Annotated in this window: 48 protein-coding genes, 1 pseudogene and 1 riboswitch (2 of these 50 only partly in view); of the genes and pseudogenes, 41 read left to right on the forward strand and 8 right to left on the reverse strand. The window is 46.4% G+C overall.

Annotated elements, in window-relative coordinates; genetic code table 11:
* From HPY31_RS03560 to HPY31_RS03580, 5 genes and pseudogenes are all read left to right on the forward strand, one after another.
* On the forward strand, positions 1 to 27 hold the end of the coding sequence (locus HPY31_RS03560; protein WP_172138445.1) for a lipase family protein. The gene continues 1557 nt to the left of window position 1, outside the view; 27 of the gene's 1584 nt are visible here — the last part of the coding sequence; its start codon lies off the left edge, out of view; its stop codon occupies positions 25 to 27.
* A gap of 107 nt (positions 28 to 134) precedes the next feature.
* Positions 135 to 1874, forward strand: a complete 1740-nt coding sequence (locus HPY31_RS03565; protein ID WP_172138447.1) for an ABC transporter ATP-binding protein — start codon at positions 135 to 137, stop codon at positions 1872 to 1874.
* Positions 1871 to 3744: pseudogene (locus tag HPY31_RS03570) on the forward strand (ABC transporter ATP-binding protein). The gene HPY31_RS03565 and the pseudogene HPY31_RS03570 overlap by 4 nt, the downstream one beginning before the upstream one ends.
* Positions 3745 to 3988: 244 nt before the next feature.
* The gene (locus HPY31_RS03575) at positions 3989 to 5410 is read left to right on the forward strand and encodes a serine hydrolase domain-containing protein (protein WP_172138449.1); all 1422 of its coding nucleotides are present in this window, start codon (positions 3989 to 3991) and stop codon (positions 5408 to 5410) included.
* 23 nt (positions 5411 to 5433) lie between these two features.
* A complete protein-coding gene (locus HPY31_RS03580) occupies positions 5434 to 6270 on the forward strand; it encodes a M55 family metallopeptidase (protein WP_172138451.1) in 837 nt (278 codons plus the stop codon).
* Positions 6271 to 6321: 51 nt separating this feature from the next.
* Here the strand turns inward: HPY31_RS03580 and HPY31_RS03585 are convergent, their stop codons facing one another.
* Both HPY31_RS03585 and HPY31_RS03590 read right to left on the reverse strand, forming a co-directional pair.
* Positions 6322 to 6984: an S-layer homology domain-containing protein gene (locus HPY31_RS03585; RefSeq protein ID WP_172138453.1), complete on the reverse strand. Its 663-nt coding sequence runs from the start codon at positions 6982 to 6984 to the stop codon at positions 6322 to 6324.
* 234 nt (positions 6985 to 7218) lie between these two features.
* Positions 7219 to 7902, reverse strand: a complete 684-nt coding sequence (locus HPY31_RS03590) for a C40 family peptidase (protein WP_172138455.1) — start codon at positions 7900 to 7902, stop codon at positions 7219 to 7221.
* 147 nt (positions 7903 to 8049) lie between these two features.
* Between HPY31_RS03590 and HPY31_RS03595 the strand changes: the two genes are divergently transcribed.
* The 3 genes from HPY31_RS03595 (at position 8050) to HPY31_RS03605 (ending at position 10701) form a co-directional block, all read left to right on the forward strand.
* Positions 8050 to 8736: a response regulator transcription factor gene (locus tag HPY31_RS03595; RefSeq protein WP_172138457.1), complete on the forward strand. Its 687-nt coding sequence runs from the start codon at positions 8050 to 8052 to the stop codon at positions 8734 to 8736.
* A 12-nt stretch (positions 8737 to 8748) separates the two neighbouring features.
* Entirely contained in the window at positions 8749 to 10116 is a 1368-nt protein-coding gene (locus HPY31_RS03600) for a sensor histidine kinase (RefSeq protein ID WP_172138459.1), read from the forward strand.
* A gap of 123 nt (positions 10117 to 10239) precedes the next feature.
* A complete protein-coding gene (locus HPY31_RS03605; protein WP_371811672.1) occupies positions 10240 to 10701 on the forward strand; it encodes a hypothetical protein in 462 nt (153 codons plus the stop codon).
* A gap of 84 nt (positions 10702 to 10785) precedes the next feature.
* Here the strand turns inward: HPY31_RS03605 and HPY31_RS03610 are convergent, their stop codons facing one another.
* Positions 10786 to 11682 carry a LysR family transcriptional regulator gene (locus tag HPY31_RS03610; RefSeq protein ID WP_172138461.1) on the reverse strand — a complete coding sequence of 299 codons (897 nt, stop codon included), beginning with the start codon at positions 11680 to 11682 and terminating at the stop codon, positions 10786 to 10788.
* Between the two features lie 129 nt (positions 11683 to 11811).
* Here HPY31_RS03610 and HPY31_RS03615 point away from each other — a divergent pair, with 129 nt between their 5' ends.
* The 3 genes from HPY31_RS03615 (at position 11812) to melA (ending at position 14806) form a co-directional block, all read left to right on the forward strand.
* Positions 11812 to 12495: an MOSC domain-containing protein gene (locus HPY31_RS03615; protein WP_172138463.1), complete on the forward strand. Its 684-nt coding sequence runs from the start codon at positions 11812 to 11814 to the stop codon at positions 12493 to 12495.
* A 131-nt stretch (positions 12496 to 12626) separates the two neighbouring features.
* Positions 12627 to 13196, forward strand: coding sequence for a cupin domain-containing protein (locus tag HPY31_RS03620; protein ID WP_172138465.1), 570 nt, complete (start codon positions 12627 to 12629; stop codon positions 13194 to 13196).
* Positions 13197 to 13504: 308 nt separating this feature from the next.
* Entirely contained in the window at positions 13505 to 14806 is a 1302-nt protein-coding gene (gene melA / locus HPY31_RS03625; protein ID WP_172138467.1) for an alpha-glucosidase/alpha-galactosidase, read from the forward strand.
* A gap of 51 nt (positions 14807 to 14857) precedes the next feature.
* Here melA and HPY31_RS03630 read toward each other — a convergent pair whose 3' ends face one another.
* Complete coding sequence (locus tag HPY31_RS03630) at positions 14858 to 15754, reverse strand: AraC family transcriptional regulator (RefSeq protein WP_172138469.1); 897 nt, start codon at positions 15752 to 15754, stop codon at positions 14858 to 14860.
* 134 nt (positions 15755 to 15888) lie between these two features.
* Between HPY31_RS03630 and HPY31_RS03635 the strand changes: the two genes are divergently transcribed.
* The 6 genes from HPY31_RS03635 (at position 15889) to HPY31_RS03660 (ending at position 23436) form a co-directional block, all read left to right on the forward strand.
* The gene (locus tag HPY31_RS03635; RefSeq protein ID WP_172138471.1) at positions 15889 to 17139 is read left to right on the forward strand and encodes an ABC transporter substrate-binding protein; all 1251 of its coding nucleotides are present in this window, start codon (positions 15889 to 15891) and stop codon (positions 17137 to 17139) included.
* 19 nt (positions 17140 to 17158) lie between these two features.
* Positions 17159 to 18115 carry a carbohydrate ABC transporter permease gene (locus tag HPY31_RS03640; protein WP_172138473.1) on the forward strand — a complete coding sequence of 319 codons (957 nt, stop codon included), beginning with the start codon at positions 17159 to 17161 and terminating at the stop codon, positions 18113 to 18115.
* A 22-nt stretch (positions 18116 to 18137) separates the two neighbouring features.
* A complete protein-coding gene (locus HPY31_RS03645; RefSeq protein WP_172138475.1) occupies positions 18138 to 18965 on the forward strand; it encodes a carbohydrate ABC transporter permease in 828 nt (275 codons plus the stop codon).
* 25 nt (positions 18966 to 18990) lie between these two features.
* Positions 18991 to 20751 carry a glycoside hydrolase family 36 protein gene (locus HPY31_RS03650; protein WP_172138477.1) on the forward strand — a complete coding sequence of 587 codons (1761 nt, stop codon included), beginning with the start codon at positions 18991 to 18993 and terminating at the stop codon, positions 20749 to 20751.
* A 125-nt stretch (positions 20752 to 20876) separates the two neighbouring features.
* On the forward strand, positions 20877 to 22697 hold the full coding sequence (locus HPY31_RS03655; protein WP_172138479.1) for a PAS domain S-box protein: 1821 nt from the start codon (positions 20877 to 20879) through the stop codon (positions 22695 to 22697).
* A gap of 106 nt (positions 22698 to 22803) precedes the next feature.
* Positions 22804 to 23436, forward strand: a complete 633-nt coding sequence (locus tag HPY31_RS03660) for a YczE/YyaS/YitT family protein (protein WP_172138481.1) — start codon at positions 22804 to 22806, stop codon at positions 23434 to 23436.
* A gap of 42 nt (positions 23437 to 23478) precedes the next feature.
* Here HPY31_RS03660 and HPY31_RS03665 read toward each other — a convergent pair whose 3' ends face one another.
* Positions 23479 to 24678 carry an MFS transporter gene (locus HPY31_RS03665; RefSeq protein WP_172138483.1) on the reverse strand — a complete coding sequence of 400 codons (1200 nt, stop codon included), beginning with the start codon at positions 24676 to 24678 and terminating at the stop codon, positions 23479 to 23481.
* Positions 24679 to 24977: 299 nt separating this feature from the next.
* Here HPY31_RS03665 and HPY31_RS03670 point away from each other — a divergent pair, with 299 nt between their 5' ends.
* The 12 genes from HPY31_RS03670 (at position 24978) to HPY31_RS29270 (ending at position 37920) form a co-directional block, all read left to right on the forward strand.
* A complete protein-coding gene (locus HPY31_RS03670; protein WP_253901661.1) occupies positions 24978 to 26054 on the forward strand; it encodes a PAS domain-containing sensor histidine kinase in 1077 nt (358 codons plus the stop codon).
* On the forward strand, positions 26051 to 26695 hold the full coding sequence (locus tag HPY31_RS03675; RefSeq protein WP_172138485.1) for a response regulator: 645 nt from the start codon (positions 26051 to 26053) through the stop codon (positions 26693 to 26695). Before HPY31_RS03670 ends, HPY31_RS03675 begins: the two co-directional genes overlap by 4 nt.
* 132 nt (positions 26696 to 26827) lie before the next feature.
* Positions 26828 to 28027 (forward strand): FAD/NAD(P)-binding oxidoreductase, encoded by a 1200-nt coding sequence (locus HPY31_RS03680; RefSeq protein ID WP_172138942.1) that lies wholly within the window; start codon positions 26828 to 26830, stop codon positions 28025 to 28027.
* 121 nt (positions 28028 to 28148) lie between these two features.
* Positions 28149 to 29567, forward strand: coding sequence for a rhodanese-like domain-containing protein (locus tag HPY31_RS03685; RefSeq protein WP_172138487.1), 1419 nt, complete (start codon positions 28149 to 28151; stop codon positions 29565 to 29567).
* Positions 29568 to 29604: 37 nt separating this feature from the next.
* Complete coding sequence (locus tag HPY31_RS03690; RefSeq protein WP_172138489.1) at positions 29605 to 30399, forward strand: sulfite exporter TauE/SafE family protein; 795 nt, start codon at positions 29605 to 29607, stop codon at positions 30397 to 30399.
* Between the two features lie 122 nt (positions 30400 to 30521).
* Positions 30522 to 30626: riboswitch (SAM riboswitch) on the forward strand.
* 109 nt (positions 30627 to 30735) lie between these two features.
* Positions 30736 to 31668: an ABC transporter permease gene (locus HPY31_RS03695; protein WP_172138491.1), complete on the forward strand. Its 933-nt coding sequence runs from the start codon at positions 30736 to 30738 to the stop codon at positions 31666 to 31668.
* 4 nt (positions 31669 to 31672) lie between these two features.
* Entirely contained in the window at positions 31673 to 32620 is a 948-nt protein-coding gene (locus tag HPY31_RS03700) for an ABC transporter permease (RefSeq protein WP_016740612.1), read from the forward strand.
* A gap of 13 nt (positions 32621 to 32633) precedes the next feature.
* Positions 32634 to 33656 (forward strand): ABC transporter ATP-binding protein, encoded by a 1023-nt coding sequence (locus tag HPY31_RS03705; protein ID WP_172138493.1) that lies wholly within the window; start codon positions 32634 to 32636, stop codon positions 33654 to 33656.
* Positions 33649 to 34605 (forward strand): ABC transporter ATP-binding protein, encoded by a 957-nt coding sequence (locus HPY31_RS03710; RefSeq protein WP_172138495.1) that lies wholly within the window; start codon positions 33649 to 33651, stop codon positions 34603 to 34605. The genes HPY31_RS03705 and HPY31_RS03710 overlap by 8 nt, the downstream gene beginning before the upstream one ends.
* A 27-nt stretch (positions 34606 to 34632) precedes the next feature.
* Positions 34633 to 36264 carry a peptide ABC transporter substrate-binding protein gene (locus tag HPY31_RS03715; RefSeq protein ID WP_172138497.1) on the forward strand — a complete coding sequence of 544 codons (1632 nt, stop codon included), beginning with the start codon at positions 34633 to 34635 and terminating at the stop codon, positions 36262 to 36264.
* 141 nt (positions 36265 to 36405) lie between these two features.
* The gene (locus HPY31_RS03720) at positions 36406 to 37668 is read left to right on the forward strand and encodes an aminopeptidase P family protein (RefSeq protein WP_172138499.1); all 1263 of its coding nucleotides are present in this window, start codon (positions 36406 to 36408) and stop codon (positions 37666 to 37668) included.
* Between the two features lie 174 nt (positions 37669 to 37842).
* On the forward strand, positions 37843 to 37920 hold the full coding sequence (locus HPY31_RS29270) for a hypothetical protein (protein ID WP_483297059.1): 78 nt from the start codon (positions 37843 to 37845) through the stop codon (positions 37918 to 37920).
* A gap of 39 nt (positions 37921 to 37959) precedes the next feature.
* On the opposite strand, the gene HPY31_RS03725 is transcribed toward HPY31_RS29270, so the two are convergent.
* Positions 37960 to 38175: a hypothetical protein gene (locus HPY31_RS03725; RefSeq protein WP_172138501.1), complete on the reverse strand. Its 216-nt coding sequence runs from the start codon at positions 38173 to 38175 to the stop codon at positions 37960 to 37962.
* Between the two features lie 274 nt (positions 38176 to 38449).
* Here HPY31_RS03725 and HPY31_RS03730 point away from each other — a divergent pair, with 274 nt between their 5' ends.
* From HPY31_RS03730 to HPY31_RS03745, 4 genes are all read left to right on the forward strand, one after another.
* On the forward strand, positions 38450 to 39844 hold the full coding sequence (locus tag HPY31_RS03730; RefSeq protein WP_172138503.1) for a helix-turn-helix domain-containing protein: 1395 nt from the start codon (positions 38450 to 38452) through the stop codon (positions 39842 to 39844).
* Positions 39845 to 40272: 428 nt separating this feature from the next.
* Positions 40273 to 40431 (forward strand): aspartyl-phosphate phosphatase Spo0E family protein, encoded by a 159-nt coding sequence (locus tag HPY31_RS03735; RefSeq protein WP_216675411.1) that lies wholly within the window; start codon positions 40273 to 40275, stop codon positions 40429 to 40431.
* 129 nt (positions 40432 to 40560) lie between these two features.
* Entirely contained in the window at positions 40561 to 42051 is a 1491-nt protein-coding gene (locus HPY31_RS03740) for an aminotransferase-like domain-containing protein (RefSeq protein WP_172138506.1), read from the forward strand.
* Between the two features lie 46 nt (positions 42052 to 42097).
* Positions 42098 to 43030, forward strand: a complete 933-nt coding sequence (locus HPY31_RS03745; protein ID WP_172138508.1) for a D-alanine--D-alanine ligase — start codon at positions 42098 to 42100, stop codon at positions 43028 to 43030.
* A gap of 66 nt (positions 43031 to 43096) precedes the next feature.
* On the opposite strand, the gene HPY31_RS03750 is transcribed toward HPY31_RS03745, so the two are convergent.
* Positions 43097 to 43654, reverse strand: a complete 558-nt coding sequence (locus HPY31_RS03750; RefSeq protein WP_015891143.1) for a helix-turn-helix domain-containing protein — start codon at positions 43652 to 43654, stop codon at positions 43097 to 43099.
* A 306-nt stretch (positions 43655 to 43960) separates the two neighbouring features.
* On the opposite strand from HPY31_RS03750, the gene HPY31_RS03755 reads away from it, so the two are divergent.
* The 4 genes from HPY31_RS03755 to HPY31_RS03770 all read left to right on the forward strand — a co-directional run bounded on the left by HPY31_RS03755 (position 43961) and on the right by HPY31_RS03770 (position 49193).
* Positions 43961 to 44920 carry a MerR family transcriptional regulator gene (locus tag HPY31_RS03755; RefSeq protein ID WP_256434392.1) on the forward strand — a complete coding sequence of 320 codons (960 nt, stop codon included), beginning with the start codon at positions 43961 to 43963 and terminating at the stop codon, positions 44918 to 44920.
* A gap of 95 nt (positions 44921 to 45015) precedes the next feature.
* Positions 45016 to 46635 carry an ABC transporter substrate-binding protein gene (locus tag HPY31_RS03760; protein WP_172138512.1) on the forward strand — a complete coding sequence of 540 codons (1620 nt, stop codon included), beginning with the start codon at positions 45016 to 45018 and terminating at the stop codon, positions 46633 to 46635.
* Between the two features lie 27 nt (positions 46636 to 46662).
* Positions 46663 to 48111 (forward strand): serine hydrolase, encoded by a 1449-nt coding sequence (locus HPY31_RS03765; protein ID WP_172138514.1) that lies wholly within the window; start codon positions 46663 to 46665, stop codon positions 48109 to 48111.
* Complete coding sequence (locus HPY31_RS03770; protein ID WP_172138516.1) at positions 48108 to 49193, forward strand: serine hydrolase domain-containing protein; 1086 nt, start codon at positions 48108 to 48110, stop codon at positions 49191 to 49193. Before HPY31_RS03765 ends, HPY31_RS03770 begins: the two co-directional genes overlap by 4 nt.
* Positions 49194 to 49254: 61 nt before the next feature.
* Here the strand turns inward: HPY31_RS03770 and HPY31_RS03775 are convergent, their stop codons facing one another.
* The gene (locus HPY31_RS03775) at positions 49255 to 51312 is read right to left on the reverse strand and encodes a LuxR C-terminal-related transcriptional regulator (protein ID WP_172138518.1); all 2058 of its coding nucleotides are present in this window, start codon (positions 51310 to 51312) and stop codon (positions 49255 to 49257) included.
* Positions 51313 to 51500: 188 nt separating this feature from the next.
* Here HPY31_RS03775 and HPY31_RS03780 point away from each other — a divergent pair, with 188 nt between their 5' ends.
* The 4 genes from HPY31_RS03780 to HPY31_RS03795 all read left to right on the forward strand — a co-directional run.
* Positions 51501 to 51926 carry a VOC family protein gene (locus HPY31_RS03780; RefSeq protein WP_172138520.1) on the forward strand — a complete coding sequence of 142 codons (426 nt, stop codon included), beginning with the start codon at positions 51501 to 51503 and terminating at the stop codon, positions 51924 to 51926.
* A gap of 69 nt (positions 51927 to 51995) precedes the next feature.
* Positions 51996 to 54668, forward strand: coding sequence for an IPT/TIG domain-containing protein (locus HPY31_RS03785; RefSeq protein WP_172138522.1), 2673 nt, complete (start codon positions 51996 to 51998; stop codon positions 54666 to 54668).
* Between the two features lie 126 nt (positions 54669 to 54794).
* On the forward strand, positions 54795 to 57050 hold the full coding sequence (locus HPY31_RS03790; protein WP_172138524.1) for an ATP-binding cassette domain-containing protein: 2256 nt from the start codon (positions 54795 to 54797) through the stop codon (positions 57048 to 57050).
* Positions 57051 to 57303: 253 nt separating this feature from the next.
* A protein-coding gene (locus HPY31_RS03795) for a TetR/AcrR family transcriptional regulator (protein WP_172138526.1) crosses the window boundary here: on the forward strand, positions 57304 to 57671 show its 5' portion. 295 nt of this gene lie beyond the right edge of the window; only the first 368 of its 663 coding nucleotides appear in the window; its start codon is at positions 57304 to 57306; the stop codon falls past the right edge of the window.

Genomic DNA, 57671 nt, shown 5'->3' on the forward strand with positions numbered 1-57671 from the left:
AATAGCGATGGAGAATTAGAAAAATAAGAGTAAACCATTTCACGGCCCTGAAAAAGGGTCGTTTTTTCTGCATACAACTACCTCCCAAATGGAAATGTAGTATGGAAGAGGCAGGAAAGGGAGCGTGCATTCGTATGATGAGGCTATTTCGATATTTGACGTCTTACAAATGGCCGATCACAGCGATATTGGTGCTTGTATTCGTCCAATCGTTATCCGATCTGTACTTGCCAACATTAATGGCAGATATCGTTGATGTTGGGATCGTGCATGGGGATACTTTCTTTATTTGGAAGGTTGGCGGTTTTATGCTGCTCGTCGCTGCTGCTGGGGGTTTTTGTGCGATTGGAGCCAGTTACTTCTCATCCAAGGTTGCCATGAGCTTTGGTCGTGAGCTACGTGCCAAGGTGTTTAACCAAGTAGAACACTTTTCCATGCAGGAGATCGATCAAATCGGTACAGCCTCGCTCATTACGAGAACAACGAACGATATTAACCAAGTACAGCAGGTTCTGATCATGATTTTGCGTATCATGGTGGTTGCTCCCATGATGTGTACTGGTGGAATTATTATGGCTTCCTCTAAGGATGCCAAGCTGACACTTGTTCTTGTCGTAGCTGTTCCCATTCTAGCTTTCGCCATTTTCTTGATCGCACGCAAAGGGATGCCTCTTTTCAAAGCCATGCAAAAGAAGCTGGATAAGCTGAATTTAGTTGTGAGGGAAGGCCTGACAGGAATTCGTGTGATCCGCTCGTTTAACCGTATGGATGCGGAGAAAAGGCGTTTTAACGAAGCGAATACCGATTTGACGCAGACTGCAATTAACGTGAATCGAATCATGGCAGCCTTGATGCCGATTATGATGCTGACCTTTAACTTGTCGGCCGTTGCCATTCTTTGGTTTGGTGGTATTCGTGTGAGTAATATGGACCTGCAAGTGGGTGATCTCATGGCGTTCATCCAATATGCGACACAGATTATGTTCTCATTGGTGATGCTGTCCATGATTTTCGTCATGGTTCCGCGAGCATCTGCATCCGCTATCCGAATTAACGAAGTGTTAGATTTGCATTCGACCATTTATGATCGCCCAGCGCCTGTGTCGAGAACCAAGGCGACAACTTCAGGCACGGTGGAGTTTCAAGATGTCACATTTTCTTACCCGGGTGCAGAACATCCCGCTTTGACCTCGATCACCTTTACTGCACGTCCGGGGCAGACGACCGCGATTATCGGAGGAACAGGATCTGGTAAAACGACGATACTCAATTTGGTTGAGCGATTCTACGATGTGACTTCCGGAGCTATTCAGGTAGACGGCCTTGACATACGTGAACTGCCTCTAGAGCAATTGCGAGCAAAAATTGGCTATGTCCCACAAAAAGTTCTGCTCTTTTCAGGCTCAATTGCCGACAATATTCGCTTTGGTGAAGAAGGTGCTACAGATGTCGAAATCGAGCATGCCGCCAAAATTGCGCAGGCTAGCGATTTTATTGCAAGTATGAACGGCGGATACGAGGCACACATTTCCCAAGGCGGTACGAACGTGTCCGGTGGGCAAAAGCAACGGTTATCGATTGCACGTGCAATTGTCCGTCAGCCGGCAATCTACATGTTTGATGACAGCTTTTCTGCGTTGGATTTCAAAACAGATGCGTTATTGAGAGCCGCTTTAAAAGAAGAGATCGAGAAAAACCAATCCACATTAATCATCGTGGCTCAACGGGTTAGCACTGTGATGGACGCAGATCAGATTATCGTGCTGGATGAAGGCGTGATTGCCGGTGTGGGTACACATCAAGAGCTTATGCAAAACTGCGTAGTCTATCAGGAAATCGTACGATCCCAACTGACAGAGGAGGAGATCGCATGAGTGAGCCGAGAGGAGGTAAGCAAACTCCAAGGAGTGGCGGCCATATGGGTGGTCCAATGAGAATGGCGATGCCGGGTGCGAAAGCAAAGGACTTCAAAGGTACTCTCAAACGCTTGATCGGCTACTTTCGTCCACACCGTGTGCACCTGATCATTGTGTTTCTGGCTGCCGTTTTAAGTACGATTTTTTCCATTGTCAGCCCCAAGCTAATGGGTAAGGCGACAACGAGCCTTTTCGCAGGTATGATCGGGGTCATGCAGGGACAGCCAAAGGAAGTCGCATTTGACTTTGCGTATATCGCAAATATCCTAATCCTTTTGATCGGATTGTATATCATCAGTGCACTCTTCAGCTATTTGCAGCAATTCGTAATGGCAGGTGTATCACAGAAGATCGTCTATGACATGCGTGAGCAGGTAATGGAGAAATTGTCCCGCTTGCCGCTAAAATACTTTGATTCGAAAATGCATGGGGAGATTCTAAGCCGTGTCACAAATGACATTGATAATATCAGCAACACGCTCCAGCAAAGCCTGACACAGCTCATCACTTCTGTCGTGACGATCGTCGGTGTCATCATCATGATGCTGACGATTAGCCCATTACTGACACTCATTCTGATATTGACGTTGCCGCTCAGTGTCATTGCTACGAAACAGATCGCCTCGAAGTCACAAAAGCATTTCATCGGACAGCAGAGCTCGCTTGGTGAATTGAATGGGCATGTAGAAGAAATGTTTACGGGGCATCAGGTTGTCAAAGCGTTCGGATATGAGAAGAAGTCACAGCAGACATTTGATCAAATCAATGCAAAGCTGTACGAAGCCGGATGGAGGGCGCAATTTATATCAGGGATTATTATGCCGGTTATGAGCTTCATTGGAAATATCGGCTACGTGCTCGTCTGCATTGTCGGCGGGATTCTCGCTACGAACGGTTCCATTCAAATCGGGGATATCCAAGCATTTATCCAATATACGCGCCAGTTCACGATGCCAATTGCACAAACAGCGAACATCGCCAACTTGATCCAGTCGACGATCGCTTCAGCGGAGCGAGTCTTTGAGGTTTTAGATGAAGAAGAGGAAGTACCTGAAAGCACAGAGCCTGTCATGATCGCAGCACCGAAAGGCAAAGTGGAATTTCAGCATGTCCAGTTTGGTTATAAAGAAGGGCATTTGTTGATGCAAGATATCAATCTTGTAGTAGCACCTGGACAGAAGATAGCAATCGTAGGTCCAACAGGTGCGGGGAAGACGACCTGATTAATTTGCTTATGCGCTTCTATGAGCTCAATGGCGGAGCGATTCTGATCGATGACATCGATATTACACGCATGAAACGAAGCGATCTTCGCTCCTTGTTTGGCATGGTCCTGCAAGATACATGGCTCTTTAACGGAACCATCCATGATAATTTAGCCTATGCACATCCAGACGCTTCTGATACGGATATCATTCGCGCGGCGAAGGCAGCTCGCGCTGATCACTTTATTCGCACGCTACCAGAAGGATACAAGACGGTGTTAAACGAAGAAGCCTCCAATATCTCCCAAGGGCAAAAACAGCTGTTGACCATCGCTCGTGCTATTTTGGCAGACCCTACGATTCTAATTTTGGATGAGGCGACAAGCAGCGTAGATACACGTACCGAGGTACATATCCAGGAAGCAATGAATGAGCTAATGAAAGGGCGTACGAGCTTCGTAATCGCACATCGACTGTCTACGATCAGAAATGCAGACCTGATCCTCGTCATGAACAAGGGAACGATCATTGAACAAGGAACACATGACGAGTTGATGGAGCAAGATGGCTTTTATGCTGATTTATACAACAGTCAATTTGCGGAGTCCACATCAGCAGGCTAAAAATGTTGCATTACATGAAACCGCCAAGTATAAGGGCGGTTTTATTGTTGGGAGAGGAAAGGGACAGATCAGTTTGTTATCAATATTTTTTATTTTCAGAATTAAACATTGTCGTTTTTTTATTTGCCGCTTATAATTCTACTAGTGCGTGAACTTCATATCCCTAGTTTTTTGAAGTATATACTTCGAATTAAGCATGAAATTGCTTTTCTGTTTGTAAGAAATGAACCTAAGGAGGCGTGACATGAAAATGAAGGAGTGGGAAGCGTCGTTCGAAGCTTACGTCCAAAGGCTGATGGATGATTTTCAGGTTCCCGGTGCGATCATTGCAGTAACCAAAGACGGAGAACTCACTTATGAAAAAGGGTTTGGTTTTCGGGACCGTGAAAAACAAGCTCCCATCGATCTGGATACGGTATTTGGGATCGGATCAATTACGAAGTCGTTTACATGCATGGCGATCATGCAGCTTCAGGAAGAAGGAAAGCTATCCGTACATGATCCGGTAATCACCTATTTGCCTGCGTTTCGAACGCCGGATGAAGCCCAAACGAAAAGCATTACCATTCATCATTTCATGACACACACCCTCGGATTTCCACCACTTCCATCTCTCATTCCCGCAATGCTACTCAGCTTACAAACTGATCCGACAGCAGACGAATTACTTCACCATTTTGAAGACCAATGTAAAGAGCCAATCGATACCTTCGAAGACCTCATGGCATATATAGAGAGGCTGCCCTTTGAGTTGTTGGGAGCTGCCGGGACAGAATTCAGCTATTCGAACGAAGCTTTTGGCTTGCTAGGGGCGATTATTGAGCGTGCCAGCGGTAAACCATACGAAGCCTATGTCCAAGAGCATATTTTACAGCCAATTGGCATGGAACGGACGGTTTTTCAACTAGAGGAGTTAGACGAAGACGACAATACTACCATGCTGTACACATGTCGCATGAAAGATGGTGTTCGTGAAGTAGTACGTGCCCCAGGTTGGTGGGATGCTCCCTCCATGCGTGCAGCAGGCTTCCTTAAATCGACCGCACGTGACATGCTTCGCTATGCGGATGTTTATCGGACAGGCGGGCTTTCAAATGGAGCGAGAATCATCTCTGGAGATAGCGCCTCACAAATGACTGCCCCTCATGTCCGTATTGACTTGAGCCGAAGCTATGGTTACGGACTCGGCGTTTTTCCATTTTCCGAAGATTACACCTTACTTACCCATACCGGCGGCTTGAAAGGGATGACCGCACAAATGTTCATCGTCCCAGAGGCGGGAGTAACTGGCATTCTTTTGACCAACATGGATGATGCCCCTATTTCCAATCTGACCTTAGGACTGTTGAATAGTATGTTCGGTCGCCCGCTCGAGACGCAGTTCGCCACATTTCCCGAATATGAAGTGCCGCTTCCTTACTTGCAACAATGTCCCGGTACATATAAATCAGGAGAAGGAGACGTAGTAGAGATCAGATTTGAGGAAGCACAGAGCCAGCTTGTACTCGTTCTAGGCAGTGATGTGTTTCCACTGCGTTCCGTTGGCGAAGATACGTTTTTGTTCACGCGCCACAACATCGATTCTCTCATCCGCTTTGTTCGCCACCCAGACGGTGAGATCAAGCGCTTGGCGTTTGGTTCGCGCCAAATGCTAAAAGCAATCTAATCAAAGATAGGAGGCAGTCTCGCATGAAGGTGTTTATTTCGTTGGACATGGAAGGAATCTCAGGATTAAGTGAATGGGAGGATGTGATCCCCGGTCGCAGACATTACGAAGCGGGGAGAAGACTGTTAACCCAAGATGTGAATGCGGCGATTGAGGGAGCACTGGAAGCAGGAGCCACCCAAATTATTGTCAATGAGTCTCATGGGCCGATGAACAATATCATCCTGGAAGAATTGCATCCACAGGCAGATGTTATCCGTGGTTTTTTCAAGCCTCTCTGCATGATGCAAGGGATCGACAGTAGCTGCGATGCCGCATTTTTCATCGGTTATCATGGAAAAGCAGGGACAGGAGATGCGGTACTCAATCATACATTGTCTGGCCTCGCTATCCATCGGCTTATCTTAAATGGCAAAGAAGTGGGCGAAGCAGGGTTAAATGCAGCGATCGCGGGAGCCTTTGGTGTCCCTGTCGTACTCGTTACCGGCGATTCGCAAACGGCGAAAGAGGTGGAAGAAGATATCCCTGGAGTCTTTACGGTCGCTGTGAAAACAGGGATTACAGGACTCTCGTCGCAAGCGATGCATCCCGTTCGTGCGAGAGAGCTGATCCGTCAGCAAGCAAAAGAAGCATTGCTCCATCGTCCCACAGTTAAACCGCTTGCGCAAAAAGTAGAGAATACAATAGAAGTTGAGTTTACGAAATCACAATTTGCCACAGCAGTCAGCTGGATGCCAGGAATGGAGCTCATCGAAGGACGCACGGTACGCTTCCATTCGCCTGATCTTGTTAATATGATGCCCGTTTTGCAAGCAATGCTGTTGATAACCGGGCAAGTGAATCGGATGATTTCGGGTTAAGTAAACAAAAATGCAGCCCCTCCTCACGAGGATCGCTGCATTTTTTTCGTATTAGTTCACAGGCTTATGACTTTTCAAATACGCAAGGGCATTATAAATCATTTCGGCTGCCTCTTCGCGAGTGACGGGCTTTTTGGGATGGAGTTTGTTTTCCTTATCCAATTCGATAATATCTCTTGCCAAAGCTCGTTGAATGGAGCCTTGGTAATCCACAATGAGCTCTTGATCATCGCGGATTTCTACTGGTACTAGTTTGATCATGGGAAGATTACCTTTGGTCTCCATGACTCTCATTAGTTGGTGAATGAACTGCTCTCTGGTCCATTCCGCATTCGGATCGAGATCATTCGGCAATTCTAATCCGTTCACTGACCCTATGATCAGACTCTCAGCATACCAAGCATCGTTATCTGCTTTGGAAAAATAGTCAGTCGCTTGTGGCGCCTTTACAAAAGTGACCGCTGCCAAACTCAAATCAAAGGCATTTACCATCAGTTGAATACCTTGAGCAGCTGTAATCGTTTCGTTCGGTGCAAATTTGCTATCATCTACGCCTTTTATCACACCTTGTTGCTGTAAGGAAAGAATTTTATCCTTCGCTCCCGATTGGCCAAGATCCGTAAAAGCAGTCGTTGCAGCAAAGCTTGGTTGGGCGAAAGACACAGTTAGCAATGCAAGGAAGGAAAGAGAGATCATATTTTTTCTGATATTCATGGTAGCCACCTCGTCAATTTTTGAAGTTTCACTCCATTTGACGAGGAATGTCTGACAACGTTTCAGCTTTCTTCCGCAAAACTCTCGGATTCTTTTACACAAGGGGGAGCAGAGTACCATGGTTCTCCCACTTCCTTCATCACGGCGGGCGAATCATGCGCCAGTTTTGAGAAGATCATGAAAAGGACTGCTGAAGCTCTCAGCAGCCTTTTTGTGTTGCGCCCCAGAAATTGATTAAATGACACGTCTTCCGAGCTCAAAACGTTTTTCCCAGGAAGTTCCCTTGAAATTGGTTATCGTAACTCCAGGTTTACCGTACGTATGCAGCAGCTTATTGTCTCCAGCGTAGATGGCAACATGGGTAATATGAGAAGACGAGCTGCCGTAGCTGTGGAAGAACACAAGATCTCCTTTTTGCAGTTGATCCTTCGAGACTTTTTGACCGACTTTAGACTGTTGACGTGAGTCTCGTGGCAGACTTACTCCGACCTCTTTAAACACTCGCTGTGTAAAGGAAGAGCAATCAAATGTACGCGTTGTTTTTTTACTGGAACCAAATTTATAAGGGACGCCTCTATACTTCATTCCTTCTGAAATGACCTGATCGGCAATGTCGGAAGAGGGAGCCGTTTTACTAACTATCTGTTTATTCTGGCTACCATCAGTAGTACTTTCCTCAGTGGCAGTCAGGTCGTTATTTGTACCATCTTGCACCATCTGACTATATTGCTCATTATCAATCTGTTCCAGGTTCTGGTCATACTTATGTTCTTTCTGCTGTTTATCCGGAGTATGTGCAGCTGTGGAGATAAGACTTGTCTCAGAAGCCGCGTGGGCTTGTCCGCTCATGAGAAGAGAAGTTCCCATTAGAATAGCTACGACCGTAGTAGTGGTACCCTTCCAGTTTCGCTTTGTCATGATGTTCCTCCTTCTGAATGGTTGTTCATGTTGTGTGTTCCTCATCCACGCTCTTATCGTACAGAATAAAACTAAGATTCCCGGTAGAATTTCATGAGAGTTTCCTGAGAAAACTGTTGGTAAGATATTCAAACGGAGATGATATCCATGCCTACGCCAGATGGAAAAGGCTATTTGCTGCTTGTTGAAGATGAACATAACTTGGCAAGATACTTACAATTGGAGCTGGAGAATGAGGGATTTTCGACGGATATTGAATACGACGGACTTTCTGGATTAGAAAAGGCACTGACGATTGAGTACGACCTCATCCTCCTGGATGTCATGCTGCCCGAATTATCGGGGATAGAATTATGCCGGCGAATTCGGGAAACCAAAGATGTCCCCATTATCATGATTACGGCTCGTGGAGAGGTTCCGGATATCGTGACGGGATTAGACAGTGGAGCCAATGACTATTTGGCAAAGCCGTTTGCCATCGAGGAGTTGTTTGCCCGGATTCGAGTCTTATTGCGTCAGCGGGGATCAAAAGCAAACCAGGAGATAGTGGTTGGTCGCTTGCGTATCCAGCCCAACGCACGGCGAGTGTTCCTCGATGAAGAGGAAATCATGTTGACCCCACGCGAGTTTGATTTGCTTTATTATCTGGTTCAAAACAAGGAGCAAGCGGTCTCGCGAGAGCAAATTCTCACAGCCGTTTGGGGTTTTGACTTTATGGGGAATACCAACATCGTGGATGTGTATATCCGGTATTTGCGGAACAAGATTGAAAGTGATCCATCCGTGAAGCTGATACATACCGTCCGAGGAATCGGCTATACACTACGAGAGTAAAAGGAGAACGCAGTGCTTACACCTCGCAAATACTCACTCAAATGGAGACTGACACTATTTTTTAGCTCTGGCATGCTGGTTCTGCTTCTCTTTTTGTCTATTTTTATTTTTTTCAGCACCTCTAATCTCGTCCATCAACATGAGCAAAAATTACTGAATCAGAAAGCGACGGCCATCGCAGCCGATTTGAAAACAGAAATCACCGAAGAGGCATCGTTGAAGATTCCCTATCTGACGCGTCTGTTAACCAATTACGCTGACGTCAATCAATCCATTACCATCAGCGATCGAAACGGGAAGGAAATCGCTTCGATACAGGGAGCCAATTGGAGAAAAGACCCGGAAGACTATTATGAAAGGACCTTGGTCGCGAAAGAGCCTGTACAGCTGCCGTTTACAACCGAGCTTTTGTTTGTGCAAATTTCTACTACGACAGCGGCGCTTGAATGGTATTTTTCGATCTTGCTCACGATTCTTTTTCTCTCGTCCTTTTTTACGTTGCTTCTTTCGGCGATTGGAGGCTACTGGTTGAGTAACTGGGGACTGAAGCCTCTCGATCATCTTATCCAGCAAATCCATTCCATTTTCCCTCAACGTCTCTCCCAGCGAATTCACCATCATCACGTAGAGACTGAAATCTACGAGCTAATCCATGCCTTTAATCTGTTGTTAGATCGTATGGAAGAAGCAATGGTTTATCAGCAGCGATTCGTCACAGATGCCTCTCATGAATTGCGAACACCGCTCTCGATTATTGAAGGATATGTAAGTCTTCTGCAAAGATGGGGGCAGCACAAACCAGAAGTAAGGGACGAAGCACTTGCTGCAGTGGAGCAGGAGTGTAAACGACTTTTCAAACTCATTGATGACCTGTTGTCGCTAGCCAAATTGCAGCATACCTCACAAGTAGGCTCAACGAAAGTCGTGCAGCCATTAACTCCTTTGTTACTGGAAGTAAAGCAAGCGTGGGTACCCATTTTCCCTCCACAAATTAAGCTGCTGTTTGAATGGGAAGAAGCTCTTGTCCTTTTCATGGATCGAGAGCGGATTCGACAGTTATTGGACATCCTTTTGGACAATGCACGGAAATACACAGATGAAGGACAAGTGAGGGTACGAGCATATGGGGATGAAGAGGCAGTGCACATTGTGGTAGAGGATACGGGGATCGGTATTCAGGCAAAGGAGATTCCCCATCTTTTTAAACGATTTTATCGCGTAGACAAATCCCGTACGCGAAAAAGGGGAGGAAGCGGGATCGGTCTGGCCATCGCTCAAGCAATTGTCGCAGATCACGAGGGAAGCATCTCTATTGCTCCTTCCGCGGAAAGAGGCGTGATTGTTCATGTTTTGTTGAAAAAAGCAGGAATGGATGGATGACACGAATGATGAACGCAAGGGCTCTGTGGGCGTGCATTCCAGAGCCTTCTTTTCTCATCGTGTTCTGGTTTATAAACCTGTAAAATGAAAGGGAGTCAATACAAAGAGTCATTCTTGACGGAGGTGCTCAAAGTGGGTAAGTCCCATAAATACATACATAGCAAAATCGGAATACGCCAAGATCAGATGAAGGGTTTTCAGCATCCCCAATATGTCATTACAATCAATGACATCACTTTGAATGACTATTTGAATCAAAATACGCAGAGTCGTTCTTTTGATTTATTGGTTCCACCTATCGGGCTTTTTGATAATCGGGATCAGCAAAAAGTCCTTGAATTGCTTTCTTTTATAAATGTAGCTCTTCCTATTTTAGTTTGTTCGGATGACATGGATTTCTCTTGTACAGTTATCGCCACGAATGTAGAGGAGGGAGAGAATTACATCATTTGGAAAACCTTCGGATATGGGGTGGACATGTCAAAACCGATCCATGTTCCGCCATTAACCTTCGAAAAAGACGTGTATAGAGAATTTATTGAAGCGTTCAAAGGTTTTATTCAAAAGGAATTGATGACTAAATAATGATAGGCATTTCCTATCGAAATGATAACAACGATGCTATTGAACAATGATTCGCCTCGTCATAAACTGATCTTGACTCACGCATCAGCGAACCTCATCGCGTTTTACCGTGGCAATCAACTGCTCCATAAAAACTCGACTTGCCGCACATAAATATTTGTTTTTCCGGTAAACGATACCGATTTGTGCCGTGATACTTGGCTGTTGGATTGGAATTGTGCGAATCCGTTTATCATCGATATAGTCGAGGTAGCCTTTCGAAAGAACTGTGACACCGACTCCTTGCCCGACCATATTCGTAATCGATTCCATTGTGGTCATCTCCAAAACAGGCTGTGGCGAGAAGCCCAGCTCCTTACATCTTTCATCAATCAACTGACGCAAAAAGTATGTATTGGGCAATAAAATGGAGGCTGTTTCTTTCAAAATCGCAAGGGAAACAAACGGTTCCTTCGCGAGCGGATGATCCACAGGTACACCAATGGCCAGATATTCTGTATAGAGTGGAATGGTTTCCAGATCGTCATGCTCCATCGGTAAAAAAACAATCCCCAGATCGAGTTCGTTTCTCAAAAGTCCTTCATAAATATCACCAGTTCTCAACCCGAAAACAGACAATTCTACCTTCGGATAACGCTGGTGAAACTCGATAACAGTAGGCGGGAGCAAGTAATTAACAACCGTCAGCAGTACGCCAATCCTTAATGCGCCTCTGCTTAAGCCTTGCAGCTCGCTAATCGCTGCGCGTGCCTGTGACAACTCATGAAACACCTGGTAGCTATGGTGAAGCAATGTTTTGCCTGCATCCGTTATAACTGTTCGTTTGCCAATGCGATCAAACAAAGGCATGCCGATTTCATGCTCAAGCAGACGGATTTGCTGACTGAGTGAAGGCTGCGCAATGCCCAATTTCTCAGCTGCACGAGTAAAATTCAACTCCTGGCACAGTGCCATAAAGTATTCTAATTGCTTGAGCTCCAACGACCATCCCTCCGGCGATTTATAAATAAACAATAGGATTTTCCTATTATTATAAGACAAACCATTATGAAATCATATGAATGTAGTGTGCCATGCGCGCACATCTATGAAAGCATGAGGTGATCACTTGTGAATACTGAAATCCTATCGATAAATGTAGGGAAACCCAAACAAGTACAGTATCAAAACAAAGCGGTTTCTACCGGCATTTACAAAATCCCGACCACAAAAGCTCTTTATTTATCCTTTTTGAACTTGGAGGGAGATGGGCAAGCAGATCTTGTCCACCATGGAGGGAAGGAAAAGGCTGTATGTGTCTATCCCTATGAGCATTACCCATTTTGGGAGGCCCAATTGCAGAGGGAGCTCCCAATCGGTGCATTCGGAGAAAATCTAACGATCCGGGGATTAGTAGAAACGGATGTTTGTATCGGTGATACCTTTCAGCTAGGGGAAGCGGTCGTACAGATTAGTCAACCGAGACAGCCCTGTTACAAATTGTCTGTGCGTTACGGTGTACCTGAAATGTTGGTTAAGGTACAAGAGACCGGCTATACTGGTTTTTATTTTCGCGTGCTAAAAGAAGGTCTTGTATCTCATACGGATGGATTAATAAGACTGTCTAGTCATCCAAAAGCGATAACGGTCTCGTATGCAAACCGAATCATGCATCAAGAAAAAGACAATATCGATGGTATGAAAAAGCTATTGGAAGTAGAGGAGCTGTCCTCAAATTGGCGAGCGACTTTTACCAAACGATTATCCGGCGTGGAAATTGATACCCGTGAAAGGCTGACAGGCAACCAATCATAACGACAGTATTGGCAAGGAAGAATGTGATCGTTGTGAAGAACCAGCAGAAATTGCTCTTCAGAATAGTTACCTGTCATCAGGTAGCCACATAGGCTAAAGGGTAAAGCCTTTACACTGGAGAGGGGATTGAGATGTACAACAACTATTACCACCACTATCAATGGTATTATCCCGTGCTTGCCGGCTGGAATAACAACCATTTTCACTATGGGTGGAGTCCTGATTATTACAGCTGGAGCCATGCGAATGGGAATCGATACGGGAACCGTTATCAGAATACCATCGAATTGAGAGATTATGGAGCAAAGCCTTTTGTCGTGAATATTGACCAAGCCACAAAGCAAAACAACACATTCCGTACGGCATTATGGACTGGGAAGCACTTGCAGGTAACGCTAATGAGCATAAATGTTGGAGACGACATTGGTTTAGAAAATCATCCGAATACAGATCAATTCATCCGAGTGGAAGAAGGTCAAGGGCTTGTTCGGATGGGGGATCGCCAGGATCATTTAGATTTTGAACGAAGAGTCAACGATAACGATGCCATCATGGTCCCCGCGGGCACATGGCACAATGTTATCAATACAGGTAATACGCCGCTTAAGGTATATTCCATCTATGCGCCACCGCAACATCCCTTTGGCACCGTTCATGAGACAAAGGCCAGTGCCTTGGCTTCTGAGGAAAGCCCTCAATAAGAATCGAGCTAATAGGAATGGTGCTAGACATCACAGAAACCACCTCTAGAAATGGTCAGGTGGTTTTTCTGTTTGGACTTAAGCTTGTCTTACCTTGAGGCAGCGACTCAAAAATATTGGGGAAGGTATGGAGAGCACGCTTCTCATTCCTTGGTCTGGAACTGGCATGTATACAGCAATTTTTTACCGTTCGATACGGTTTTTTTACCCTTGCTGGTGACTTTTCGCTCTATTACGCTAAGAATGTACAAATCATACCATTTCATGAATCCAAATGTCTTGCATTGCAAATCCGTTAGGGGGTAGTCATGCCAAAAATCACTTTTTTAGGAGCGGGAAGTACTGTATTTGCCAAGAATGTATTAGGAGACTGCATGCATGTTTCTGCGTTAGAAGGCTCTGAGTTTGCCCTATACGATATTGATCCCCAAAGGCTAAAAGACTCTGAGAGTATGTTGAACAATTTAAAGGAAAGTACAGGTAGAGAGGTGACGGTCAAAGCCTATACCGACCGAAAGGAGGCATTGCGCGGAGCGAAATACGTGATAAACGCCGTACAGATCGGTGGTTATGACCCTTGTACCATTACCGACTTTGAAATCCCCAAACGTTATGGTCTACAACAAACGATCGCAGACACCGTGGGTATCGGTGGTATTTTCAGAAATTTGAGAACGATCCCGGTATTACTTGATTTTGCACGTGATATGGAGGAAGTTTGCCCGAATGCCTGGTTTCTCAACTATACGAATCCCATGGCTGCATTGACGGGTACATTGCTTCGTTTTGGCGGGATTAAAGCAGTTGGGCTTTGCCATAGTGTCCAAGTATGCGCACCTTATTTACTACAGTCACTAGGAATGGAAACAGACAATCTTCAGTATAAAATTGCGGGGATCAACCATATGGCATGGTTGCTGGAGATCACGAGAGATGGGGTAGACCTGTATCCGGAGATAAAACGGCGTGCAGCGGAAAAACAAAAGGCCAGACACGATGACATGGTTCGCTTTGAGCTCATGCTTCGCTTTGGTTACTATGTGACAGAATCCTCCGAACATAATGCGGAGTACCACCCATACTTTATAAAAGGCAGATATCCAGAGCTGATCGAACGCTTTCATATTCCGTTGGACGAATATCCGAGACGCTGCGTAGAACAAATAAACAAATGGACAGCCATGCGAGAAGACTTGGTGAACAACAAGCAAATCAGTCACGCTCGCACCCTAGAATACGCATCATACATCATCGAAGCAATGGAAACGAACAAGCCATTTACGATAGGTGGTAATGTTTTGAATACGGGAAGACTCATCAACAATCTACCGGAAAAGGCTTGTGTAGAAGTACCATGCCTGGTAGATGGAAACGGTGTTACCCCTACGTATGTTGGGGAGCTTCCTGAGCAGTTGGCCGCTCTCAATCGCACGAACATCAATACGCAGCTTTTGACAATTGAAGCAGCTATTACAAGGAAAAAGGAGCACATTTATCATGCAGCACTGCTCGATCCTCATACCGCTTCAGAATTATCCATCGATGACATTGTGTCTTTATGCGATGATTTAATTGAAGCCCACGGGGAGTGGCTCCCGCAATTTTCATAACAAGGCAAATAACAACCCGACAGCTTTTTTGTCGGGTTTCTTCCTGTTCACTTACTCGATCAGAATATGGGTGGTTGGCAAGCTGTTTTTGCATTCTCGAAATTGACCGGGGGATGTCCCAATGAGCTTTTTGAACACTTTGTTGAAATAGTTGGCATTTGCGTATCCGATTGCCAGTGCAATGTCATTGACGGAGAGGTTCGTTTGGGTAAGCAAATCCATTGCTTTTTCAATCCGAAGCTTGGTGATGTATTGAAGGGGAGTCGTATTCAAATATTCGCGAAATAGATTGATGAGGTAGTATCTAGATAATCCTGCCGCGTTTGCGATGTCTTGCAGCGATATGGTTTCCTTGTAATGAGTTTGGATAAAACAAACGGCTTCCGAAATCCGATCCGGTACCTGCTTGCTAGGATTATCTATATTTTTCATAAATCGATAACACTCCATGACGAACTCATATGCTTTTGCTGAAGAACAGTAAAGATCAGTCACGCGTTTTTCACAAACTTCCTGGTAAATCTTGAGCAAAAGCTGGACGAGCTTCGCTTCTGGTGGAATCGATAAGACAGGCCCCCCGTTCGCTTGTATGTACTTCCAGCATTCAGTAGCTTGGCTGCCAACAAGCGTGATGTAAACAAATTCCCAGTGATCACTTTCTCCGGAAAAATAGTATCGATGACAGCTAGGTACTTCCACCAGAAAGGTTTTTCCCGCCCGTAATGGGTATGACTTTTCCCCGATATCCAGTCGTCCGCTCCCCGAGATGGTGTATTGGAAGACATATGTCCCGACATCGCTTCGATTTAAGCCATCCCAATCGTAACTGGCGGAAGTTTGCCTTTGCCAGCCAATTGACCAAATATTGGCTGTTTCATTTCGAGAATCATCCTGAAAACGAAAGCCGTAGCTTCCATAGTTGTTTTTCTTACTGATCAAATACAGCAATATATTACCCTCCGATCACACTTTATTACGATTGATAGCCGTTTAAGCGGGATTTAAGATTAAAGTAACATGTTTTATCAGAAAATTCACTACATATTAAACGCAACAATTTTTTATCCCGAGGAGGAGACTACATGAAGAAATTCGTATCGACCATCGTTTGCGTTCTATTACTTTCCTCAATTTTTGTATCCGCTTGCAGCAATGAAATGGCTTCACCCTCGTCGAATCAGGTTACGCTTCGATTCGCTACCTGGGACACTGGGGAGAGCTTGAAGTATGAACAAGATATTGCAAAGCTGTTTGAACAGAAAAACCCTCATGTCAAAGTCCAAGTGGAATCCTATGCGGAAGGATATGACGATAAAATTGCCGCCTCCTTTGGTACGAAAAACCCGCCGGATGTGATGTATATGTGGAATTATCCTACCTATTATCAGTCTCTTCTGCCCATGGATGCTTTACTCGCAAAGGATACGGCTGCCAAGTCCATCACGGAGGACTTCTATGAAAACATCTTTAACTACCACAAGTTTGAAGGGAGCTCGTACGGATTACCCGTTGGCTTTGTCACCCGTGTCATTTACTACAATAAAAAACTTTTCGATGAAGCAGGCCTTCCTTATCCAACAGAAGGGTGGACTTGGGATGATTTTCGTTCGGCAGCTAAACAGCTGTCCAATCCAGCTAAAAAGCAATACGGGTTTGTCTTGAAGCAAAAAGACAATTCTTATGCCTTCCAAGAGTTCGTCTGGAGCAATGGTGGAAATTTCATCAGTCCGGATGGGAAGAAACTGGAAGGGTTCATGAACAGCCAAGAAACAAAAGAAGCGATCTCTCTATTTAGCGATCTGATTAAAGACGGAAGTGCCATCGTAGTGGAGAGCGACAGATACACAGAGAGCTTTAAGTCAGGCAAAATCGCTATGATCGAAAACGGCATTTGGCCATTGGAGGGATTTAAGGAAGCGGGGCTCGATTTTGGTACGGTGGAATTACCCGCCTTTCCTGGAAAGCCGGTAAAAGGTGTGATTCATTCGGCGGGAGTATCCATAGCAAAGGATACCAAGCAACTTGAGCTTGCGTGGGAGTTCGTCAAATTTTTTGTCTCTACAGAGGGAGCCAAAATACGGAAGGGCGACATGCCAGCGCTAAAAAGTGTCGCCAAGGAAACAAAAGTCGCAGAAGACCCATTGCGCAAACCCTTTTATTCCATGTTAGAGAAAGGCGATGAGGTACCGGCTTTCCTTCTCCATGCAAAATGGAACGAAATCGATAAAAATCTGGATTATGCCATTTCATCTGTTTTACTCGGAAAAGACCAGGCAGACCACGCCTTGGATAAAGCGGTGAAAATTTCGAATCAGTTCGTTGAAACGAAGTAACAAAGGGGCGATCTGAAAGATGATTTCGACCAATATTCAGACAAGAGAGAAGAGGGAACGAATCGAGAAAATTGCTGTTTCACAAAAGAAAAGGCGTGGGAATCTCACACCCTACCTGTTTATCTCCCCATGGATCATTGGATTTGTAGCCTTTACACTGGGACCTCTTTTGTTTTCGTTCGCCATCAGTTTCTTTGACTATCCAATAGTCGGTACTCCCCAGTTTATTGGTTTTGACAATTACGTGCAGATGTTTACGAATGATCCGATTTTTTGGGAGTCCTTAGGGGTTACCTTCAAGTTTGCTGCGATTCTGGTTCCGTTAAATATTTTGATATCGTTGCTGTTGGCCCTTCTATTACATCAGAATGTCGGAGGCTCCTCCTGGTATCGAACGATCTTTTATCTTCCGACAGTTATTGCAGGAGTTTCGTTGTCGCTTATTTGGGCCTGGGTCTATGACGGCGAATACGGCCTTCTGAATTATATTCTGTCATGGTTCGGCATTGAAGGTCCGCGTTGGTTAAGCGATCCGGAGTGGTCACTCTTTGCCATTGTTTTTGCGGGATTATGGGGGCAAGGTGTCATGATGCTGGTTTTTCTATCTGGACTGAAAAACATCCCCAAAGAATTGTATGAAGCAGCAGAGATAGACGGTGCTGGAGTCTTTTCCAAATTCCTCTCCATCACTCTGCCCATGCTCAGCCCAACTATGTTGTTTAATCTAATCACAGCGGTCATCAGTGCATTTCAGCAACTTACGTTTGCTTTGGTCATCACCAAAGGCGGGCCGTTGCGGTCGACTTATTTTTACGCCATGTACGTCTATGAGAACGCATTCCGTTATTTTAAGATGGGGTACTCAGCGGCAAATGCCTGGTTTATGTTCCTGATCATTTTGTCACTGACTTTTGTATTGTTCAAAACATCGAAAACCTGGGTGTATAACGAAAATGAAAGGAAAGGGAAGAAATAAACCAAACGTAGGGGGAGGTACGATGATTCAACCCAATCGTGTTTATAAATGGATGATTCACTCCGTACTATTTTTTTTCAGCTTTTTATTTCTTGCTCCATTTATCTGGATGTTTTTAACGGCTGTCAAGTCACCTCAAGAAGCGTTTGTTTATCCACCCGTATGGTTCCCATCCGAATTTCATTTCAGCAATTTTCTGGAGGCGTGGAACAAGCTGCCGTTTATGACTTTTTTGCTCAATTCCGTGATCGTGACAGGGCTAGGTGTGATCGGACAATTACTCGCTTCGTCCCTTGTTGCTTATGGGTTTGCCAGATTTGACTTCAAGGGGAGAGATACGTTATTCATGATTCTTTTGGCATCTATGATGATCCCCTGGGATGTGACAGCCATTCCTCAGTACATTGAATTTAATGCGCTCGGTTGGATCGATACATTGCTGCCTTTGATTGTCCCGACGTGGTTTGGAAGTCCCTTTTTTATCTTTTTATTCAGACAATACCTGTTGACAATCCCAAAAGAACTGGAAGATGCCGCACGAATAGATGGCGCCAACTCCCTGCAAATCTACTTGAAGATCATACTTCCGTTGATGTCTCCAGTACTTGTAGTGGGAGGCGTGTATCAGATGATCAATTCCTGGAATGATTACCTTGGCCCATTGATCTTCTTGAACGATCAAAGCAAGTATACGTTGACGCTCGGCCTGATGCAGTTTAAAGGGATGTTCGATGTGGATGTCATATCCGTCATGGCAACGACTCTCTTGATCTGCGTTCCTCCCATTTTTGTGTTTTTCCTAGCTCAACGATACATCATGGACGGAGCATCTACTACCGGATTCAAGTAAATCCATCATAAAAAGGAGGAGGAAGATGGTTCATCATATAGAGGCCTATCATGATTCTGTGCTTCGGGTCAAATTGCAAAACGAATGTACTGACGGTGACATCTCCTATGTACATGTCGTAATCGAATCAGATGAGGAAATTTCGTTTCCACAGGTTCAACTCGCATGGCATTACCCCGCGGTCAATATACAAGCGTACTGGCATCCTGGCAGTTTTCGCAACAAAAGTCTCGGAGTCGATTGGAGTAAAGGCTTTTCCTCCAAAGGTACGGTTGTTGCGCCTGTTGGTTGCTTTCTCAGTTCAGATGGACGTAATCGCCTTGCTATTGCTTATTCCAATGCAATCGAGACTGTCAACTTTCACATGGGCATCCGTGAAGAGGACGGAACAATTCGCTGTCAAATCACGCTTTTTTCAGAGCCTTCCAAACCGATGAAAAGGTATGAGGGAACCATTCGTATTGATCAAAGAGACATTCCTTTTGAACAAGCGATTCAGGCCATATCCTATTGGTACGAGAGCATGGATGCCTATCGGCCATGTATGATACCCAAAGCGGCAACATTCCCGATGTATTCTACCTGGTATTCTTTTCATCAAGAGCTTGTAGATAAAGAGATCGAAGAACAGTGCAGAATGGCAAAAGAGCTCGGATGCGACACCGTAATCGTGGATGACGGATGGCAAACAACCGATAACCAAAGAGGATATGCCTATTGCGGGGATTGGGAGGTCGCTCATCAAAAGATCGGCAACATGAAAGCACATGTGCAAAAAGTACAGGCTATGGGAATGAAATACATCTTGTGGTATAGCATGCCTTTTATCGGTTTGCATTCGAAAGCGTGGGATACCTATAAAGATAAGCTGCTGGTTTATCGAGAGCATCTGCAAGCAGGTGTTTTGGACCCAAGATATCCGGACGTCCGGGAATACTTGATTTCCACTTATGAAACTGCTCTGAACGAATGGGGCGTCGATGGCTTCAAGCTGGATTTTATAGATGAGTTTGATTTGAACAAAGCGAATGACAAAGCCCTCGAAAAAGATGGGAGAAGAGATTTTGACTCCGTTCAGGAAGCGGTTGAATGCTTGCTTGAAGGAATCTTCGCGCGGTTACACGCCAGGAAAGCTGATGTCATGATTGAATTTCGTCAAAAGTATATCGGTCCCTTTATGAGAAGGTTTGGAAACATATTTCGGGTTGCCGATTGTCCGAATGATGCCGTTACCAATCGGGTGGGGACGATTGATTTGCGGTTGTTCTCCGGTAACACAGCTGTTCACTCAGATATGTTGATGTGGAGCCCGGAAGATACGGTTGAAAATGCGGCCCTACAGCTCATTAATGTTTTGTTTGCGGTTCCACAGTTATCGATGCGCTTCGAGAAATTACCGCCGGAGCATATCGAAATGACAAAGTTCTGGTTGAAGTTTTGGAGAGAAAACAGAGACGTGCTTTTATTTGGAGAGTTACGTGCAGAAGCTCCCGAGTTACTCTATCCGAATGTTCAAGCGCGAAATTCATCGAAAGTAGTCATGGCAGTATTCGGTAGCCCATACGTGAAAGTGGTTGAGCCGGGCAATAAAAAGCTATTCATTATGAACGGGACACTACACCAAGAGCTGGTTTTGGATGTAGACAGAGAGTTACCTAACAGAGTAGTAGAGATTTATGATTGTTGCGGAAACCTGGTGTCTATGGCTCCGTTGGCAGTTCAGAAGGTGCCACATCGGCTGAAGGTAAAACCGTCGGGATTAGTGATCCTTACATGTTTGAAATGATCGATGCCGCTCCTTTTCAAGGGGCGGTATTTTTTTAGTGGGATAGATATTTTCTCAAGGATATTTTCAACCGGTATAGAATATTAACATTATTCACAATCTTCGTTTAAGGAAGGTATAAACCTATGGATAAAGAAGCTCAGCGAATCGACCTTAGACAAGAACAGTTCAACATGAAAGAGCTGCTTCAGTCACTGGTTGAAACGACTACGGATGCGATTTCAATTAGGGACATGCAGGGTCATATACTTTTTGTGAATAGTGCCTTTGAAAAAATCTACGGTTGGACATATCAAGACCTCCTGAATGACCCGTACTGCCTCGTACCTGAAGATCTCATTCACGAAACAAAGGAAATTTTCCACGAGGTTAAATTTGAAGGAAAAAATATTACGGGCTATGAGACCGTGCGTCAAAGAAAAAATGGTGAGATCGTTCACGTTGGTTTAACGGCTTCGCCTATAAGAGATCCAGAAGGTACGATCGTAGGCACTTCCGTTATCGCCAGAGATATTACGGACCGCAAAATGGCGGAAGAAGCACTCGTGAATAGCGAGGCAAAGTACCGCATCCTTGTAGAAAATACGAGTGATGTTATTTGCCAACATGATGTACACATGAATAATCTTTTTGTATCTCCTTCTATCGAACACCACTTGGGATACACTCAGGATGAATTTCTTCAAACGAATAGTTTTGATCTCATTCATCCTGATGATGTAGAAACCGTGAAAGATCTGCGTTCCTTAATCTCTATGCATCCCCAAAATGTTCAAATGGAGATTCGATTACGTCATAAAAATGGATCGTGGGTGTATTGGGAGTCACGTTGTGTTCCGATTATGTCTGAGAACAAAGAGATTGATAGCTTTCTATTCGTTTCACGCAATATCACCGAGCGAAAACACTCCGAAGAAGCCTTGCGCAAGAGCGAGGAACAGTATCGATTCATTGCCGAACACACGGCAGACTTCATTTCCGTCATAGATAAATTCGGTCACGTATCGTACAGTTCACCTTCTCATGTGAAGAAATTAGGTACGAGCCAAATTATTTTTGAAAACATACATCCAGAAGATGCAGCGCTCGTCTGTGAGCGATTTTCCACAATGATTCAGTTCGAAATCCCGGTTACATGTGAGTATCGATACAAACTGGAAAACGAGAAATGGATCTACCTTGAATCAAGAGGGATGCCGTTTTTTAGCTCAGATGGTGGAAATCAATACTTCATCAATATCACACGTGACCTAACAGAGAGGAAGCAAAACGAAGAGCTTCTCCGCAGAACAGAGAAGTTGTCCGTAATTGGTGAATTGGCCGCAAGTATCGCGCACGAAATAAGAAATCCGCTTACGGCATTGAAAGGCTTTATCCAATATTTGCGGCCAACACTATCGGGGGGTGCCACTTATACGGACATTATGTTGTCCGAGTTAGATCGAATCAACTTTATCGTGAGTGAGCTACTTGTGTTGGCCAAGCCGCAAACGCTGAATGTGAAGCGGATTCTTTTACACCCTCTTATTGAAAGCGTGGTAAAGTTTCTGGAATCAGAAGCAAATCGAAACAACACTTCGATCAACACAATATTCAGCGATATTCCGATAGCGATTAAAGGAGAAGAAAATCAAGTAAAACAAGTCTTTATCAATCTATTGAAGAATTCCCTGGATGCGATCACGACAAATGGCACAATTAGCATCGAAACCACATGTCTACCGAATAACCAAGTGCGGATTCGCTTTACCGATAATGGATGTGGCATTTCCCAAGAGCTGCTGCCCAGACTCGGTGAACCTTTTTATACAACGAAAGAGAAAGGAACAGGCTTAGGTTTACTTGTCAGCAATAAAATAATGAAAGATCATCAAGGAACCATCACCATCTCAAGTGAGATCAACAAAGGTACCACTGTGGAAATTATGTTTCCCATTTCGAATTAGGAAGGTGATTCAATGAATTCGCAAATCGCTATCAATAAGGTAGCTTACTCCAAATCCCCACCTACGTGTTCTGAAAAAGTCAGAATGAGTAGAGGGGGAGAAAATCATGTGGAAGAAGTCTCTGCTTCATCCGCTTGCAGTTCGATACAGCGTGTTTATGATCGGACTGGCGGTAATGGCGTTTGGTATTGGCATGATGATTGAGGCTCATTTAGGTGTTGCGCCGTGGGATACACTGCATATCGGATTACAGAAGACATTTGGACTGACCATCGGCATTTGGTCGCAAATCGTGGGAGCCATGATTATTCTCGCTTCCTACATCATTGGCAAGATCCGGCCGAACGTGGGTATGTTTTTAAACATGTTTTTCTTCGGGCTGTTTATTGACGTATTCATGTGGCTGAACTGGATCCCTACAGGAGAGACCGTTCTCGAACGAGCTATTTTGTTCGTTGTTGGTCTGCTCATCTATACGATCGGAACAGGTATGTATATTTCACCCCGATTGGGAGCCGGACCACGTGACAGTTTTATGTTAGCTTTACATGAACGAATGGGATGGGGCATCGGTAAAGTCAGGATCGGTATAGAGTGCACAGTCATGGTGTTAGGCTTGTTACTTGGCGGTCCTGTTTCTGTGGGAACTTTTGTGACGGCTCTTGCCATTGGACCGCTTATCAAGCAATTTATTCCGATGTGGGAGCGAATTTTGGCAAAATCATACGGAACGGCTTAGACCAGAGAAAAAGAAAAAGGGTGCTCATATTGAGTACCCTTTTCAGCTTTGTTGCAGCTTGCGTTCAGCCATATAGGATGCGATTCCCAAAATCAGACCCAGTGCTACGAGCACGGCACCCACCCATGGCAGAGAGGTTATATCAAGATGGGTAATAACCCAACCGCCAATGAAAGCACCAGCAGCATTTCCTAGATTTCCGGCGGAATGACTGGAAGTAGAAGCAAGCGCTGGCGCATTTTGAGCGAGGTTCATCACGCGTACTTGCAGCCCTGGAAATACAGCGAAAGAAGCAGCTCCCCAAAGAAATATGGTCAATACGGCAGCGATTGGACTGTACATGGTAAACGTAAACAGCGTTAAAATGACGCATATCGTGAAGTAAAGTCCGAGAATGGAAGGCATCAGCTTCCAATCCGCAAGCTTTCCGCCCACGATATTACCGATGGTCACACCACAGCCGAAGAGGACAAGAATCCAGGTTACATGATACTCAGCAAAACCAGTAATTTGCGTCAGCAGCGGCGTAATATACGTAAATACGGTGAATAGACCAGCGTTGCCTAGCGCTCCGATCAAGAGGTATAGAAGAAGCTTGGGCTTGAGTAGAGCAGTAATTTGCCCAGTGATACTCCCAGTGTTTTCTTGCCGCATGTTTGGGACGAAAACGAGTATTCCGACAAGTGCTATCATTCCCATGATCGCAATCGTACCAAATGAGGCTCGCCATCCCATGTGTTGACCGATGAAAGTACCCAGAGGCACACCAATAATATTAGCAATCGTCAGACCTGCCATCATAATGGAAACGGCAGCGGCACGTTTGTCAGGACTTACAAGACTGGAGGCTACAACAGCCCCAACCCCAAAGAATGTCCCGTGCGTCAATGCGGTAATCAGGCGTGCTCCCATCAATATATCGTAGTTGGGAGCAAAAACAGAGATTCCGTTCCCGAGAATAAATAGAATCATAAGGAGACAGAGTAGCTTCTTTTGGGGAATCCGGTGGGTGAGGACTGTCAGTATCGGTGCTCCGACAGCTACCCCTAGCGCATACATGGTAATGAGTTGTCCCGCAGATGAGATACTTACATGCAAATCCTCTGCAACATTCGGCAGTAGACCCATGATGACAAATTCCGTCATCCCAATGGCAAAGGAACCCACGGTAAGAGAGAGCAAAGAGATCGAAGACTTTTCCTTGTTGACCTGTTTCTTGGTAGTAGTTTGAGATAACGCCATGAAGTCAATACAACCTTTCTGCAGTATAAGTTGCGATGGAATTGTCGTTTTAACGTAGCGGGTAAAGATTACCTGTTCTATTTTGTTAAGTCAAGGTATTCTTTTTACGCATATATTTAAAAAGCGGTAATTCCTGCACCAAGGAACTACCGCTTTATTCGTTATCAGGCGAACCTTCGATATCCATCCAGCATTGCCTTTGTGCCAGAAACCCCAAAAATAGGGGAAGGTACCTATTTGAAACGCTCCCCTTTGTCTCTTACGATTGGATAAAACAAAACTTGCAGCTTGGAGGACCTATGATGGATCAAAGTCCGACTTATTTTGAACGATCTGGTGAAGAAGCAAAAGCGATGGATAACGGGTATCTGAAGCAAATCTTCGATCACTTGCAGGACGGGATTATACTCATGGATCAGGAACGAAAAATTATGGTGATGAACCCATCCGCAGAGAAAATGACTGGTTGGAAACGAGGAGAAAAGGTCCCGTTCTGCTCCTACTGCCAAAACAGAGAGTTGGCACCGGGAGAAGAACGCTGCTATTTGCTTGCCAAACGGGAGATTCCCTATTTTCTTTCTGCGATGCCTACCTATGAAGGTCGGTTCGTAGACATGGAAATGAGCACGGCTGTTATCTATGAAAATGGTGAACAAAACATGCAGGATGTCCTATTAGTTTTAAAAGATATGACGGTCAAGAAAAAAGAAGAGGAGGTCAGAATCTCCAAGCAGGTGCTGCAAAAAACGCTAGAAGCTCAAGAAAATGAACACAAACGCCTGGCCCGGGAGCTGCACGACGGCGTAGGACAATCCTTGTATTCTGTTTCAGTAGGTATTCAGGCCATTCAAGCACGCCTCAACGAGAGGGGACAATTCCGGGAATTCATGCAAGAGATTGTGAATGAGCTGGAAAAAGCAATACAAGACGTCAAGCTGTATTCTCTACAGCTGCGTCCGCATAGTCTCGATCAACTGGGGCTGATTCCTACCGTACAGCATCTTGTTTCTAGCTTGAACAAAGCACATCAGGATGTTTCCATTACCTTTTCTTACAGCAATGTCAGTGATCATTTTCAGCCAAACTTGGAAATCAATCTGTACCGTGTCATCCAAGAAGCCTTACATAACGCACTGAAATACGCGAAGGCCACACTCATTGAAGTCATCTTGTACAAGGAAGACGACCTGCTGACTCTGCTGATTCAGGATAACGGAATCGGTTTTGTGCGCGATCAGGTTCAGGTTGGTCTGGGCCTCAAACATATGGAAGAGCGAGTGGATCAGATGGAGGGGACTCTTCAGATTCAATCCGTGCTCCACGAAGGTACATCGATCAAGGTCACGGTAGCAGGACAAGGAGGGAGAGTAGAGTGATACGAGTGCTTTTGGTTGATGATCACACGATGATTCGGAAGGGATTGCGTGTGCTTCTCGAAAGTTACTCTCAAATTAAAATTGTCGGAGAGAGTCATACAGGCAATGATGCCATCGTGAAAGCCAATCAGCTAAAACCCGATGTGGTGCTGATGGATTTGTCATTGCCGAATGGGCTGGATGGATTTACCGCAAGCAATGAGATTCGCAAGTCGAATCCTTTGGTGAAAATCGTCATATTGACCATGCATGACGAGGAGATTTTCGTCCAGAAGGCCATCACGGTCGGAGCCCATGGGTACATTTTGAAAAACAGCCATGGAGAACTGCTGTTTCAAGCCATTGTGGAGGTTTACAGAGGCAAGTGCTTTTACAAGACTTCTGTATCGCAAGAAATCATCAATCTATGGCTGAGATCGGATGCCAAGACGTTGCCTTCTGTTTTAACGCTGCGAGAAAAGGAGCTTGTCAGACTCATTGTGCTCGGCTATACCAATAAGGAAATGGCGGATAAGCTATTGATCAGCGTCAAAACCGTGGAGAACCACAAAACGAATATCATGCAGAAACTAGGATTGGATTCCAAGCATCAATTGATCCAATACGCCATAAAAAATAGATATCTCGATCTGGCGTTTTAATGGTTTGAATCCAAAAGTAGGGGACTTCCCCTATATGGAAAAAATGTCAGCGGAATAAACTGAATAGAGAGACTGCATCTTATGAACGAACATCGTATGATTGGAAACCAAATGGTCGTCGAAGGAGGAGCTATGGCAAAACAAGTTCATTATTCGGTTGTGATCGTGGGAGCAGGCTCAGCAGGTATCTCTGTTGCTGCCCGTCTCGTCCGTGCTTCCAAAAGGCTCATGGGACAAGTCGCCATCATCGATCCTGCATCCAAGCATTATTATCAGCCTTTGTGGACATTAGTCGGAGGTGGTGCCGCGAAAAAGGAGGAAACCGAGCGTGATCTCTCCTCTCTGATTCCCACAGGCGTTGACTGGATCAACGATGCGGTCACCATGTTTCAACCGGAACAAAACAGGCTTAGTACGAAGCAGGGAGCCGTCTTTTCCTATGATTACCTCGTTGTTGCTGCCGGACTGCAACTTGATTGGGAGGGGGTAAAGGGTTTAAAGGATGCCGTCGGGAAGAACGGCGTTTGCAGCAACTACGCATACCAAACGGTAGAAAGTACATGGGAAGCCATCCGTAGTTTTAAAGGTGGGACTGCCATTTTTACCCATCCGAATTCACCTGTAAAATGCGGTGGAGCCCCTCAGAAAATCATGTATCTGGCCGATGATTACTTTCGCAAGTTAAAGGTTCGCAACGACTCAGCGATCATTTTTGCATCAGCGAAAGGAAGTATTTTTGACGTTCCCACGTATGCCAATACCCTCAATAAGGTCATTCGTCGCAAGAACATCGAAACGAGATACAAGCATAACCTATTGGAGGTACGGGCGGATACCAAAGAAGCCGTCTTCGAGAATCTGGATACCAAAGAGCAGGTAGTATGGAAGTATGACATGCTTCATGTGACCCCTCCCATGAAAGCGCCCGATTTCATTGCAAGCAGCGCATTGGCAGACACAGGAGGCTGGGTCGATGTCGATCCATTTACGCTTGTCCACAAGAGATTTCCTACAATTTTCGGTATTGGCGATTGCGCGAATCTTCCCACGTCCAAAACTGGAGCTGCTATTCGCAAACAGGCGCCCGTTGTCGAGAAAAACCTGCTCGCGCTGATCAATGGTAACCCATTGACTGCCAAGTATGACGGTTATACATCCTGCCCACTCGTAACGGGGTACAACAAGCTAGTACTCGCCGAATTTGATTACAACCTGAAGCCGTGCGAAACCTTTCCTTTTGACCAATCCAAAGAAAGATTCAGTATGTACCTGATGAAAAAAGAACTGCTCCCTATCCTTTATTGGAAAGGCATGCTAAAAGGATTGATGTGAGGCAGTTTTCGAAAGAAGAGGAGACATCCATTTTGCACGATCTGGAATCACTCCGGTATCTGCATGAGTTACTCGCGGAAAAAGCAAACAAATCATAGACAGGTTAAGGGAGGAATACACGATGTTATTGCGTTACTTTTATGATGAGAAGCTGGCCCATGCATCTTATCTGGTCGGCTGCCAAAAAACCGGGGAGGCGATTGTAATCGACCCCGCCCGTAATCTGGCTCCTTATTTTCAAGTCGCCAAAGCAGAGGGAGTTACCATTGTAGCCGTCGCCGAAACCCACATTCACGCTGACTTTGTATCTGGTGCCAGGGAACTGGGCGCAGTTCATCAAGCGAAGCTGTTTTTATCCAATGAGGGCGATGAAGATTGGAAATATCAATACGTGAAAGGCTTGAACCATCAGCTTGTGCACGATGGGGATCGCTTTTTTATCGGAAACTTGCTATTTGAAGTCATGCATACCCCTGGCCATACACCTGAGAGTATCTCCTTCCTTTTGACAGACCTTGGAGGGAATGCAGATCGCCCCATTGGGATCTTCACCGGAGATTTCGTCTTTGTCGGTGATATCGGCAGACCGGACTTGCTTGAAAAAGCGGCGGGAATGAAGGGGACGTCCGAGTTAGGTGCAAGAGCCATGTTCCAATCCCTCCAAAAATTCAAGCAACTGCCGGATTATATGCAGGTATGGCCAGCTCATGGCGCAGGAAGTGCTTGCGGGAAAGCATTAGGGGCCGTGCCGTCTTCTACCGTCGGCTATGAAAAGCTCTTTAACTGGGCGATGTCACACACGAGTGAAGAGGAATTCGTTCAGGCACTCCTGGATGGACAACCAGAGCCGCCAACGTATTTTGCCGTGATGAAACGCGTGAATAAGGAAGGCCCTCCTTTGCTCAAGGAGCTCCCTGTTGTTCAAGAGTTCAACTCGCTAGAAGCGGTAAAGGAATCGCTGGAAAACGGACAGATGATCGATACGCGACCTTTCCAGAAATTTGCGAAGGGGCATCTGGCGGGAACACTTCACATTCCCTTCAACAAGTCATTTGCCAACTGGGCGGGCTGGATTGTCGATTACGATCGCCCCGTTCAGATCCTGACCACCCCAGATGAGCTGGACGAGATTTTGCAAGCCTTGCGTGCTGTTGGGATTGATCTTGTCACTGGCTTTATCGACAGCTCCAAGCTAATGGAAAGGGAATTGTCTTCGCTCGAGACAATTGAAGAGGTAACACCGCTGGAGATTGCAGACCGGGTGGAAAAGAGTGAGGTTCACGTAGTAGATGTACGTAATCTGGCTGAGTGGAAGGAAGGACATATTCAAGATGCACAGCACATCATGCTCGGTTCACTCGCCATGCGGCTAGATGAGCTTCCTCACGATAAACCGCTTCTCGTACAATGCCGTTCCGGTGCCCGATCCGCTATAGGTGCAAGCATTCTTAAAGCAAACGGATTCAAGGATGTAATGAATTTGAGCGGCGGAATCTTACAATGGCAAATAGACGGCTTGCCAGTAGTAGAACGAGGATAAAACGAAATCAAAGCGAGTTGCTGCAAAGGGTGAGCCTATGACTATCGACCTAGTGATCACGCTGTTTATTATCGGTTTCGTGGGATCGTTCATCTCTGGTCTCGTCGGAATCGGGGGCTCCATCATCAAGTATCCGATGCTACTGTACATTCCGCCCGCCCTTGGATTCGTTGCTTACACAGCTCACGAAGTATCCGGAATAAGTGCCGTCCAAGTATTTTTTGCCACCCTAGCAGCTCTTTGGACTCTGCGGAAAGATAGGCTTATTCATTACCAGCTCGTTGTGTACATGGGAAGTGCCATTATTGTCGGGAGCTTGCTTGGAGGATATGGAGGAAAATTTCTTTCGGCAGATGCCGTCAATATCGTTTACGCCATCCTGGCCACGATTGCTGTAATCTTGATGTTCCTGCCAAAAAAGGGAGTGGACGAACGTGAACAGACGACCAGGGTTATCTTTCATAAACCAACAGCTGTCTTATCTGCTTTGATGGTCGGAGGTGCCTCCGGAATTGTCGGGGCAGCGGGCGCTTTTATTTTGGTTCCCATCATGCTGATCATCCTCAAGATACCGACAAGAGTTGCGATTGCTTCCTCTCTTGCCATCACTTTTCTATCTTCCATTGGATCGACGATAGGGAAATGGATGGCAGGGGACATATTGCTGTGGCCATCCGTGATCATGGTTATCGCCAGCATCATGGCAGCGCCGCTCGGTACGAAGGTCAGCAAACGTTTGGGCACGCGGATTCTCCAATCCATTCTTGCCTTGTTGATCCTAGCCACCACGATTAAGATTTGGGCTGACATCCTCCTATTCATACGTGTATGAAGATTTACTTTTTTTACAAACAAAATAAAGAAAAATCAATTGTCATGGAACAGCATTGACATATCCGAGTAAAATGATAAGATAAAAAAGAATTTTACAATGAAATTAAATTTCATAGAACATTCTTATCGAGAGTGGTGGAGGGACTGGCCCGATGAAACCCGGCAACCTTGGTCTGATTGACCTTACGGTGCTAATTCCTGCGGAGTTATTCTGCGAGATGAGAAGGTGGGAAACGTGCAATCGCCCCTCTTCTTTTCGGAGAGGGGTTTTCTATATTTATAATCCATAGTATTCATATCGTTTTACTATGTGTAGTTCAAAGGAGGAAACAACGTGCTTTATTATGCAGTCAAGCGTGGCTTTCTCATGATCGTTACGCTGTGGATGATTGTCACGGTAACGTTCGTGACCATGCACCTGATTCCAGGTGATCCATTCGCATCAGATGCCAAAATGCTTCCAGAAGAAGTGGTGGAGAACATGCGAGCGGAGTACAACCTGGATCAGCCAATCACGGTACAGTACCTGCTCTATCTAAAAGGATTGCTGCAATTTGACTTGGGGCCCTCTATCCAGTCCAAGACGAGGGATGTGAACACACTGATTGCAGAGGGATTTCCCGCATCGGCTGTTCTGGGACTCCAGTCGTTTGCGGTCGCACTGGCAGGTGGAATCACACTGGGAATCGTAGCGGCACTCTATCACAATCGAACCTTGGATTTCTTGTCCATGTTTGCTGCCATCATCGGGATCTCCGTCCCCAGTTTTATTCTCGCGCCTCTGTTGATCAAGTACTTAGCGGTCAAATGGGAGCTTTTACCCGTCGCTGCATGGGGGAGCTGGGAGCACTCGATTCTTCCAACACTTGCGCTCGCTATCGGTCCGCTCGCCATCATCGCGCGCTTTGTACGAGCCAGCATGCTTGAGGTTTGGCAACAGGAATACATAAGCACGGCAGAGGCTAAAGGGCTTGGCACCTTTTCCATTGTCGTTAGACACGGGATGCGCAATGCCATCCTGCCTGTTCTTACCTTTATCGGTCCGCTGTTTGCCAACCTGATGACCGGAACCTTTGTGGTGGAAAAGATTTTCGCGATTCCCGGGCTCGGCAAATACTTCGTGGAAAGCATTTTTAACCGCGATTATCCCGTTATTTTGGGAACCACTGTGTTTTACAGCTTTGTGCTCATTTTTACTTTGTACATCATCGACCTGCTGTATCGGGTGATTGACCCGCGCATCAGATTAACGAGTGGAGGGAAGTAGCATTATGGCCAATCAGGCAACACAACTGGATTCCCTGTTTCGACCAGTCGACCGAAACCGGCTTTCTGAGGAAATTCGGGAGCGTCCGAGTCTTGGGTATTGGCAGGAGGTATTGCAGCGGGTATTCAGTAACAAGCTGGCAATGCTAGGGTTCTTCCTGCTCGCAGCAGTGGTGACCCTCTCAATCATCGGTCCGCTGCTCGTTCCCCACAGTCCACATGAACAGTCTTTGACGAAAGGAAATCTGCCACTGTCAGGTGAGCACTGGTTTGGAACGGATGACTTGGGCCGGGACATGTGGGCACGTACCTGGGCAGGCGGACAAATCTCTTTGTTTATTGGTGTGGCGGCAGCAGCCATCGACCTCGTGATTGGTGTATGCATCGGCGGGATATCCGGTTACATGGCAGGGAGGAACAAGCTGGGCGACCATGTAGACAACATCCTGATGCGGTTGGCCGAAATTCTGTACAGCATTCCGTATCTGCTGGTGGTAATCCTGCTGATGGTGGTTCTGGAGCCTGGACTCGCAACCATCATTATTGCCCTTTCGTTAACAGGCTGGGTGGGGATGGCCCGCCTGGTCAGAGGACAAATCATGCAGATCAAGCGGCAAGAGTTTGTGCTGGCCGCAGAAAAACTGGGCACCTCACATACCAAAATCATCATCAAACATCTGCTTCCGAATACGATCGGCGTCATCATCGTCAACCTGACCTTCACGATCCCGCACGCGATTTTCGCCGAATCATTTCTCAGCTTTCTTGGGCTGGGTGTGCAAGCGCCAACAGCCAGCTGGGGAACCATGGCCAACGACGCGCTGGCGGTTATGCTGAGCGGACAATGGTGGCGGCTGTTTTTTCCGGGATTCATGATTTCGCTTACGATGTTCGCGTGCAATGCACTCGGGGACGGTTTGCAGGATGCACTGGACCCACGGATCAGGAAATGAGGGGGAGTACATCATGAAGCCTTTATTGGAAGTAGATCAGCTACGCGTCTCCTTTCGCACGTACGGTGGAGAGGTGCAGGCAGTAAGAGGGGTTTCCTTTTCTGTGAAGGAGGGAGAGACGCTGGCGATTGTGGGGGAAAGCGGCTGCGGAAAAAGTGTGACAGCTCGGGCATTGATGGGGATGATTCCACCCCGATCTGGTCAGGTAAAAGGAGGCAGCATTCAGTTTCGCGGGCGTGAACTCACTGGGTTGACGAAGCTGGAATGGCAGCAGGTTCGCGGCTCGCAGATCGGTATGATCTTTCAGGACCCGATGACCTCGCTGAACCCCACGATGAAAATCGGTCAACAGATTGCAGAAGGGCTGATCAAACATCGAAAGCAAACGAAGACGGAAGCAAAGGAAGAGACGCTGAAACTGCTGGAGAGAGTAGGTATTCCAGAGGCGGCGAGGCGATTTGAACAATATCCGCACGAGCTAAGCGGAGGAATGCGGCAGCGTGTCGGAATCGCTATGGCGCTTGCCTGCCAACCGCAGTTGATTATCGCGGATGAACCGACGACGGCGCTCGACGTGACCATTCAGGCGCAGATCCTTCGTCTGATGAAGGAGTTGCAGGAGCAGTTAAACACGTCGATCATTTTGATCACCCACGATCTGGGCGTAGTCGCAGAGGTTGCCGATCATGTAGCGGTCATGTACGCAGGTGTAGTGGTGGAGAGCGGCCCGGTAGGAGAGATTTTTGACAATCCGCGCCATCCATACACACAAGGGCTGTTGCAGTCTGTGCCACGGCTCGAAGCAGGTAAAAAAGAACGGCTGATCCCCATCGAAGGGACACCCCCGGATCTATTTCGTCCACCTGCCGGGTGCCCTTTCGCTGCCCGTTGCCGGTTTGCCATGGAAATTTGCCTGGAGCATATGCCGCAATCAAATTCGTTTTTCAATCAGCATGAGGCCAGCTGCTGGCTGAACGACCCGCGTGCCCGGGGAGCAGAAGTGTGGATGGTAGCAGGGAGGGAGACACATGGGTGACAACCTAGTAGAAGTGGAGAATCTCGCGAAATCGTTTGAGATTGGCAAAGGCCAACGGGTTAGAGCTGTTGACCGCGTATCTTTTGAAATCAGGCGAGGGGAGACGCTTGGAATCGTTGGGGAAAGCGGCTGCGGCAAGTCTACGCTGGGCAGGACGATCGTGGGCCTGTACCCGGCTACTGCAGGGCGCATCCTTTTTCAAGGCAAAGATATCGCCAGGATGGATCGACGTGAGCGACGGGAAGCAAATCGCCACATGCAACTGATCTTCCAGGATCCGCAGGCCTCACTCAATCCGCGGTTGCGGGTAGGCGACATCATCGCCGAAGGAATCGACTCCTATGGATTGGCAAAAGGAAGAGAGCGAGAAGAGCGCATCTATCGGCTGCTCGAGCTAGTAGGATTGCACCCAAGCCACGCCAAACGTTTTCCGCATGAATTTAGCGGCGGACAGCGGCAGCGTATCGGAATCGCTCGTGCGCTTGCGGTGGAGCCCAGTTTTATCGTGGCAGACGAGTCCATCTCCGCACTGGATGTCTCCATTCAGGCGCAAATCGTCAATCTTTTAGCCGATCTTCAGGCAGAGCGGTCTATCACCTATCTATTTATCGCCCATGACCTGTCGATGGTGAAGCATATCAGCGACCGGATTGGCGTGATGTACCTGGGGCAGATGATGGAGCTTGCACCGAGCGAGGAGCTGTTTGCCACGCCGCTACATCCTTACACGCAAGCCCTGATCTCGGCAATGCCCGTCTCCCATCCAGCCCAGCGCGAAGAGCGGGAGCAGATTGTACTGACTGGAGAACCACCCAGCCCAATTCATCCGCCAAGCGGTTGTCCGTTTCGCACCAGATGTCCGGTTGCCCAAGGCGTTTGCGCCGAAACAGCACCGGATTGGAAGGAGGTGAGGCACGGACACTGGATCGCTTGCCATCTTGTACAGTAGACAGAGGAGAACAAGGAGGAAATCATCATGAAAAAGGGATTGCTTACTTTTGTTGCATTGCTAGCTCTCGCTGTGCCTGCGCTTTCTGCGTGCGGCAGCGATAAATCAGCTGCATCTTCCGATCAACAGACGGGGACAGCTATCAAACAAGTCATGACCGCTAATCTACGGGGCGAACCGTACACATTAGACCCGGCATTCGCTTCCGATACCACATCGTACTGGGTAATTGATCATCTGTATGAAGGTTTGTACCGATACAGCCAAAATGGGGACATCAGCGAAGGCGCAGCCGAAAAGGTGGAAGTCTCCCCGGACGGCAAAACCTACACGTTTACTCTGCGCCCCGAGATGAAATGGTCGAACGGCGATCCGCTGACGGCGCATGACTACGAATACTCTTGGAAGCGTGTGTTGAATCCACAGACTGCCGCCTATGAACCATCTGCACTCTACTACATACAAGGCGCGGAGGCATTCAACACGGGCAAAGGCAGCGTGGATGACGTTCAGATCAAAGCAAAGGATGACCGAACACTCATCGTTGGACTGAAAGATCCGATCACCTATTTCCCGAAAATCATGATGAGTCGCGCTTATCTGCCAGTGAACAAAAAAGTCGTGGATGCAGACAAAAACTGGGCGTCCGAAGCGAAAGGCATCGTAACCAATGGCCCGTACACCGTGGAGAGCTGGGACCACAATAGCCAACTGACAATCGCCAAAAGCCAGAGCTACTGGGAGAAAGAAAAAGTAACGATGGACACCGTCCACTTCAAGATGGTAAACGAAGCGACTACCTACTACCAGATGTTCAAAACAGGAGCACTTGATCTGATTGATTCCCTGCCGATCGACGTGATTGAGCAGGAAAAAGAAAAAGAAGAGTACAAATCATTCCCGGACTACAGCATTTATACGTACACGTTTAACGTAGAGGAAAAGCCGTTTACGAATGCGAAAATTCGTCAGGCCTTTTCCTACGCGATCGATCGGGACATCCTGACGAAAAACGTGACCAAGGGAGGCCAGCTTCCAGCGTACGGCTATACGCCATTTGGGGTGAAAACTCCTTCGGGTAAGGACTTCCGCGAAGAAGTAGCACCTTACTATCAGTTTGATCCGGCCAAGGCGAAGCTGCTCCTGGCTGAAGGCTTGAAGGAAGAAGGCTGGACAGAGCTGCCGCCGATTACGCTGAAATACAGCACCGCGGAAAACCACAAGAAGATCGCCGAAGCCCTGCAAGAAATGTTCAAGCAAAATTTGGGTGTGCCAGTGAAGCTGGAGAATCAGGAGTGGAAAACATACATCGATACGTTCAAGCAGAAAAACTTCCAGATTGCCCGCATGGGTTGGGGCGGCGATTACCTTGATCCGCTCGCGATGCTGGAGCTATATACTGGGAAAAGCTCCCGCAATTTCACCAACTGGGCCAACCCGAAGTTTGATGAGCTGATCGAAAAAGCAAAGGTCGAGCAAAACGAGGAAGCACGCATGAAGCTTTTGCATGACGCTGAAACCATTTTGATGCAGGACATGCCCGTCATCCCGGTTTTTTTCAATAACGAAAACTACCTCAACAGCAAAAAGATCGAAGGCGTCCGTTTCAGTGTAACCGGGACACCGGATCTGCGTTGGGCGAAAAGAGTGGCAGAGTAACGTTTCATAAAATGCGGTCGTAGACTACGATAACAAGGAGCAGTTTGCCGAGAGCAACTGCTCTTTGTTGAAACTCGTTTCCCAAATGATGAAAGTATCCTACAATAAGAAGAAACTCACGAACGAGGGGGTATAAAACTAATGACAGTAACCTTACATTCACTAGAGTTCATCAACCGCCGTCAAAAACTCGCGGAAAAAATGCCTGATCACAGCGCAATTGTCCTTTTTTCGGGGGGTGTCAAGACACGCAGCAATGACGATAAATACCTGTTTTCACCGAACCGCAACTTCTATTATCTAACCGGCATTGCGCGCAGCAACCTCATTCTCATGATCACGAAACGCGCTGGCATCGTGAACGAAACGCTATTTCTTCAGCGCCCAAATGAACTGGAAGCGAAATGGACAGGGGCCGTCTTATCGGATCAAGAGGCGAAAGAGCAGTCTGGTATCGAACACTTCGACTATCTCGACGAGTGGCTGGAGTCATTTGGAACCTTTATGAGACGCTGCGAAGGCAAGTGCTCGCTCTATCTCGACTTGTATCGCTATCAGTGGAGCGACGAGCTGACCCCTGCAGAGATTTTTGCTGAAGACGCGCAGAAGAAATACCGGACCCTGCAGATTCACGATGCGGGCCCATGGCTGAAAGAACTGCGTATGTTGAAAAGTCCAGCAGAGATCGGAGAAATCAGACGTGCGATTGCGATCACGGATGAAGCAATCCGTCGCATGTGGTCGCATGCACGTCCTGGAATCATGGAATATGAGCTAGAAGCGTACTATGATTTCACGTTGAAGTCGCATGGTGTTCGCGAGCTTCCTTATTTACCTATCATTGGTAGCGGTATCAATGCTACGATCTTGCACTATGAAGCGAATGATCAGCGTGCAGAAGATGGTGATTTGGTCCTCCTCGACCTCGGTGCAGTATCGAATTACTATGCGGCTGATATTTCGCGAACGTTTCCCGTGAACGGTCGCTTTACAGAACGTCAGAAAGCGATCTATCAGCTCGTGCTCGAAGCAGAAATCAAGACTATAGAAGCAGTCAAGCCTGGTGTCACACTTACACAACTCAATGATGTGACGAAACAAGTCCTGACAGAAGGCCTGCTACGTCTCGGTCTCATCCAAGACAGCAGTGAGCTGTCTAAATACTACTATCACTCCGTGTCCCATCACCTTGGACTGGATACGCATGATGTCTCGGATTACAGTGCTGCTTTGCAACCCGGCATGGTGATCACGATTGAACCAGGTCTGTACATAGAGGAAGAAGCGATTGGCATTCGGATTGAAGATAATGTGTTAGTAACAGCAGACGGCTACGAGGTGCTCTCATCGCAGATTCCGAAGGAAATCGAAGAAGTGGAATTGTTGATTGGGAAAAAGGAATAGCGAACGTTTAAAAGAAGGGGTACGATGAACGCTATAAAGCTCCGGGGTTTCCCCCAGTCGCTTTATGGAAGGGGAAGCGCTTGCTGTATTTTTTGCAAGCCATGAGAAGACTGCACAGGATGGCTGGGGAATCGAATCCCCACGAGCAGCCTTCCATTTTTCGGCCACTTTTTTATAGGATTGGGTACGGATGCAAAGGTAAAAGCGCCAGACGAGTTGATTCATGTTATGAGAGAAAGCTGGACAAACTAATGGCGCAATATCAGTAAAGATTGATAATTGAGTCTAAAACTAACTACCTTTTTTATCAAGGTCATTTATTTCTCTTTCAATCAGAAACACTGAAATTTCGAATGCTTCTATCCGCCTTTTCGCTAAGGTAATTTGAGATTTATATTTATTGGGATTTTCTTTCGCTTCGAAAGTTTTTACTGTTTCTCTTAGTTTGTGTAAAGTTGAATCAATTTGACGTTTTGCTTCAACTAATTCAGATATATTAAATTCCATTTAAATACCTCCCCGATTTTTAACGTAATGATTATTAATTCTGCACTTCGTCTAGCGGGCAAAATAATGTATCAGAATACTGAGGGGATTGTCAAGAATACAGCGGGAGTCTAGGACTTTATTTTCTGGTCCATGGCTACCGCTGTTTTGATCGGGAGGTGTAGTCTGAATTTTTTTTATCTTCGTACATTAAAACGATAAGATATATCTTATGCATCTTCCAAAAATAACCATTTGGTTGTAAAATAAAGCAAAACTAAAAGGGTGATCCATTATGGGGGGACTGCTAGGGACATTGCACCAGTCGCTGCGGTCAGAAATCGAACAACATCGGAGAGCACGCGGTTATACATTGAGCAAACTAGGGGATTTAACTGGTATTAATCCGGGCACATTGAGCGAGATTCTAAATGGGAAGCCGCCTCGGGCTATTACGATCAGTCAATTAGACGCGCTCGCTGAGGTGTTTGGCTACGAGCCAGGCTGGATGTATGAACTTTATCCCGATGAATGTTTATATGAAGGGAAAATTTCGCGCCCCCGATTGATACCTTACTTGATTCGAAGCGCTGAGAATGGGCGAAAGGATTGCATCGAAGCTGTTGCCTCCCAATTATTGGAGAATCCCAAAAATATCTCCATCCTTTTTACTGTGGCAGAGCAATTATATGAGGATGGAAAACTGGGAAAGGCGGTGCCATTCTATGAGTACGTAATTGAGAACGAGAAAGATAGCTACTCTACCCAGTTTGTGATGAGTCACTACCGATTATTTCAGGCAATTCTCGGGACAAATGCTGATGAAAATGAGAAGGCTGTTATTCGCTTTTCGCCATATCGAAAGCGATTACCCGAAACGGATCAATTAGATGCTTTATTAAATTTGTCGAAGGTGTGTTTCACTTTGCAAAAATGGAGTGAAGCAGAAACTTACGCAGATGAGCTACGAGGGCTTTCCAAAATTATTTATCAAGATAAGCTGCAAAAATGCAGAAAAAATCGAACGACAGAGTTGATAAAAACAGAACGTCCGCTTGTCTACTACTACGGAATGGGCTATTTATATAAAGGATTAGTCCTACAGATGCAAGGCGCTTATTCCCAATCCAAAGAATATGTACAAGCATACGCCGATTTACATTGGTTTGAACTTCTGGACGATGAAGGGATTAGAATCGTTGAGCGGTTTACTGTCTTTGCGAGAGCGAATTTTTACACTCTGGAAGTATTAATGGGGAATGAAAAAATTATTAAGGAATATACCAACTATCTGGTGGAGCAGCCTGTTGAAATACTTCCGGGTCTCGTTACGATTATGGAAGCAGCAAATAAATATCATTTTTGTGTGGATGAGGTTTTATTACGCCTCTCTAAAGATATTGCTAGATTCCATGAACGAACAATGTTGGTGAATATGGTTCAGCACCTCCAATATCGATATCAGAAAGCAAAATATGATTTTACAAAGGGACGCATTGAAAGTGGAATCAATGAAACCCTGCACTGTTTCGTTCTATCAGATTTGATGAATCGACATTATGATGCTCTACAATGTGTACAGTTGTTTGAAAAATATCGACATCTTGCCTCGCCATCACAAATCCTCCAATATCAAGCCATTGTAATTGGAGAGAAGAAGGCTGAAGCTACATGTATAGACGAGTTGTAGAACGATGTATCAACAATAACAAAAAAGATGATAAGTAGAGAGGATGAAAAAGAATGAAACATGTATTCCTAGCACTTCTTCTAACGTTTGGGTTTAGCAGCGGCATCGTGTACGAACCACAAAAGTCTGACACAGCACACGTAATTAATTATCAGCATGGTGCAGATTTTTAGAAAATACTTGATAAGATACACACAAAAAAACATCCTTTCGATAGGATGTTTTTTTCTATTCCATTTTTCCTTAGTTGGTGATTTCTTGCATATTCATTTATAGTTATTAATGTCATAATTTGTAAATCATAGGAGGTGCTTAACATAAAAGCTCTTGTAAGTTCAATAGAAAGGGACGTCTCTGTGCACCTAGGAACATCCCCGAAAAGCAAGTGCACGATCTGGGGCGGGGGAAGAGAAGCAAGTCGCCACCACTTGGACCTAGAAACAAGCATCGAACAACTTCGACAGCAAATGATTGAATTGGCCGGAAAACATGGTCTTACAAGTGACGTAGTTTTGGGGGTAAGCCAGCAATTGGACAAATATATTGTGATGGCACAAAACAACCATAAAACGGATAGCATCTGGTAAAAGGATACACTAGCGGCCTACTAAAAAATGATTGCGAAAAAAGAACCACCGAAGGATGAAAAATCCAGTGCGGTGGTTCTTTTTTTCTTTCGTCTCCCATGCCATCATTATAGACGGGGGCGATGAAGGATGTTCCAGGATTTCAGACTTGTTGGTGACCGTCCAGTCGCGATACAAGTGAAAGAATATGTCAAACGTTTAATAATCAAGGGTGCGCTTCAAGCAGATCAAAAGTTGCCCTCCACAAGAGAAATGAGCAGTCTGCTAAAGGTGAGCCGCAATACAGTCATTGCTGCCTACGAAGGCCTAGAGGATGACGGATTTACGTATGCGATTCCAGGAAAAGGCAGCTATGTAGCTACTATGATGGGGCATTTGGCTGCAAATAACGGAGGTACGGAAGGCTCTGCCGCATGGCAAATCGACTGGAAGGCACGAATGAACGAATATGCTGTATCCGCTGTAGAACTGGACATGATGAAACAGGGCATACGCGCCAAAAAAGCAACCATTTCATTTACAAGCATCGCGCCGGATGAGCAGTTGTTTGATTTAGGGGATGTTAGGCGGGCCTTTATGGATCGGATGGCAATCGAAGGGCAGGTGCTGCTCAACTACGGCTATGCCAAGGGCTACAAGCCACTGATCGATTACTTGATGCGTTATATGGAGAATAAAGGCGTTGATGTAAGCGGTAAGGATATGCTGATTACAAGCGGGTTTACAGAAGGTTTCGACATCGTGTTGTCGGCACTTCGTCCTTCTTCGCGCCGTGGAGCAGCCATTTGTGAAAATCCGACCCATCATACAGCGATCAAGAATTTGAAGCTGCAAGGATTTGAGATAACTGGCATTCCGATGGAGAGCGATGGTATTGATGTGGAGCAGCTTGAGGCGGTATTGCAGAAGCAGACAAACAGCTTCGATTTGGCCTATTTGACTCCTTCCTACCACAATCCGACAGGCATAGTCATGTCGCCAGCGAAGCGCAGTGCTGTTATGAAATTACTGATGCACTATCAGATTCCGGTGATCGAGGATGGATTCAATGAGGAGCTGCGCTACTCGGGAGCGCATGTTGCGCCATTAATCGCAACAGCAGGGCAAGGGAATGGAGTCATCTATATTGGTAGCTTCTCCAAGGTACTATTCCCTGGATTGCGAGTGGGCTGGGTGCTCGGTGACAAGGCATTGCTCGACCATCTGGAAAGCATGAAGCGTGCACGCACCATTCATACCTCAACCATCGATCAATCGATCCTCTATCAATATTTGCTGAATGGAAATTTCGATAAATATATCAAAAAAGCACGTATGGAATATAAGCGAAAATATGAACTGACGAAGGCCTGCTGTGAAGCACATCTCCCTGAGGCGCAGCTATCTGGCGACGGGGGCTTGCATTTGTTTCTTACCTTTCCGTCAGTCGTAAATACACACCAGCTGCTAGAAGCTTGCACAGAACAGGGTGTCATTTTTACACCGGGGGAGAAATTTTTTATTCAAGAAGGAACAGGGACGAATACGTTGCGACTCGGTTTTTCACGAGTAACGGATGAAAATATCGAGCGGGGTATTCAGATAATCGGCAAACAGGCGCGTCGCTTACTTGAGACATAACGATTACAGACCGAACAACTATTTGGAAGAAAAATGAGGTGTCATCATGAAGATAGGCGTTATTATGGGTGGTATTTCTTCGGAGCGTGAAGTTTCACTGAAGACTGGTCAAGAGATGATCAATCATTTGGATCGCAGTCGCTATGAGGCAGTTCCCATTGTCATTACACAGCGAGCGGATTTAATCACGCAGGTTCAGCAGGCAGGCATCGATTTCGCGCTGTTGGCGCTGCATGGCCAATATGGTGAGGATGGCACAGTGCAGGGAGCGCTGGAGACACTCGGTATCCCCTATACAGGAAGCGGTGTACTGGCAAGCAGCCTATGTATGAATAAGCAACTGTCCAAGATGCTGCTGAAGACGGCGGGCATTCAAACGCCTGCAGGTCTTTACTGGAAGGACGTTTATGATCCACAGGCGGTGGAGCAATTGGGTTACCCGGTGATTGTAAAGCCAAATTTGGGGGGATCCAGCATTGGTGTCCAGCTCGTGCAAAATGAGAAGGAGCTGCTGTCGGCTGTTCAGGAAGCCAGTTATTTGGATCAGGGGATCTTGATTGAGCCCTATTTGAAAGGGACGGAGCTAACCTGCGCGATTCTGGATGGCGAGGTACTCCCGATTATCGGCATTCGTTCGGCGCATTCAGAGTGGTTCGACTACCGAGCGAAATATGAGGATGGCGGCGCGGAGGAGAAGGTGATCGAGCTTCCTCCCGTTATCCAGCAGCGAGTGCGAGAGGCAGCCCTCGCCAGCTACCAACTGCTGCAGTGCAAAGTCTATGCAAGGGTCGATATGATTTTGTGTCAGGATATGCCTTATGTACTAGAAGTGAACACCTTACCGGGGATGACCGCCAACAGTCTGTTTCCAAAGAGTGCAGCAGCGGCAGGTATGACCTTTACACAGTTGCTGGACCGTATTATTACGAGCTCGCTACATGAGCGGAAACGGGAATGGGGGGACTCTGCAAACGGATAGCATCTATCTAGTGATCTAACACTAATAGAAGAGAAACCCTGCATGTAGTGGGGTTTCTCTTTGCTTTCATTGACTGGAGTAGTGAATGATTACCGAACACTTTACGATACGATCTCCGTTGTTTTGATAAATATGTGGCCTGTCCGCTTTGAAAATGAGAGTATCTTCTGGCTCAACTACATAAATTTGTTCATTGACAACAACCTCTAGCGTGCCTTCGTTTACGAGAATAAATTCCTCAACCCCAGTTGTATGCGGTTCTGCGATATGCTCGCATCCTGGTTCAAGGGTTACTGAAAAGATCTCAAACTGTTGTTCAGGATTATACGGGACAAGTGGATACACACGATATTGACCGTCATTTTCGATAATGGGGTTTACTTCCTTCTTTTTTACAATCGTAACATTCGGCTTGTATTGACTAATGAGTGAAGAAAAGGATAAGCGCAACCCACTAGCTATTTTCCAAAGGGTTGTGATGGTTGGAGCAGACTTACCTCTCTCAATTTGTCCTAACATCGTTTTACTAACGCCTGTTATTTCAGAAGTTTTATCCAAGCTCAAGTTTCTTTCCTTCCGGATACGCTTTATGTTCTCTCCAATATTTGTGTGAAACTCTTCCATAAATGCCCTCCAGTAAATTCGGACGTTATCTTATACGTATATACGTTTGATTTCTAGAAATAAACTGTATATGGTTCGGGACAGACACTATATAGTCCAAAATATACGAAAAGAGATGCTATGTCTACGCAAAACACGATTTTATCAGGTGTTCATCAAGCGATTGGTAATTCAAATTTTCATATTGTCACTTGAATCTCAAGCTACATGAGGTTTTATAATTGGCTAAAGGGGTGTTGTAACGTGCACGCAAAGGCGAGGAACAGATTAGACACCACACAAAATCAACAGCATGATCTAACAACAATGGAAGTGAAGTTCTCCATAGGACAAGTGGCGAAAATGACAGGCTCTTCTGTACCCACTGTTCGCTATTATGACGAGATTGGCCTGCTTTCACCTGCCGAGATAACTCCTGGAGGTCATCGTGTGTATACGGCAGAGGAAATATGGCGGTTAAAACTGATCCTAACCCTTCGCTATTTAAACTTTGGAATTGATGAGATTAAGAGAATGTTAGCTGGGGATATCCCTGTTGATAGGGCGATAGAATGGCAAATCGAAGCTTTGGACATCCAAATGCGTACGCTTGCCAGCATGAAGTCTATTTTGGAACAAACAAAGCAGAGTGAGGATGGCAATGATTCTCTCGGCTATATGCACGAGCTAATTGAATCCATTTCCGCAGATGCATGGGAACGAGAAAAGTTTATTTTAGAAAAAATGTTTTCGTCCGTTTTTCCTGAACAATTTCCGGTTGAATGGCGAGAGATATTTTTACTAGGGGTTAACGTCTCTTCGTTGCTGGAAGGCAATCTTTCGGCAGCGCAAACGGCTGCATTAGATGAGTTGGAGGCAATGTTTAATGATCCACAGATTGTCCGGGAAATGAAGCAGGATGTTATGTCCTTCCTGGAAGTAGTTCACCTGCCTAAAATCAGTGTGGAGATGTGGACTGCCAGATTGCTTAAAAACCATAAACAGCTATTGAAAGCAGCGGAGCAACATGCAACGCCAGACAGCCCTGTCGTACAGGCGAATATTCAAGAGTATGTGTTGCTGTTTGCGGATGTCGACGAACTCCCTGTCTCGCCATCATTTTTCCGTCGATTTGCTGAATGGTTGCTTTCAAGCCAAACCGAAAATCTTGAACGCTTTAGAAGAATTTGTTTAATCCTGTACCCAGGTCTGCAAACGTATATGAAAACAAATGAATTATTCTACCAAGGAGTACAGTGGAAGCTTCAACAACTGGACAACGAGTAAATATACGCTTTGTTACAGCATGCGAAGGAGGTGAAATCATCTGTCATCATCGGAAGTTCTTCCAAAAGAAAAGGGTAGGGGTGGCATGCTGACACATGAAAAAAAACAACCGAAAAGCGTACAGTGTCTTTTTAGGGGGATTTGTCACGCTATGTCTGTTCCTGGTGGTTGGTTGTAGCACGCAAACAACTGTGCCAGCCGAGCAACAGGAGAGTGTCAAACCAAAATCGGGCGGAACCATTACAGTAGCGTACCCTTATGAACCGGATACGTTAGATGCTCACATGTCTGCTGGTTCCGCTGGGGTCTATACCTGGTTGCTCGGTGGGTCGCTACTATATAAGGATCCTGCCTCAAACGAATACAAGCCCTCTCTGGCTAGTGACTATAAAATTTCTGAGGATGGCAAAACGTGGACCTTTACCATTCGTTCCGGGATTACCTTTCACGATGGGACAGCGCTGACTGCCAAAAGTTTTAAGGAAACCTTTGATCGTGCTCTTAATCCGCAGACAAAAGCAAAAACAGCCGCTGAAGTAATGGCTCCAATAAAAAGTGTGAAAGCGCCAGATGATCAGACCCTCGTTTTGGAACTACACGAACCCAATACTGCCTTCCTCGATTCACTAGGGAATTATATAACACAGCCATTATCACGGAAAGCAATTGAAAAGGCTGGGGAGGATTACGGCAGGAGTCCTGTGGGAGTAGGGCCGTGGAAGTTTGAGAGCTGGAATACGGACGCAGGTGTCACCTATGTTAGAAATGAAGCTTTTCAGTGGGGAGAACCCTATTATGAAAATCAAGGTCCTCCAAGAGCCGACAAACTTGTCATAAAAGCGATTGCTGACAGCCAACTCAGGTTGTCAGCGCTAGAGAGCGGTGCTATCGATGTAGCAACGGAAATACCTGTGAAAGACGTGGGTTATTATCGGAATAATTCGAAATATCAAGTGATAGAACGCTTACGTCCTGGACTAGGCTTATTGATGGAAATGAATTTGAAGAGACCACCGTTTCAAGATATTCAAGTACGCAAAGCATTTCATATGCTCGTCAATAAAGAAGCCATTGTCCAAGCGGTTACGCAGGGAGAAGGCGAAGTGGCTCATACACCGCTATCTCCATCGACGCTAGGGTATGACAAATCCTTAGAAGAGTACGGGTACGCGTATAATGTGGTCGAAGCAAAGAAATTGTTGGACGATGCTGGTTGGAAAGTAAACGGAAGTGGTGTGAGAGAAAAGGATGGAAAAACACTGAGTCTGAATTTACTCAGTACCGCAGATTTTGACAAAGAAGCCCAATTGCTCCAAGCCATGCTGGAAGAGGCTGGTATCCACATAATGATACAGAATCTAGAAATAGGAGGGTACATGCAGGAAGTCATCAAAGGAAATTTTGATGTAACGTTGATATCGGGCGCCTATGATGATCCTGATATTTTATACTTTTATTTCCATTCAAACGGTGCCTACAACCTGTCTGGTGTAAAAGATGACAAGCTGGACGCACTCCTTTTGAAAGGTCGAACAACCTTACAGACGAATGCCAGAAAGCAAGTGTATATGGATACACAAAAGCAACTCATTGAGCAAGCGTATGTTGTCCCTCTCTATTACGATAAGGCCTTTACTGTCATAAATTCTCGGATAAAGGGAGTAAAGTGGACATCTGTCATGCCGACATATAATGACAGTTGGATCGAGAACTAACTACATGTCAACAAAGGAGAGAAACATATGCAAAATAACGGATGGATTGATTCTTTTGAACAATATGCCCAAAATTGGATAACCAAAAGTCAGGTTCCTGGTGTTTGTATGGGATTAGCAAAAGATGGTCAAATCTTCTATAGTAACGGATTTGGCTTCCGTGATGTGGAACGGCAGTTAGGAGTTACAATCGATACAGTATTTGGAATTGGATCGATAACAAAATCCTTTACCTGTGTGGCGGTCATGCAATTACAAGAGGCGGGTAAGTTATCCGTACATGACCCTGTTGTCAAATACTTGCCAGAATTTCGTCTGAAAAATCTTGATGTGGGGCAAATCACGATTCATCATTTTATGACGAATACGAGTGGAATTCCCCCCTTGCCCACATTTTTGGCAAGTGTGATGCGAAGCTTGGACGCGAACGAGGTAGAAGACCTTCCATTGATGCAAAACCAGACAGATGAAACGGTCCCAATCGATACGTACGAAGACCTGATGAGTGTAATCTCTACATTAGATTTAGAGCTTCTAGGGCCACCAGGCACGGAGTTCAGTTATTCCAATGACTGTTTCGCCTTGCTGGGAGCGATCATTGAACGCGTCAGCGGGAAGTCGTATGAGGCTTATGTCAAGGAGCATATCATCGATCCAATCGGGATGGAGCACACGATCTTTTTTCTGGAAGAGCTAAATGGCTATGAGAATATTACAAAGCTGTATATCATGCGAGACAGAGGCGATCACAAGGAAGTGCTCTCATCTCCGAACTGGTGGGATTCTCCCGCTTCTCGGGCGGCAGGATTTATAAAATCAACCGTGCGGGATATGTTGCAATATACGGACATGTTCTGCAAAGGTGGGATTACCTCACGGGGCACTCGTATCCTGACCCCGGTAAGTGTACAACAAATGATGACCCCTTATTTTCCGACTGATATGGCACCTGGTCAATTTTACGGGTACGGCTTGGTCATAACAACTGACTACTACGGAAAAACGCTTGTGGAACATAGTGGTGGTATTAAAGGGGTAACGGCTCAAATGTGCTTCTTTCCCGAAACAGGACTGGCCGGAGTGGCACTGTCCAATCTAGAATTGTCGCCTGTTGTGGCGGTTATGGTGGGTGCGTTAAATAGTCTGGAAAACCGCCCTCCGGAATCCTCCCATCTGGTTAGCAAGATTGATTTCCTAACCGAGGAAGCTATGGATCAATACGCAGGGGATTATCAATCAAGTGAGTTTGGGACATTGCCGATCCGATTGGAAAATGGTCAGCTGATGCTCTCCTTTTTGGGAGAAAACTACGTAATGAGACCATTTGCTGAAGATCTCTTTGTAATCCGGGCTTTTGGAACCGATTTCTCCGCACGGTTTATCAGGGATGGAAATAATAAGATTGTTCGAATGGCTTTTGCTGGAAGGCAATTTACGATTCAAGATAATAAAACGAGTGGGGGAAACGAAGTATGACCCAGCGCGCAAACGTAAGTGATGCGAGATGCCGTCAGCTTGATGAGCTTTTTTCTACGATTGCCGAAAAAAACAATTGGAGCGGAAACATCTTGATTTTGGAAGAAGGGAAACCTTTTTATCAAAATTCTATAGGAATCGCCAATCTGGAAACGGCTGAGAGATTGTCACCGCATACGGTATTTGAACTCGCATCAGTTTCCAAGGCATTTACAGCAATGGGCATCATGATCTTGCAAGAGCAAGGGAAGCTCGACTATACAGATAAAGTGGATAGCTTCTTTCCAGGTTTCCCGTATGCCGATATTACCGTAGAGAACCTACTTGTGCACACATCCGGGTTGCCAGATTACATGGAATTGTTTTCGAAATCTTGGGACAAAAAACAAATTGCTACGAATCAAGACATACTCGAACAGCTGATCAAGCATCGACCCGACGTGTTGTTTCAACCCAATGAAAGGTATGAGTACAGTAATACTGGCTACGCTTTATTGGCGTCTATTGTAGAACACGTAACTAAAATACGATTTGCCGATTTCTTGCAGCAACACATTTTTCAACCACTAGGTATGAAGCACACGAAGGTGTACAACCGAAGATATTCTCCTGAGTTAACTCAGCAATACGCCTATGGATACGTGTATTCTCCTCAATCTGAAGCAATCGTGTTACCGGATGAATCAAGTGAGCACGATTTTGTCATTTATCTGGATGGCATTCAGGGAGACGGCGCGGTCAGTTCAACACTGGATGACTTGCGTAAGTGGGACAGAGCTCTCTACACAGAAAAGCTGGTCAAAAAAGCGACACTAGAGAGAGCATTTTCCCCAGTGCAGCTTTCTGATAACAGTTTATCTCATTATGGATATGGCTGGCGGCTGTGTGAAGATCAGGTGACAGGAAAAGTCGTGCATCACGGCGGAAGCTGGCCGGGGTATCGAAGCTGGCTAAGACGATATATCCAAAAAGATAAAACAATGATTTATCTCACGAACGTGGATCAGGAACGTGAGTGGACAGAAAAAGTAATAGAGGCAGTCGAGAATATTGTTTTCGAACAACCGTATATGATTCCATAGTCATTGTTAGTTATAGAGTAGAAAAAAGAGGAGCCGTCACCTACGGTTCCTCTTTTTCAATCTACACAAGCATTTTTTTCACCAACTGTGTCCGGTTACTGACATCCATCTTTTCAAAAATCGATTTCAAGTGCTTTTTTACTGTGACTTCGCTCAAATACAAGCGGGCAGCGATTTCCGCGTTCGTTATTCCCTCAAGAACAAGCGCGGCTACTTCCTGTTCCCGTGCCGTCAACATGCTCATGTCCAGCGTTGTAACTATGCCTGGAGATACAGGTGGATCAGCAGATGGAACTGCTTCTTCTTCCAGGCGTAAATCCGCATCTAATCCAGATCGTTTGAGCAGCTTTTGCAGGTAGGAGGACAGATGCTGGCCTTGCGTATCACGAAAAAATACGTGCGTGGGTGTTACTCCGTCGTAGTTGGTGTGGGTGGCAAATTCGGCAATATCAAATCCCAAACTTTCATGGGCGGCTTTGAAAAAAGGAAATGGAGCAGGTGAACACAACAAAAACTCTCCAGTGAACATCAAGCCGTGGAGCATATGGCCAATGGCTGTATGTTGGGAAACATCCTCGTAATCGTCTTGGTGAATCGTGTGAATGAACCAGCCAGCCCTTGTGTGTTCTGGTACCCTGAACCGTTCTAACTCTTGTGCGGATAGAGCAGTGAAATAGGAACGGGAGCCGGAATGTTCCATGAGGTAAGGAAGGGTTTTTTCATTGATGGGAACAACTGCGGCAAGCGCCGAGATCGCTCCGTTTTCATTGCGTAGAACGCGAAGTACGTCATATCCCAGTGAGAATAGACGGTCATGATCAAGCCAATTCAATGGGTACAAGGTTTGCTCCGCTGTCAGGTGAAAATCAAAATGGCGGTTTGTATGCGGATCAAATAGTTTGATCGTTTTAGGGGAGGGAGAGTGCCGCTGATTGCGGATATACTCCAGCAGTTCTTCCCGATGACCAGTGTGGATCGATTCGAATGGTTTGGGTAATGGGTCGAACCAATTTAAAAAGGCGCGAATGAGTGCGTCACCCAGAAAGAACGTCAGCTCCAAAGTCTCTGGTGTGCGGACCGAATGGGCTGACTTGGTAAACTTCTCATAATAGTAGTGAACGGCACGCTTCTGCAAATCTCCAAAATGCAGCGGAGTACGTGCCCGCATATCCTGGGCGATGGCTTCTCTCATCAAGGAATGAATCGTCCAGCCGCTGTCCACTTTCCGTACAAACGAAAATCGAATCAGTTGGAAAAACTCGGACGCCGTAATTTCCCTTTTCAATAAAAAAGACAGATTATCCTGATTGAAGTGACGCAATACGGCAGCAGCTTCCACGAGCGGACGCAAATGGTCGCCGGGAACTTCTCGTAGCCATTGACTTACGACAAATGGCAGCGTGTCCATTTCCTCATGAAAAGCACCGTTTCCTTCTTGATCTTTCGATTGCAAGGTAAAAGAAAGCAATGAAAGGGTAAGGGGATGTCCTTTGGAGCGACGCCACATTTCCTGGATGGTAGGCGGTTCAAAAATGTGACAGTAATGCGCATAGCGCTCGACAGCATCGTAAGGAAGATGGGACAAAGGGACCCTACTGATAAAGTGCCGCCAACCGGGTGAAAGAAGCCAAGCTTCAGACAACGGATGCCGTCCTGCGATCACGATCAGGATATTCGCGCTTAATCGTTTGAAAAAATATTCGCGGAGCCAATGGTCCAAGCCGTCCAAGTTCTCGTAAATGTCGAGAAAGAGGACGAGTCTCTGATCTGCTGCCTTTTCATTCAGCTTCGAAACACATTCCTCCAACAATTGGGCAGGATGCAGCTCTTCTCTCTTATGATAAACGTGCAATGCCTGCAAAATATGTAGGCAAAAATCAGAGGGCGTGTGCCAAAATTGTTCGCTATCCATAGAGAGAGTAGCTGCTTGATGTAGATGAGCTTGCCGCTTAAGCTCGTCGAGCAAATAGCTTTTCCCTACGCCTGCGGTCCCGAAGAGATTCATGATTTTTTTGGAGCGCCGCTCATCCGCAAGCAACTTCAAAAAATGAAGGACTTCCTCGGTTCGTCCTACCAGCAGACGACTTTCCAGATCTTCAAGACTATCCTGATAATTCATCGCATCACCTGCTCCATCACAAGGTTTTACCTTTTTCTTCCTACGATTTTACTACGCTTCTTTTATACTGAGTACTCCTATTTATCGCACGGGTATCCTTTTGGATGTATCCTTTCGAGTAATATCGAGCCCTGTATTCTCGGTGTTAGGATGAAACAGGCGAGTCAATACGAAAGGATGGAGGGAACATGTCAAAGCTAAGCCGCTTGGGTCACATTTCCTTATATGCGCATGATGTTCGCAGATTGGCCTCTTTTTATGAAACCGCACTTGAACTAGCAGTGGTGAACCATAGCGACGAAACGGCATGCTTGGCGATTGATCCCCAATCAGGCCGGCACGATTTGCTCATCCTGAACAATCCGCATCATATGCATCTGGCATTTTGGGTAGATACGTTGGATCACTTCAAGGAAGTGTGGAGGAGGCTGACGGATCACGGGATTTTGGCACATGGTCCGTATGTGGAGAGCGAATATGCACGTTTTTCTTTTCTTGATCCGGAAGGCAATCATGTGGAGATCATATGGGCGCATCGAGGGGAAGCACCCCCTCCACACAGAAGAAAAATCAGCTTTCGGGAGTTAGAGGAATTCGGCGTTAGCCAAGAATGATCATCCGTGCAATAGAGACTGGCTCGCACAAATTATTTCATTCATGGTGATAAGGGAGAGGAAAAAAGAATGTCAACTTCTACAAACACGTTCAATGCAGGGGGAAATACGCTCGGGATTACGACTATGGCTGTAAATCCGGCTTCCTTCCAAGCAGCATCGCAAATGGTTCAGGATCGAATGACGTATCACAAAGCGGTGCTGGAGTCATTCGGGATTACTTCCCTGACCAGTCTAGGGTCGCTCAAGATCCGTGGGACAGTAGTACCTCAATCGGGGCTGACGAAACCAAGCCCTACGCTCGTCAGTGGGAATACCCTGATTCAGTCTGCGTATCAAATCGACTCAGCTAAACCTACACCAACCCTGCAAATGTTGAGCGGAAAAGCGGAACTGCTGCAAGCAATCCCGTTTCCTAAAAAAATGACGGCTACATTAGCAGTACCATCTCCTGCTTCGGCCTTGAATATTTCGGTAGACACTGCCTACTGGGCCGCATCGGAAATTTATATCGAGGATGGAACGAATGTCATTTTGAAATATCCGCAGCGTTACTTGATCATCATCGCAGAAAAGTTGACGGTCGGACAGAATGTTACGTTTACTTGGGAGCGTCCTTACCGCTATGTACCGGCCAAACGACAAAAACCAATAACACCGCCAGATGCACCAATGTCTTCGACGCTCTCAGGCATTCCGGGGACACCTGGAACATCAGGATTACCCGGAGACCGTGGATTCGACGGGGCTGCTGCTCCTGAACTCGAATTATGGGTTCTCAATATGGCAGGACGTCCTCATTTTGACTTGAAAGGGCAAGATGGCACACAAGGTGGCCCTGGGCAAGACGGAGGGGATGGTGGCCGGGGAGGAAAAGGCAAACCAGCCGAACTGGATTGGGCAGGATTTTGCAAGGCCGGAGCCGGAGCAGGTGGAAACGGAGGACGTGGCGGTGCAGCAGGCTACGGCGGCCCAGGAGGCAATGGAGGCGCTGGTGGGCGGTTGGCCTTGTACGCACCACAAACCATCATCGAAAATTATTCGAAAGGTTTTGCGATCACGATTGAGGGAGGCAGCCCAGGTGCAGGCGGAATCCCCGGCAATCCTGGCGCGGGCGGACCAGGTGGGGCTGTGGGTGACAGCAAGAATGCAAAATTCGGTACGGCATGCGGTCCCGGTCCGAGAACAGCAGGTCAACCGGGAGAGCAGGGTTCATTCGCCGATGCCGGTCGTGTCGGATATGCGGGGGGCAGATTGTCTGATCCTGTCAGCTTTCAAGCCATTGACGCAGATGAATTCAGACGCAAGCTCTTGGAGCCGTCGATCAGCCATGTCTCTCCGCGCTATGCATTCGCTGGTGATACAGTGACGCTGGAAGGAAGTCGTTATACCAAAACCGATGTCGTTCTGATCGATGGAATGGAAACGAAAACCCAGGTAGTAAGTGATACTATGCTTCATTTTGTCTTGCCTTTCGTGACAGGAGGCTCCCATACGCTCCAAGTACGGCAATCAGATATGACTCTTTCGAGCAAGGCATCCGTCTTCGTAAATCCACGAGTCATTTCTGCCCAGCAGGAAAATCAAGTGATAACACGGATGAGACCCGGACAAAAAGTGATCGTGAACGGAAGCGGCTTTTCCGAAGGGACACTCGTCTTGGTAAACAACCAGGAAATGCCCGATGTTCGGATGGTAAGTTCGACTCAAATGGAATTTACTCTGATTCGACCTGCCGAGGTGGAGAGCAATCCAGCGGGTGAACAGGTGACTTTGAAAGTGCGGCTTTCCGATGGCACACCTTCCAATGAAATTCCACTGACCCTAGAAACCTTCCATATGCTCGTAATGGGCGATTCCGTGAGTTGGGGGCAAGGCTTGCAAGAGCATGAGAAGTTTTATTCCATCGTGGGAGCAGCCGTTCAGGCCAGAGAAGGAAATATCAAGCAATATACACAAGTACTCGCTCATTCCGGCGCCATCATTGGAGAGGGTAAGCATGACATAGTAGCTCCAGTAGACGGCGAGGTACCTAAATCATTCCCAACGATCCTGCAGCAATGTGCGTTTTTCCAAGGCGCGGCTGAATTGGTGGATCTGATTCTATTAGATGGGGGCATGAACGATGTCGATGTTCGGACAGTTCTGAATCCATTCCATCCAGCCGACTTAGGGAAATTACATTACGACTATTTCTATGCGAGCATGAAGCAATTACTGATCGAGGTGACAAATAAATTTACACAAGCGAAAATCATCGTTACCGGTTATTATCCCCCTGTGTCTGAAAAGAGCGATATGACTGCGGTGGAAGCACTCTTGATCGGCGTAGGGGCCATTGTCGGAGGAGTCGGAGGAGTCGGCGGCGGTGCAACCGGAGGAATTCTCGGGCTGGCTGAGCTAGAAAAGGTATACAAGCGCTGTGCCCAGCTAGAAGCAGAATCAAAGGTCTACCTGCGAAAAGCCATCGATGAGAGAAATGCGGAGCTTGGACAACAACGTATCTTTTTCGCCGATCCGAATTTTGGTCCGGAGCATGCGGCCCTAACGAATGACCCTTATGTATTCGGCATCAATTTGGATCTGACACCACAAGATTTGATCGCAGCCGAGCGACTCGTCTCCTGCACAGAAGCAGGGTGCACGGGCTTGGATTTCGAGATTTGCAAGCGTGCCTCCATCGGTCATCCTAATCAAAAGGGAGCCCAGGCGTACGCGAACGCAATTTTGCCTCTTCTGTAAGCAAGCAAAGAATCATAGGATGATTGACACTGAAAAGCTGTTGGAGGAACTGATGTTCCCTAACAGCTTTTTCATGGTACAATGAAAATATAAGTAGAAATGAATGCTATCGGAAGGATGATAGGCATGGGCGAATCTAATCAGGAGTATATCGTAATCTCCGGTGCGAGGGAAAACAATCTCAAAAACGTATCCTTGCGTATTCCCAAGCGAAAGATTACGATCTTCACCGGTGTATCTGGATCGGGCAAGTCGTCAATCGTCTTCGATACGATCGCCGCAGAATCCACACGCTTGCTGAATGAGAACTTCAGCATGTTCGTGCGCAATTTCCTGCCCCGCTATCCGCAGCCGGATACAGACGCGATCGAGAACCTCAGCATGGCGGTTATCGTGGATCAGAAGCGACTGGGCGGTGGTTCTCATTCCACGATGGGCACGATTACTGATATTTCTCCCATTCTCCGCTTGCTCTTCTCCCGAGTAGGTCAGCCCAATGTTGGACAAGCGAACATGTTCTCTTTTAACGATCCACAAGGTATGTGTCCCGAATGCAACGGGATCGGTCGCAAATTAGGCGTCGACCTCAGCAAGGCAGTGGACATGTCTAAGTCGTTGAAGGAAGGGGCAATCATGCTGCCGGACTATAAGGTAGACGGCATGGAATGGAATATGCTCGTTCAGACGGGCTTCGATCCTGACAAGAAGCTGAGCGATTATTCGGATGAGGAGCTTGAGCAGCTATTGTATGCCAAGGCGAGGAAAGTAGAGATGCAATTCGCCGGGAAAGCCGTGAATATTACTGTGGAAGGCGTCCTTGAGAAGTTCACCAATAAATACATCAAGCAGGATGTAAAAACGAAGTCGGAGCGTACACAAAAAGCTGTTGCGCCATTCATCTCCGAAGGTCCTTGTTCCAGCTGTCATGGTGCGAGACTCAATCAAGCTGCACTCAACTGCAAAATCAATGGCCTCAACATTGCGGAGATGTCCTCCATGGAGGTCGGTCGGCTCATACGCATCATCCAGGAGATTGACGATTCGGTTGCCGCACCGATGGTCAAGTCACTGACGGAACGGTTGCAGCATCTAGTGGATATCGGACTGGACTACTTGACGCTGGATCGTGAAACGGATACCTTGTCCGGCGGCGAATCACAACGCGTCAAGATGGTGAAGCACCTGAGCGGCAGTCTGGTGGATGTCACTTACATTTTCGATGAGCCCAGCGTTGGCTTGCACCCCCGTGATGTACACCGATTAAATGAATTGCTTCAGAAGCTGCGCGATAAGGGCAATACCGTCATTGTCGTCGAGCATGATCCCGATGTGATTAAGGTGGCAGATCATATCGTTGATGTCGGACCGCACGCCGGTAGCCACGGTGGGACTATCGTGTATGAAGGCAGCTTTCAAGGACTGCTGGAATCAGGGACACTGACAGGCACTCATATGAAGCGGCCGCTCCAACTGAAGCAAGATTCCAGAAAGGCGTCCGGCAAGCTGACCATCGAGGATGCCACACTGCACAACCTGCGGAACGTGAGTGTAGATATACCAACTGGGGTGCTGACAGTCGTTACGGGTGTTGCAGGATCAGGTAAGAGTACACTGATTAACGAAATATTCCTCAGCAAGCATCCGGATGCGATCGTCATCGACCAATCGGCGGTAGGTGTGTCAACACGCTCGAATCCCGCGACCTACACAGGGATCATGGATGATGTGCGCAAGGCGTTTGCTTCCGCGAATAAGGTCAATCAAGGCTTGTTCAGCTTTAACTCCAAGGGGGCTTGCGAGAACTGCCAAGGTCTTGGTGTTGTGTATACAGACCTTGCATTCCTTGAAAGTGTAAAGTTACCGTGCGAAGTATGTGGAGGGAGACGGTTCAAGGAAGAGGTGCTCGCATACAAGCTGAACGGCAAGTCCATTGCCGAAGTGCTGGAGATGACTGTGGAGCAGGCATTGGAATTTTTTGAGCAAAAAGAGGTTGTGCGCAAGCTTCAGGCGATGAGTGATGTGGGGCTGAACTATATTACACTCGGCCAACCGCTCAGCACGCTCTCGGGTGGGGAATGTCAGCGCATCAAGCTGGCCAGCGAGCTGCACAAGAAAGGTAGTATTTACGTGATGGACGAGCCGACGACAGGCTTACATATGTCAGATATCGGCCACCTTCTGGAGATCATGAACCGCCTCGTGGATGCCGGCAATACGGTAATCGTCATCGAGCACAACCTCGATGTAATCAGCCAAGCAGATTGGATTATCGATATGGGACCAGATGGGGGCAGCAACGGCGGTCAAGTGATCTTCGAGGGCACACCTCCGCAGATCATTCATGCAGAGCAGTCGATCACGGGAAGATACTTGAAGCAATAAGCTCCTATGTCATAACGGATACAGATCTCCTCATGGGAAACCGGAGGAGATTTTTGTTATGCCGAAACAGATGTCAGAAAATAAAAAATAATCTTGACATTAAATCAGACGATTAGTAAAGTGGGGATTAAAGAAAGCCTATCGATCGATCGATCGACAAAACCCAAAAAAGCAGATGATGTAACCGCGACAAGTAACTGAACATGTGAGGCTCTTGTTTCCAGTAATCATCAGTAGAAAGGAGCGCGCTTTTTTGACGAAAGAAAAAATATTTCAAGCAGCATTACGGCTATTCGCAAGAAAAGGTTTTGAAGCAACCAGCATACGCGATATCGCTCTAGAAGCAGAGGTAACTTCCTCCACCCTCTATCATTACATGAAAACAAAAGAGGATCTGCTCGTTGCCATCATGCAAGAAGGGTTACAGACCCTTCTCAGAAATGCAAAGGAAGTGCTCGCTGAGCTTGAAGCGCCCGAACAACAATTGGCAGCGTTTGTCCAGCTTCATGTTACCAGCCATGCCATTGACAAGCTAACAGCGCTAGTAGTAGATACCGAGTTCCGTGCGCTGACAGGAAATACCCGCGAAGAAATAGTAAGGCTGCGCAGTGAATATGAGCA

This window comes from Brevibacillus sp. HB1.3 (assembly GCF_013186635.1).
In the GTDB taxonomy this organism is placed as follows: domain Bacteria; phylum Bacillota; class Bacilli; order Brevibacillales; family Brevibacillaceae; genus Brevibacillus; species Brevibacillus brevis_D.

Bases quoted from the DNA above. Each gene is read 5' to 3' on its own strand.
- HPY31_RS03565 (WP_172138447.1), top strand. From the start codon at position 135: ATGATGAGGCTATTTCGATATTTGACGTCTTACAAATGGCCGATCACA.
- HPY31_RS03740 (WP_172138506.1), top strand. From the start codon at position 40,561: ATGTTCCAGGATTTCAGACTTGTTGGTGACCGTCCAGTCGCGATACAA.
- HPY31_RS03755 (WP_256434392.1), top strand. From the start codon at position 43,961: ATGGAAGTGAAGTTCTCCATAGGACAAGTGGCGAAAATGACAGGCTCT.
- HPY31_RS03665 (WP_172138483.1), bottom strand. From the start codon at position 24,678: ATGGCGTTATCTCAAACTACTACCAAGAAACAGGTCAACAAGGAAAAG.
- HPY31_RS03590 (WP_172138455.1), bottom strand. From the start codon at position 7,902: ATGACAAAGCGAAACTGGAAGGGTACCACTACTACGGTCGTAGCTATT.
- HPY31_RS03670 (WP_253901661.1), top strand. From the start codon at position 24,978: ATGATGGATCAAAGTCCGACTTATTTTGAACGATCTGGTGAAGAAGCA.
- HPY31_RS03725 (WP_172138501.1), bottom strand. From the start codon at position 38,175: ATGGAATTTAATATATCTGAATTAGTTGAAGCAAAACGTCAAATTGAT.
- HPY31_RS03745 (WP_172138508.1), top strand. From the start codon at position 42,098: ATGAAGATAGGCGTTATTATGGGTGGTATTTCTTCGGAGCGTGAAGTT.
- HPY31_RS03690 (WP_172138489.1), top strand. From the start codon at position 29,605: ATGACTATCGACCTAGTGATCACGCTGTTTATTATCGGTTTCGTGGGA.
- HPY31_RS03780 (WP_172138520.1), top strand. From the start codon at position 51,501: ATGTCAAAGCTAAGCCGCTTGGGTCACATTTCCTTATATGCGCATGAT.
- HPY31_RS03770 (WP_172138516.1), top strand. From the start codon at position 48,108: ATGACCCAGCGCGCAAACGTAAGTGATGCGAGATGCCGTCAGCTTGAT.
- HPY31_RS03730 (WP_172138503.1), top strand. From the start codon at position 38,450: ATGGGGGGACTGCTAGGGACATTGCACCAGTCGCTGCGGTCAGAAATC.
- HPY31_RS03765 (WP_172138514.1), top strand. From the start codon at position 46,663: ATGCAAAATAACGGATGGATTGATTCTTTTGAACAATATGCCCAAAAT.
- HPY31_RS03790 (WP_172138524.1), top strand. From the start codon at position 54,795: ATGGGCGAATCTAATCAGGAGTATATCGTAATCTCCGGTGCGAGGGAA.
- HPY31_RS03595 (WP_172138457.1), top strand. From the start codon at position 8,050: ATGCCTACGCCAGATGGAAAAGGCTATTTGCTGCTTGTTGAAGATGAA.
- HPY31_RS03710 (WP_172138495.1), top strand. From the start codon at position 33,649: ATGGGTGACAACCTAGTAGAAGTGGAGAATCTCGCGAAATCGTTTGAG.
- melA (WP_172138467.1), top strand. From the start codon at position 13,505: ATGCCAAAAATCACTTTTTTAGGAGCGGGAAGTACTGTATTTGCCAAG.
- HPY31_RS03715 (WP_172138497.1), top strand. From the start codon at position 34,633: ATGAAAAAGGGATTGCTTACTTTTGTTGCATTGCTAGCTCTCGCTGTG.
- HPY31_RS03645 (WP_172138475.1), top strand. From the start codon at position 18,138: ATGATTCAACCCAATCGTGTTTATAAATGGATGATTCACTCCGTACTA.
- HPY31_RS03775 (WP_172138518.1), bottom strand. From the start codon at position 51,312: ATGAATTATCAGGATAGTCTTGAAGATCTGGAAAGTCGTCTGCTGGTA.
- HPY31_RS03760 (WP_172138512.1), top strand. From the start codon at position 45,016: ATGAAAAAAAACAACCGAAAAGCGTACAGTGTCTTTTTAGGGGGATTT.
- HPY31_RS03700 (WP_016740612.1), top strand. From the start codon at position 31,673: ATGGCCAATCAGGCAACACAACTGGATTCCCTGTTTCGACCAGTCGAC.
- HPY31_RS03660 (WP_172138481.1), top strand. From the start codon at position 22,804: ATGTGGAAGAAGTCTCTGCTTCATCCGCTTGCAGTTCGATACAGCGTG.
- HPY31_RS03705 (WP_172138493.1), top strand. From the start codon at position 32,634: ATGAAGCCTTTATTGGAAGTAGATCAGCTACGCGTCTCCTTTCGCACG.
- HPY31_RS03640 (WP_172138473.1), top strand. From the start codon at position 17,159: ATGATTTCGACCAATATTCAGACAAGAGAGAAGAGGGAACGAATCGAG.
- HPY31_RS03655 (WP_172138479.1), top strand. From the start codon at position 20,877: ATGGATAAAGAAGCTCAGCGAATCGACCTTAGACAAGAACAGTTCAAC.
- HPY31_RS03585 (WP_172138453.1), bottom strand. From the start codon at position 6,984: ATGAATATCAGAAAAAATATGATCTCTCTTTCCTTCCTTGCATTGCTA.
- HPY31_RS03750 (WP_015891143.1), bottom strand. From the start codon at position 43,654: ATGGAAGAGTTTCACACAAATATTGGAGAGAACATAAAGCGTATCCGG.
- HPY31_RS03680 (WP_172138942.1), top strand. From the start codon at position 26,828: ATGGCAAAACAAGTTCATTATTCGGTTGTGATCGTGGGAGCAGGCTCA.
- HPY31_RS03685 (WP_172138487.1), top strand. From the start codon at position 28,149: ATGTTATTGCGTTACTTTTATGATGAGAAGCTGGCCCATGCATCTTAT.
- HPY31_RS03650 (WP_172138477.1), top strand. From the start codon at position 18,991: ATGGTTCATCATATAGAGGCCTATCATGATTCTGTGCTTCGGGTCAAA.
- HPY31_RS03580 (WP_172138451.1), top strand. From the start codon at position 5,434: ATGAAGGTGTTTATTTCGTTGGACATGGAAGGAATCTCAGGATTAAGT.
- HPY31_RS03720 (WP_172138499.1), top strand. From the start codon at position 36,406: ATGACAGTAACCTTACATTCACTAGAGTTCATCAACCGCCGTCAAAAA.
- HPY31_RS03575 (WP_172138449.1), top strand. From the start codon at position 3,989: ATGAAAATGAAGGAGTGGGAAGCGTCGTTCGAAGCTTACGTCCAAAGG.
- HPY31_RS03635 (WP_172138471.1), top strand. From the start codon at position 15,889: ATGAAGAAATTCGTATCGACCATCGTTTGCGTTCTATTACTTTCCTCA.
- HPY31_RS03785 (WP_172138522.1), top strand. From the start codon at position 51,996: ATGTCAACTTCTACAAACACGTTCAATGCAGGGGGAAATACGCTCGGG.
- HPY31_RS03620 (WP_172138465.1), top strand. From the start codon at position 12,627: ATGTACAACAACTATTACCACCACTATCAATGGTATTATCCCGTGCTT.